The following is a 55,729-nucleotide window of genomic DNA, read 5'->3' as shown; positions in this document are numbered from 1 at the left end:
GTACGTCGCCGAAACTACTGAGCAAGGCAATTGCCCTGAGCATGCCAAGCGCGGGAACCCCACATCCGGCAGGAGAATCTGTGCCAATGACGATGCGATCCAGCTGGTTCATTTCTCGTGCGTAATTCAGGGTGGTGACCGCCGCGAACTCGTTCCCGTTATGTACGATTTCCAAGGCACCCAGACAGCCTTCACACAGGCATCTGATTTGGCTTGGTGCCAGTGCGGTATAGCCGCCATTGATATGCCCGATGATATCGGGCGCAATTTCAAGGATCTCTTCTGCGCCCATGCTCTGGGAGGTAGAAATTGAAGGGCCGCCCGTGTGGGTAATCGAGGTCATGCCGTGTTTGCGAGCCATTTTGACCAATTCAGCTGCACGACTGACTGACTTGACAGGGCCTATCCCGACCTCTCCCAGTTGGTTGATGCCTTGCGCAACCATTTCGGCGAAGTCCTGATCCGAAAATTCGTCGTTGAGCAGTGGCGCGCCGGCTTCCATTTTTATTCCGCTAGGGCGTGCGTTGGAGAAAGAGCGTTGCGCTGCGATTGCCATGGCGATAGTACCGACCCTGTCGGTCGGTAGCCCCGGAACGTGCACTTCCCCGGCAGAGATCATGGTCGTCACGCCGCCCTGCAAGGAGTGCCAGATCCAATTGTGGTTGCCAGAGCGCGGGCTGTACTCACCCAGGGTCGGGTGAGTGTGGTTGTCGATCAAGCCTGGCATGACCGTGCTCTGTTTGGCGTCAATCAGCAGGTCTGCGTGTGAAAAATCTACATCTACTGCCTGACCAACGTAGGTGATGATTCCATCAACACTGACGAGGGTATCCGCTGTAATGAGTGGAGTCGCGAGATCACCCGTGAGGAAAGTGCCTATATTATGAATGATTGACGTATAGGGCGTATGGTTCGACATTTTATTTATCTCTTTATATCATCGAGTAACGGGTTCGAAGATCCGCGCACCACACTTGTGGAATGAACGAAAGTTCCACAAGTTGTTAGTGATGAATAAACGCTGGATCCAACGATATGCATGCCCCTCTGGATCGAAACTGGGGGTGAACTTATCACGCGAATGGAGCATGAAACGATTGTTGATGTACACCAACTTGCCAGGTTGAATGTCCAGCGGCCGCGCTACGCTTTTAAGCGCGTTGTAAAACCTCAACAGGGTATTTTGTGCTTCGTGATCAGCGGCAATTACCATGTCCGGGTAAAACGCGGCAGTGACTCTAGGGTGAGTCAGCGGGCCGCTCAGAATTGGGTATACATGAGTTTCTTTCGCGCCTGCGGTACTGTTCCTCCAGCGGTAGGGCTGACGAATGATGAAATGTTTGCCATATAGGATTTCAATATCGGCCTGTTCCAGAACCTGAAGGGCTTCCCTCGCATCGGCAACCCAGGTTTTCGGGCCCACCCCGGCAGGGTCACCGCGAACGCCGAGAAGCAAAAGAGCCAGCGGCGAGGTGTCTCCACGGGAGTCATAAGCCTGAAAGGCATTTTCGGTGTGCAGGTCCAACTCCAGGTCCGAACCGTTGCCGGTATACTCGCCTACGGCCTCCGGATGCGGTACCAAGTCATTGACCAGTTTTGGCCCCTCATGCTTGATGGAGTAGGGCTCCGCTATCAAACTGCCCAGGGCAACCAGCACATTTTCAGAAAGGTAACCACTTTTGAAGTTCAAGCTATTAGCGTCGCCTTGCGGGCTGCCAAATGTGTCATCAATCGGAAAATTCTCAAATACACAATAAGAAGCATCGTCATCTTTAAGTGATTCAAGCTTTTTTAGAAGTCGCGCGGGAAACTTTTGATAAGCGGTCATGCGAATGAGGTGAATGTAGTCTCGCCCTCCCGTTGGCTCGTAACAAATGTCTATGAGCGCGTCCCGAATACTCTCTTTTTCAACGGCCGTCAGCCAGAAGCTGTTGGCGTCTGCACATGAATCGTCCACACGCACTCCTTTAAAGATCTGATTGATTTGTCATGAGTTAAGTTATAAGTAAATTACGACTTTCAAGCGCCGAGGTGGGGTCTCCTTAACCACGATCTGACAGTTTCAAAACATTGATAAGGCCCGACCTGAGTGGGTGACTCAACCTAAGAGCTTATCTGTGTACGCACCGGTGAAATGATGGGTGTTAAATTGGCCATCAGCATCATAGGGTTGTCCTTCATCGGTGCTGATGATTCTTGATAATCGCCCACGATGATAGGCAGTCAAGAAGTTGAAGAATGGCGTGCTTTCTTCTCTTGTGTCAGATACTCCGTAAAGCCTCAACTGATTGATTATTGCGGCTTCAAGTTGTGGCAACATATACCAAGGGCACGTTGGAAAGCAGTGGTGGGCCGCGTGGTAACCAAAATTCAAAATAATCAGATTGAGGAAGGTAAACTTTCTTGCCACCGGTACGGAGAAGGTGTTTTTGATTTCGTAGTGTTTTCCATGGGTTAGCTTTTCTCCTTGCGTATACACCTGCTGGAAAGAATGCTGAAAACAGTCGACGAATCGTACGATGTGTATCCTCAGGAAGGAGGAGGCTTGCCATACCAGCACAACCATCAGGGAGAACCGGGCAAACGTAGCGAAGGCTACAACGTAAATGCACAGGCTTCCAATACCCCTTGCAACCTCGCGCCTGCTGCCACTAAATATCACAGCGTAAATATTGGTAAGCTTGATCAAATAGTAGAAGGCGGGAAGGTATATTTTTTCTGCAACAATGATCGCACTAAACAGCCTTGGATGAGCGACAGCAAAGTGACCACTATCGAACCCACCAATATCAATTTTTTCGGCATGATGGCGAACATGATCTTTTCTATAGGCTTCAAATGAAAAGAAAGAAAGGCCGTTAAGGAAAGACAGCAGCTCTCCGACGACAGCATTGACTTTCTTCGACTTGAAAACAGAATTGTGCGCGCAATCGTGGCTCAGGTACCAGGACCAGATTTTCGCAAGGGCAATTAAGATAATCGCACCGAGTGCCGCAACGATCTGTTGAGTATATGCCAGGAATATGCCCCATACAGTGAAGGTTGCTATCACACTTAGTATCACCACCGATGGCAATAGTTTTCGCTCTTTAGCTATTGAAATAAGCAGGGTTTTCACGTTGGCGTCTTTGATGGCGCGCAGATAATTATCAGCATACAGTAAAGACATCTCATCACCTTCAAGAGCAAAATTCACCGAAACGCTTATTGACCTGGTGTGGGGGCTAGCATTGAACAGCGGATCAAGCCTGGGCAGGCGTGATCACTTCCGTGCGCATGTGGAACTCACGGCGGGGTTCGAATATGTGTGCGCACACAATGCCAAAGATGTAGTGCAGGTGTACGGATGGCTAGGGTTCTTTTGCTGTTGCTTCTGGCGCCAGTGAAGGCGGCACTAGCGAGACCGTAGCGTGAGTATCCGCGCCCGAGGGTTGATCGCCGCTACTGGATTTGTAGCCGATCAGTATCACGCCGACGATGCACAATAAAACACCGGCAATGTTTAAATAGGAGAGTCCTTCTTTAAGCAGAAATACCCCGATGAAGCCGAGCGCAATATTGATAATGGCGCCGGTAACGATATTGCCCGTGCTGAGGTCCCAGCCACTGCGATACATCATCAAGAAGCCGATTTCCATCATTAAGATGCAAAACGCGATGCCTCCCTGAAGCCAGGTCATTTGCTTCAAGCCCGCGAGTAACGTTCCACTGCCCAAAAAAAACGGCAACATCAAGGTGGACAGGATAACGATCGCCACATAAATACTGACAATTGAAACCAAGGGGTTGATCGTAGACGGTATTTTCTTCATGAGCATGTGATAGCCCACGGTGCCCAGTATCGCTACGATCGCTGATAGATAGAATGTGTATTCTTTACCTAGCACGTTCAATGCTCCTACTAGTTGGGTTCAAGTTCACGAAATGTGGTGGTTTCCAAGAACCTCTGGTCCATGTACTCACCCGCTATGATCGCTCTGTATTTCGCAGGACTGCCCTCTGCGCAACAGCTGGGCAGGCACTCCACTTTGGCGGTGTAGTCTGGATCCATAAAAAAGGCCGCCGAGTGACGTAATTTGCCAGAGGTATTTATCACTCGATGCAGCGTTGCCTTGTAACGGTCATTCGTCCAGCGAGACATTAGATCTCCGACATTGACGACAAAGGCATTTGGGATGGGTTTGACTTTGATCCAGGTGCCGTGAGCACTCTGTACCTCCAACCCCCCAGTGGCACTTTCCGAGATCATAGTTATCCAGCCGAAGTCTGTATGCTCTCCAGCACCCATCGGCGCTCCCTGCGTGTATTGAGTGGAGGGATAACGCAGGACTCTCAATTGTGCCATCGGCTTCTTGAATTTATCATCGAAGTAATCGATCGGCATATTCAGCGCAAGGGCAAACACGTTAAGCAGTTTTTTTCCGAACGTGAGCATTTGCGAGTGATATTCCGTCATCGCAAGCTTGAAGTCGGGCAACTCCTCTGGCCATACATTGGGGCCGTAAAAAGGTAATTTGGCTTTTACGAACTCGTCGTCAAGCGACAAGTCCGCTGCCATGTCAAAACCCTCTTTGACATCGCCCAATATGCCATCCGACTTATCAGCGCCTTCGCTAAAGTAGCCACGCATATAGGGAGATTTATGAATTTCGATTTTCTCCTTGGCCTGAACAGGCAGGTCGAAAAACGATTGTATTTGAGAGAAGACAGTTGAAATAAGCGTGTCATCTACACCGTGATTGACGACGGTGAAGAATCCGACCTCCCTGCACGCGTTGTCGATCTCCTTTATTAGACGTGGTGATATCTCTGCGCCCTGCGTCAAACTACCGACGTCAATGATAGGTATGTTCTTTTCCATGGATGCACCATTTGCTCTAAAAAAGGCGCAACGAGACCTACTCCATGAATGCTGAACTGCACTCAGGGATAGACCGTATATAGGCCAGTGTCATTTATTTAGACTAAGGAATTCCGTCAACCCGCAAACGCTTTCAGTAAGCACTCGACATTCTCGATCGGCGCGCCTCCTGTTACAGGCTAGGTGGCGTAGCCTAGAATTCACTTCTATGAAAGCGAAGGCAAATCAGATAAAGTAAGCCTGGCTTAGTTTTTTTACCATGGAAGGGGGATTGATTAATGTTCGCAAAATTGCCGTTGACAGCCATTCGTGCATTTGAATCTGCCGCAAGACTCGGTGGGTTTAAAGCAGCCTCCGCGGAGTTGTTTGTCACCCCGGCGGCAGTATCACAACAAATAAAAACACTTGAAAACTTATTGGGCAGTATGCTTTTTGTACGCACGCCTCATGGTGTTCAACTCACTGCGAACGGTGAGAGGCTATATTCAAAGGTGCATCTTTCTTTTTTGGATATAAGCAGTAGTATGTCGTTGCTCAAGCCCCCCGCCGACTCCAACACACTCCGAGTTTCTACCACGCCGGCATTTGCGTCTTTATGGTTGATTCCTCGGCTGGCGAAATTTTATAGTGAACATCCAGACATTCATGTCAGTGTTGAAACCAGTAATGAAGTGGTGGATTTGTTTCGTGACTCATCTGTTGATTTAGCTATTCGTTGTGGGTTTCGCGATTTTCCAGACTTGTACAGCCACGCGCTTATGCGCGAACAGTTTGGTGTTTTCTCCCACGCCCATTGGAAGCAAGAAGAAGCTGAAGCTTCGTTGAAACTTATAAATATACGTTGGGCTACGGCATCGCCCGCTTCAATTAGTTGGGCGTCCTGGTGCGCGGCTGCGAATCATGAGAGTTGGCTATCAAACGCGGTCTATCGTGAATACAACGATGAGCATTTTGCGCTCCAGGCCGCTATTGCGGGGCATGGCTTGACGCTGGCGAGCACGGTCTTGGCGGCAGACTATGTTGCGAATGGATTGCTGATTCCTTACAGACCCGACATCAAGATTCCGGGCGCGCAGTTTTCAGCCGTGTGCGTGCCGGGGCGTGAGCGTTCAGGTGCCGTAAAGCAGTTTCTGGCCTGGATGGTCAAAGTGATAGCCGCCTGCCATACCGATTACCCTGTCGCTCGGGATGACGCGTCGCAGGCTGTCACTAAGCGCCGAACGTCACTGGCTATTTGATTAGGGTGTGGAGAGCTTGAGCAGGCGCGTTCCTACAACAAACCCTGATCCGCACACACCTTCACCACTTGTTCCCGAAACCAGGTATTGGCGCTGTCCTGCCCACTGGTTTCATTCCATTGCATATCCAGGGTGAACCCCGGCAAACCGTTAGGTGCTTCGCAAACACCGAATGCCGGCGCTGGCGCCAGCAACTTTTGCACGCGGCGGGGCAGGGTGACGATAAAGTCGGTGCCGGCAATCATCTTCAATGCCGCGCTGTAGCTGTTGGCCCGCGCGATCACCTGGCGCTTGCGCGCCTGGCGGGCGAGCCAGCCGTCGATCATATTGGTGTCGGAGGTCCACGGCGTGGGGAATACGTGGCGCCGCTCAACGAAGGATTGCAGGCTGAACGCCGGCTCCCTGGGCGCCGAGCGTTGGTCGCACACGCAGACCAAATCGTCCTCCAACAGCATCTGGGTCTTGAAGTCTTTATGGGCGCGGTGAAAGTGCGGGCCGAAGCAGATCACCAGGTCCAGGCGACCTTCACGCAGGTCGTCGGCGGGGATGTCGGTTTCCAGCTTCTGCACGTTGACGATCACCGGCAGGTCGGCATGGTCGAAGCGCTTCAACAGGCGCGGCAGGATCAACTGTTCGAAATATTCCGGCGCACACACGTTGAAGGTTACCGCCTGTTGGGTCGGGTCGAACGCCTGGCCACCGGCGTGGCACAGGTTGATGCTTTCCAGAATCTTCTGCACATGCTCGTACATGGTGGTGGCCTTGTACGTAGGACGCATGCCTGCGCGGGTGTTGATAAACAGCTCATCTTCAAAGCTGGTGCGCAGCTTCTTCAGGCTATAGCTCACGGTGGACTGGCTGACGAACAGCGTTTCAGACACCTCGGTAACGCTGCTCTGGTCGTAGACGGCGATAAACACCATCAAATCCTGCATATCAAGCTTTCTGAGCAAGTTACTGTTTAGCATCGGTTTCGTCCGTAAACCCTTTGTACCGAACTCAGTACAAGACTGAGCAAAATGTTAACGGAACGCTCGTACCAATAGAAAGCTCTGTAGGACCCTTCAATGTTTTGTGTGGGACAAAAAATGTTTGTAATACGACGTCAGCGGATATGCCGTGCGTAATGCGCCGGGTTGAAACGCATCACGATCAGCAGCATCAGCCCGCTCACTGCCATTAACGACCACCAGGCCCATTCGAAGCTGCCCAACTGGTCGCGGATCATGCCGGCGATCAGTGGCGACAGGCCGGCGATCAGATAACCGATGCCCTGCACAAACGCGGTAAGGCCACCGGCACGGCGCGGGTTGTCGAGGTGGTCCAGGGACAGGATCAGGCTCATCGGGAACAGGCCGCCAATTCCCAGGCCGAGCAGGCAGGGCCACAACAGGCTCCAGTGTTGGGGGCTGAGAATGAGGCCGCAGAACCCCAGGATGATCAGCACCAGCAGCACCGCCACCACGCCGCGTTTATCTTGGCGGCGGTTGGCGATGGCCGGGCTGACCAGGCCGGAGATCACCTCCATGGCGGTCAAGAAACCCAGCAGCAAGCCCGCATTCTGTTCACTCCAACCCTGCTCGACGTAGTACGGCGCCAGCCACGCCAGCACACAGGTGTAGGATGCGGTACCGAGGCCGAAAAAGACCGCCAGCAACCAGGCACGACGGTTGCTGAAAAATGCCTCCTGGGGCCCCGAACCGGCTTGAGGCAATGGCGGCAGGGCCGAACGCTGTGCATACCAGAACACCAGGGCCAACAACGCCAGCATCGCCCAGATCGCCAGACCGATACGCCAGCTGCCGGTCTGGGTTTGCACCAACGGCGAGAACGAAGCAGCCAGGGCCGCGCCGCCCATGATCGCGGTGACATACAGGCCCATGAATAACGAGACATTGGCGCTGAACCGGGACTTGATCAGCGCCGGCATCAACGCCTGGATCAGCGCAATGCCGACACCCGCCGCAATGGCACTCACGATCAGCTCCAGTGCCGAATCCAGGAACAGCCGCGACACAGTCGCCAGCCCAATCACCAGCAGCGACGCCACAATGCTGCGATGCTCGCCCACGCGCTTGGCCAGGCCCATGCCAAAGAACATCGCCAGGCCCATGGCCATGACTGGCAACATGGTCAGTAAGGCGGCGCTGCTGAAACTGAGCGGCACATCCGCGCGAATCGACGCCAATAAAGGCCCCACGGCCGCCATCGACGGACGCAAATTGAGGGCGACGAGCACCACGCTGATCATCAGCCATACGGCGGTGGTGGATTTTGTCTGAACGTTTTCCATGGGCCTGCCTTGAATGAACAAGGGCGAATCAGGCCATGGAGCGTGCAGCGGGGCAAATCAGAAAGTCGCAGGGGCTATTGAAAAAATGCGGATGCCGAGTGGTGAGGTAAGCGCGCAGTGGGCGTCGGCTGTCAGGCCGCCTTCGCGAGCAAGCCCGCTCCCACAATTTGATCGCGGGGCGTCGGGGAGATATGGGTTGGCTGTCAGGCCGGGATTACAGACTCGTCAACTCCCACTGCGCCTGGTCGATTTCAAGCAGCGTCGGCCCCTGGCGATCAGCGGCGGCACGTAAAGCAGTGCGCAACCCTTCAATGCCATGGACGCTTTGTGCCGCGCAGCCCAGAGCCTTGGCCACACCGATAAAGTCCGGCGTGTAGATGTCCACACCCACCGGCTCGATGTCACGGTTGACCATGTACTTCTTGATCTCTTCATAACCCTGGTTATTCCACAGCAGCACGATCACCGGTGTACGGGCCTCCACTGCGCTGGCCAGTTCCGGCAGGGTGAATTGCAAACCGCCGTCGCCGATCAGGCACACCACCGGTTGGCCATCGCCGCGCCCGAGCCAGGCACCCATGGCGGCGGGCAGGGCATAACCCAGGGTGCCGTAACCGGTAGAGGCGTTGAACCAGCGGCGCGGGTGGTCGAGGTTCAGGGTCAGGTTGCCGCTGTACACCGGTTGAGTGGAGTCGCCCACGAACACTACGCCGGGCAGTTCCTCCAGAACGGCGTTGAGAAACCGGGTTTGCGCACGCGTCGCAGCGTCCCACGTTGGTTCCAGCTCCGCCCACAAACGGGCGACGCGTGCTGTGCCCCAGTCGGTAGTGCGCGGCGCCAGCGGCTGGCGGTTGATTTCGGTGAGCAGGGCCTGGGTGGCGATGCGTGCGTCGGCCACCAGTGCCACTTGGGGTGGGTAATTGCGTACGGCCTGGTCCGGGTCGATGTCGATGCGCAGCAGCGTACCGGGAATGTTGAAACCACCGGCGAAGGTGACGTCGTAGTCGGTCTCCGCCAACTCCGTGCCGATCGCCAGCACCACGTCAGCTTCAGCCACCAAGGCACGGGTGGCGAGCAGTGTTTGCGTGGAGCCGATCAGCAGCGGGTGCGCGGCGGGCAACAGGCCCTTGGCGTTAATGGTCAGGGCCACGGGCGCGCCGAGGGCTTCTGCGAGGTGGGTCAGTTCGGCGGCGGCGTCAATGGCGCCGCCACCGGCCAGGATCGGCGGGCGCTTGGCCGCAGCCAGCCTCTGGCTCATCTGCTGCACGGCCGCCGGTGCCGCGCCAGCGCGGGCGACGCTGACAGGCGTGCTGCCCAGCAACGCGTCGGCATTTTCCACCAACACATCCAGGGGGATCTCGATATGCACCGGGCGCCGCCGACCGGCCTGGAACAACGCGAATGCCCGCGCCAGCACGGCGGGCAGTTCGGCCGCTGACATCAAGGTATGGGAGAACGCTGCCACCCCGGCCACCAGCGCGCTCTGGTTTGGCAGCTCGTGCAACTTGCCGCGCCCGCCGCCCAACTGGCTGCGTGCCTGCACGCTGGAAATCACCAGCATCGGGATCGAGTCGGCATAGGCCTGGCCCATGGCTGTGGTGATATTGGTCATGCCGGGGCCTGTGATGATAAAGCACACGCCGGGCTTGCCACGGGTGCGCGCATAGCCGTCGGCCATGAAGCCGGCGCCCTGTTCGTGGCGCGGGGTGACATGCCGAATACTGGAGCGCGCCAAGCCCCGGTACAGCTCCACGGTGTGTACGCCGGGAATGCCGAATACGTGGTCCACGCCGTAGCGTTCCAGGAGGTGCACCAATACTTCGCCGCAGGTCGCCATACAGGTCGCTCTTGTGATGGGGTCGAAGCGCTATTGGAGCGGTTGGCCGGTGGCGGCAACAATGGATAAAAAGTCATACTTGCCATGTCCTCCGGTCATGGCTGCGCCCCAATGAAACGTCTCCCACCTTTACCCGCGTTGCACACCTTCTGGGTCACGGCCCAGTGCTGCAACTTCACCCGCGCCGCCGAACACCTGCACATCACCCAGGGCGCGGTGAGCCGGCAGGTGGCCGGGTTGGAAAGCCAGTTGGGCTATGCCTTGTTTCAGCGCCAGGCGCGGGGCTTGAGCCTGACGGAGGAGGGGCGCGAATGGTTGGCGTGCGCGCAACAGGTGTTTGGCTTGCTCGCTGACGCGGTGGAACACATCGGTGACCGGCGCCGAACCTTGCAGCTCAAAGCGTCCACCTGCGTGATGCGCTGGCTGTTGCCGCGCTTGCTGCACTGGCAAAAAGAGCGCCCGGATGTGCCGGTGGAGCTCACCACGACGGTGGCCTATAACGTCGACTTTCGTCGCGAACAGTTTGACGCGGCGGTGATCTACGGGCCCATCGCCGAGCAGTCGGCCGAGGCGCGGCATCTGTTCGACGAGCGCCTGACACCGGTCTGCGTGCCTGGGTTGCTGGGTAGTCTGCATACGCCGCAGGATTTGCAGCATCACCTGCTGCTGCACCCGACACGGGACGAGCGCGACTGGGCGTTGTGGCTCAAGGCTGCCAATACCCGCTTGAGCGATCCCATCCAACGGCATCACTTCGAAACCTTGGACTTGGCAATGACCGTAGCGTCCCAGGGCACCGGGGTGGCGATGGGCGACAGTGCGCTGATTGGCGAGGATCTGAAGGCCGGGCGGTTGGCAATGCCGTTTGAACTGCGGGTGTCGACGGGGATGGGCTATTACCTGGTGTATCCGCCGGGGAAGGAACCGTCGGCTGGGTTGGTCGAGCTGATGGATTGGTTGGTCAGGGAAGCCAGTGCGTGAGCTGGCTTGCCCGTACATCGCCCTAGGTAGGAGCGAGCTTGCTCGCGAAAAACGTCAACGATAACGCCTACTTCCTGAATGAACGCGGCGCCTGTGAGTTTTTCGCGAGCAAGCTCGCTCCTACAAAAAAGGCAAGCCAGCGTTGGGTCAGTAACCGACCGTAAAGCGCTGGCGCGAGTGCTTCGGTGTTTCCACTTCATCCAGCATGGCGATGGCGAAGTCGGCAAAACTGATCGAGCTATTGCCGTCACTGTCCATCAGCAGCTCATCCTTGCCCAGGCGGAATTTGCCGGTGCGCTCGGTGCCGTCGAACAGGGCCGATGGCGACAGGAAGGTCCAATCCAGGTCCTTTTCCTGGCGCAGCGTCTCCAGGAAGTCAGCTCCGGCACTGGCTTCAGCTTTGTATTCAGCCGGGAACCCTTCGCTGTCGATCACGCGCCCGCCACCGGGCAACAGCAGTGAACCGGCGCCGCCGACCACCAACAGACGTTTCACCCCGGCCTTCTTCACCGGGCCGATCACGGCGCTGGCGGGGAGGGTGGCGAAGTGCGCGGCGCTGAGCACCACGTCGCTGCCGCTGATGGCGTGTTGCAAGGCTTCGGCATCCAGGGCATCAACCTGTTTGACCGTAACGCCAGGACGCACAGCCAGCTTGTCGGTATTGCGGGCGATGGCGGTCACGGTATGCCCGCGACGCAGCGCTTCTTCCAGCAGTTGGCTACCGGCACGGCCGGTGGCACCAATGATTGCGATCTTGCTCATGATGTTCTCCAACAGGGTTAAGGTTTAAAGCCAATTACCACTTCATTTCGCCCTTGGCGACTTTGGCGCTCAGTTCCAGCGAGCTTTCGTCGGCAAGGGTGGGGTAACGTTTTTTCATGGCCGCAATCAGGGCGGCGGAATCCTTGGCCTTGGCGGTTTCGAGGTCGAAGGCCTTGATGTAATCGGCAGTGAACTTGACCGAGGCCAGCGACGGCGTGCCCAGGTAATGGCCCGGCACCACGGTGTTCGGTTTCAGGTCTTCAATGCGCTTGAGGGTAGCCAACCAGTCTTGATGGGATTGCGCGCTCTGGGTATCGGCCATCCACACGTGGATATTTTCAGCGACCACGACACCACCGACCACGGCCTTGATCGATGGGATCCACACAAAGCTGCGATCCGGCTGCGGGCCGTCGAGGCCCACCACTTCAAGCTGCTGTCCTTCCAGGGTCAGGCTATGGCCTTTAAGTACCTGCGGTACAAGGGTCTTGGCCGGTTTGTCCGCGCCCATTTTCGGGCCCCAGAAGGCCAGCTTGTCGGCGACGGTGGCGTTGATATGGTCGACCACCGGCTGCGGCGCCAGCACCTTGGCGTCGGGGAAAGCGGTGGTCAGGGTGTCGAGGCCGAAGTAGTAATCCGGGTCGCCATGGCTGATGTAGATGGTGGTCAGGTGCTTGCCGCTGGCGCGGATCTTCTGCACCAGCTGCTCGGCTTGGCCTTTGCCGAATTGCGCATCCACCAGGATCGCGTCTTTCTCGCCGCTCACCAGCACCGAGCTGACCGGGAAGATCGCGGCTTCGCCTGGGTTGTACACGTCCAGTTTCAGCTCTGCCGCCGCTGCGTGGGCAGCGAAGGCCAGGGCGGCGGTGGCCAGGGTCAAGCGTTTGAAGGTCGAGAACATCGGGCAGCTCCTGCCATCGGTAAGGGATGCACAGAGCTTAGTTGCATAAAACGCGACAAAAAATGCGATGCTGGGACATAGTTTGTTTCTAAAAGCGGGCAAATCATGGATCGTCTTCAAGCAATGCGCGTGTTTGTCACCGTGGTGGACCTGGGCAGCCAATCCGCCGCGGCCGACCACCTTGACCTGTCGCGCCCGGTGGTCTCGCGCTACCTGGCCGAGCTGGAAGACTGGGTGGGCGCACGCCTGCTGCACCGCACCACGCGCAAGCTCAGCCTCACCGCCGCCGGGGGTGAAACGCTACCGCGTTGCCGGCAATTGTTGGATTTGTGTGGGGATATGCAGGCCGCCGTCAGCGAGCCCGATGATGCGCCCCGAGGTCTGTTGCGCCTGAGCGTCAGCACCTCGTTCGGCCAGGCGCAGCTGGGCGCGGCGATTGCCGAGTACGTCAAGCGCTACCCGTTGGTGACGGTGGATTTGCAGATGCTCGATCGCACGGTGAACCTGGTGGACGAGCGCATTGACCTGGCGATCCGCACCAGCAACGATCTGGACCCCAACCTGATCGCCCGGCGCCTGACCGTATGTCGCTCGGTGGTGTGCGCCACACCGGCTTATCTGCGCGAGCATCCGGCGCCGCAGAAAGTCGAAGACCTGGCCCGGCACAATTGCCTGACCCACTCTTACTTCGGCAAGAGCCTGTGGCATTTCGAAGAAAACGGAGAGCACGTGTCGGTGCCGGTCCACGGCAATATCACGGCCAACGAAGCCAGCACGTTAATGCGCGTGACGCTGGCCGGGGCAGGGGTGGCGATGCTGCCCAGTTATCAGGCCGGTGAGCTGATTCGCAGTGGGGAGTTGGTGCGCTTGCTGCCGCACGCCGAGCCACGACAAATGAATATCTATGCGGTGTACGCCTCACGCAAACACATGCCCTCGGCGCTGCGCAGCCTCCTGGATTTCCTGGTGCTGCGCTTCCCCGAAGAGCCGGTGTGGGACGTAGGACTCTGAGGTGAAATAAGCGCGCTGAATGGCAGCGCATCATGGCAAGTTGCCCTGACTGACCTATGCTTTAAACAGCACCCTGTAGATCCGTTCAGAGGTCTGTGCCATGAGCATCAAAACCAGAAAGTACCTGACGATTTTCACCCTCTGCGCATTGGCGACAGCGCTGTATGGGACTGCCGCCTACCGCGTCGAGCAAACACGCATGCAGCCGGCGGCGTTCGCCATCAGTTGCCATCAGGACCAATGCGTTCCCCGCACCGGCAGTTTCAGTGCGCTCAGGTAGGCTGCTCTGCCTTCAGTTGTTCACGAAACGCCTTGGGTGAGAACCCGACTCTGCGGCGAAACAGCCGTGAGAAGTTGGTGGGGTCGGAAAAGCCCAGCACCTCGGACATCTCGTTGATGGTCATGCTGGTGTAGGTCAGCAGGCGCTTGGCTTCCAGCAACTGGCGGTCATGCATGATCTGCAACGCCGGTTGCCCACCCAACTCCCGACACGTCCCGTTCAAGTGTGAGACCGAGATGCCCAGCTTGTGGGCCAGGTCTTCAATCTTGGGGTGTTCGCGGTAATGCTGTTCGACCAGTTGCGTAAACCGCCGAAAGTACTCACGACCCCGCGGTGCGCGTGGGTGGCGGCGCTGGATCGCCTGGCGGCTGACCCACACCAATAACACGCTGACCAGGGCGTGCAGCATCATGTCCCGTGCCGGTTGGTCATCGGCGTATTCGTCCTGCAAGCGTACGAACAGGCTGTTCAAGTAGTCGCTGTCCTTGCCCGCCGGGTAGCTGCCGAGTGTGTGCAGGCCATCGACGGTAGAGCCCAGTTGCGCCTGCAAGTGGCTGACCAGCGGCGCCGAAAGCGTTACCACAAACCCTTCCACATCCTCGGAAAAACGAAAGCCATGCACGCACAGCGGTGGTAGCACTTGCAGGCTCGACTCGTTAAGCGTGGTGCGCTGGCCTTCGATTTCCAGCTGTGCCTGGCCTTTGTGCACATACAGCAACTGGCACAGGTCCGCGTGCCGGTGGGGCTGGATTTCCCACTGGTATTCCCGACTGCGCCGGGAAATGGTTTCGCAGTGCAACAAATCGGGAGTCGGCCACTGCTGGCTTTCCCCGTAAAGCTTGAAGACCGGAATCGCGGTTTTGGTCATGGTTTCAATCCGATACTCAGGATAATGGTTCGGTAATCGCCCCGATTGGCGAAAAGCACAGGTTTTGACGCAGTTTTCACCTTCTTATGCGGCTCGCTCAAGTGAAAAATGTCAGCCACAAGACCAATGACAACTCTTTCACTCCATACGTTCGCGTGAAGCTTGAAGGCCATAAAAATAATGAAAACCCTTAACACTCAAGTCGCCATTATTGGCGCCGGTCCTTCCGGATTGCTGCTCGGCCAGCTGTTGCACAATGCTGGCATCCAAACCCTTGTTCTAGAGCGTCAGAGCGCCGATTACGTGCAAGGCCGTATCCGCGCCGGTGTGTTGGAACAGGGCATGGTCGACCTGCTGCGCGAAGCCGGGGTCAGCCAACGCATGGACACCGAAGGTTTGGTGCACGACGGGTTTGACATTGTCCTCAATGGCCAACTCACCTCCATCGACCTCAAGGCCTTGACCGGCGGCCAGTCGGTGATGATCTACGGCCAGACCGAGGTCACCCGCGACCTGATGGCCGCCCGCGCAGCCGCCGGTGCCATCACCCTGTACGAAGCCTCCAATGTTCAACCCCATGACCTGAAAAGTGAACAGCCGTGGCTGACCTTTGAGCATGAAGGCCAAGCCTACCGCCTGGAGTGCGACTACATTGCCGGCTGCGACGGTTTCCATGGCGTGGCCCGCCAGTCGATACCGGCGCAAGCGCTGAAGGTGTTCGAACGCGTCTATCCCTTCGGCTGGCTGGGCGTGCTGGCCGACACGCCGCCGGTACATGCCGAACTGGTGTACGCCAAACATGCGCGGGGTTTTGCGCTGTGCAGCATGCGGTCGCCGATCCGCAGCCGTTACTACCTGCAAGTGCCGCTCGAAGAAAAGCTGGAAGACTGGTCGGATGAGCGTTTCTGGGACGAGCTGAAAAACCGCCTGCCCGGCGCATTGGCTGAACAATTGGTGACCGGCCCGTCGATCGAGAAAAGCATCGCGCCGCTGCGCAGCTTTGTGGTGGAACCCATGCAGTACGGGCGCCTGTTCCTGCTCGGCGATGCCGCGCACATTGTGCCGCCCACCGGTGCCAAGGGCTTGAACCTGGCGGCCAGTGATGTGAGCACCTTGTTCCGCATCTTGCTCAAGGTGTACCGCGAAGGGCGCCTGGACTTGCTGGAAAAATACTCGGCAATCTGCCTGCGCCGGGTGTGGAAAGCCGAGCGGTTTTCCTGGTGGATGACCTCGATGCTGCATCAGTTTCCCCAGGCGGACGCCTTCAGCCAGCGCATTGCCGAGAGCGAACTGGACTATTTCATTCACTCTCAGGCCGGGCGCAAAACCATCGCAGAAAATTACGTCGGCCTTCCTTACGAGCCTATCGAATAGCCTGCTATCGTATCGAGCATTCCCACCGGTGACCGTTGCCTGTGGGCCCTGCTCGAAGGTTCTGCCGTGACTCACCTCAATCAGCCCGCTCCAACCGTCCCCGCCGTGCGCAGTATCCTGGTCGCGCTGATGATGGCGATCTTCCTGGGTGCCCTGGACCAGACTATTGTCGCCGTGTCCATGCCGGCCATTTCCGCACAGTTCCATGACGTCAACCTGCTGGCCTGGGTGATCTCCGGCTACATGGTGGCGATGACCGTGGCGGTGCCGATCTACGGCAAGCTGGGTGACCTGTATGGGCGCCGGCCCATGATGCTCATCGGCATGGGCGTGTTCACCCTGGCGTCGCTGTTTTGCGGCCTGGCGCAAAGCATGGAACAACTGGTGCTGGCGCGGGTTCTGCAGGGCATCGGCGCTGGCGGGATGGTCTCGGTGAGCCAGGCGATCATTGGCGACATCATTCCTCCTCGCGAACGGGGACGTTATCAGGGGTATTTCAGCAGCATGTATGCGGTGGCCAGCGTGGCCGGGCCGGTGCTGGGCGGCTATATGACCGAGTACCTGTCGTGGCGCTGGGTGTTTTTGATCAACCTGCCGCTGGGTGCCGGCGCCTGGTACGTGGCCCACCGCACCCTGGTGGGGCTGCCGGTGCCGCAGCGCAAGCCCATCATCGATTACCTCGGCACGGTGCTGATGATCATCGGCCTGACCGCCTTGTTGCTGGGCATCACCGAAATCGGCCAGGGCCATTCGTGGCGTGACGATCAAGTGCTGGGGTTGCTGGCCTGCGCACTGCTGGCGTTAAGCGCGTTTGTGTGGCACGAACGCCGCGCGCGCGAACCGCTGCTGCCCATGCACTTGTTTGCCAACCGCAGTGCGGTGTTGTGCTGGTGCACGATTTTCGTCACCAGCTTCCAGGCGATTTCCCTGACGGTGCTGATGCCCCTGCGTTACCAGACCGTGACCGGCGCCGGTGCCGACAGCGCGGCCCTGCACTTGCTGCCCTTGGCGATGGGCTTGCCAATGGGCGCGTATTTCGCCGGGCGCATGACCTCGGTTACCGGTCGTTATAAACCGATGATCCTCAGCGGCGCGGTGTTGAGCCCGCTGGCGATTCTCGGCATGGCCTACAGCGCGCCCCAGGCGGTGGTGCTCACCAGCGTATTCATGCTGTTGTGCGGCATCGCCGCCGGTATGCAGTTCCCGACCTCGTTGGTGGGTACGCAGAACTCGGTGGAGCAACGGGATATCGGCGTGGCCACCAGCACCACCAACCTGTTTCGCTCCCTGGGCGGGGCAGTGGGGGTGGCCTGTATGTCGGCGTTGCTGCTGGCGCTGTTGCACGATTCCAGTTTCGCCCATTTGACGAGCGGCGCACTGATGGCCGAAGGCAGTTCTGGCAACGTGCTGCTTGACGGCCTCAACGCCGCACCCGGCCCGGCGCAGGATGCCCTGCGCGGCGAGTTGGCGGTGACGTTTCGGCATTTGCTGATGGTGAGTGCGGCGGTGTCGCTGCTGGGGTTGGCGGCTGCGATAGCGATGCCCAACCGGGTACTGCGCGGTCGTGAAGACAAAGCCCAATAACGGTTAATCGCCCACTGTAGGAGCGAGCTTGCTCGCGAAAAATATCAACGATAACGCGGGCTTTCTGAGTAAACGCGGCGCCTTTGAGTTTTTCGCGAGCAAGCTCGCTCCTACAAAAAAGCGCTGCCCCCGCCCACCGTTTTATTGCAGTTCACATCTTGGATCAGGGGCTGTAATACCCCACCGCAACCATGAAATGCCCGCTCTTGCGCACATAGGCGTGCTTGTTCTCGACCTTGCCCGTCACCGGGTTTTTCCAGCGGTATTTGTATTCGCCCTGGTCCTGCTCGGCCATCATCTTGAGGATCGGCACACCCACCGGTTTGCCATCCGGGTCCTTGATCTTGGCAAAATCGGTGTTGATCAGGCGCAGGTTGGTGCCATGGGCGACGTAGCGCCGCGTGTTCAGGTCCACCACGAACACGTAGAGATCATCTTGCAGGAAGCCGCCCTGCAAGGAGTTGATCGCCTTGAGCGTGCCGGTTTCATCCTTGACCAACGCCTCCACCGCCTTGTTGCGCAGCGCCCGTGCCTGTTCCGGCGTGGCGCGCGGCAAGTAATAACCGACCGCCAGGATGCGTTCGCCCACCCGCTGATAAAACACGTGCTTATGTTCGACCTTGCCGTCATTCCAGTTCTGCCAGCGATAGTCAGCCTGCTGGATACCCTGGCCTTCCGGCACGCTCAAGGCTTGTTTGAACGAGGCTTGCAGGTCGGGCCCGAGTACCTCGGACACGTCGCGACCGATCAGCGCGGAGGAGGGCCCGCCACTGGCCAACAGCACGCCTTGGGTATTGACCACAAACACATAACGGTCCTGGTCGATAAACTCGCCCTGACGGCTGAAGGCGGCGAACGCTTTGTCACCTTGCTTGTGGTAGTACGCCAAGGCCTTTTCCAGCAGGGCCTTGGCGGCTTGGGCATCCGCTTCCTGTGCCGTGGCGGCATGCACCTGGCTGCAACACAACAGCAGCAGCCAGGTGAATCGGAGCAGTCTCTTCATTGACCCGTCCCTCGTTCTTGTTGGTGTGCCAAGAGCGTAGACGGTTGGCGGCAAATCAGAAGGGTTTGGTCGGCAGGTATTTGCCGTCCAGGGTGATGACCGCACGGGAGCCGCCGTCCGGGTCTTCAACTTTCTTGATGTCCAGCTTGAAGTTGATGGCGCTGATGATGCCGTCGCCGAATTGCTCATGCACCAGGGCCTTCAAGGTAGAGCCGTAGACCTGCAGCATTTCATAGAAACGGTACATAGTTGGATCGGTCGGCACACCGCTCGGGAAGCTGCCGCGCAGTGGGACGCTTTGCAGCAGGCGGCTGGCGTCCTCGTCGAGGCCGAGTTTGCCGCACACGATGTCGGCCGCCTCCTTGGGCAGCGGGTGCTGGCCGAGCAGCGCGGCGGTGACGAATGCCAGGCTCAGCCCGGTACCGTCGGTGAGGTCCTGCCACGACAGGTTTTTGCGTGCCTTGAGGTCGATAACGGTGTCGGCCAGGGCCAGGCGTGGGGTTTGGGCGAATTGGGAGTGCAACATGGTGACGTCCTCTTGGGTTGAATAGGGTTCAGGCGGCGTGGGCGCGGGTGCTGGGATGGTCGAGCAGGGAGACGAAGCGCCCGGTTTGCCCGTCCAAAGCGTCGATGCCGCCGGTTTCGATGTCGTACACCCAGCCATGCAGGTTCATCCGGCCTTGTTCCAGCGCCAGGGCGACCGAAGGGTGAGTCTTGAGATTAGCCAGTTGGGCGACCACGTTTTCGCGCACCAACGAATCCAGGCGGGAAGCGTGCGAGGCATGCGTACGGGCGGCATTGATCACCTTGGCCGACTCGGCATGGCGCAACCAGTTGGCCACGGCGGGCAGGTGGTCCAGGCATTTGCAGGTGGAAATCGCGGTCATCGCGCCGCAGTCCGAGTGCCCGCAAATCACAATGTCGCTGACGCCCAGCACCGCTACGGCATATTCGACTGTGGCCGACACACCTCCCGGCTCCGGGCCGTAGGACGGCACTATGTTGCCGGCGTTACGGATGACGAACAGGTCACCGGGTTCCTGCTGGGTCAACAGCTCAGGGACTACACGGCTGTCAGAGCAGGACACGAACAAGGTGCCGGGGTTTTGCGTGGTCGCCAGGTGTTTGAACAAGTCACTGCGAGGGGTAAAGGCTTCACGTTGGAATTTGCGAAAGCCGTCGATGAGATGCTGCATGGTGGTTCTCCTTGCGTCGCTGATGGGGCAAGGATGGAAGTTTTCTGCTATAGCGTCCAAGACCGGTTTATGATGCTATCTATAAGCCATGCCTATAGTTGGAGCGCTGCCCATGCTGTTGCGTCATATCCGTTACTTGCTGGCCGTTGCCGAGCACCGCAACTTCACACGGGCTGCCGAAGCGCTACATGTGTCGCAACCGACCTTGTCGCAGCAGATCAAGCAACTGGAAGAAAGCCTGGGCGCGCCACTGCTGGACCGCTCCGGGCGCAGTGTCAGCCTGACCGACGCGGGGCAGGCCTATGTGCGTTATGCGCGCCTGGCCTTGCAGGATCTACAGGCCGGCACCCGCGCCATACATGACGTGCAGGACCTGCGCCGAGGGCATTTGCGCCTGGCCATGACGCCGACCTTCACCGCCTACCTGATCGGCCCGCTGCTGGCACGGTTCAATGCGTTGTACCCTGGCATCACCCTGAGCATTGAGGAACTGACCCAAGATCGCATCGAAGCCGCCCTGGGCGAAGACCTGCTGGATATCGGCATCGGCTTTACCGGCGAGCATGGGCTGGAGATCGACTGTGAGGCGCTGTTTGTCGAAGAACTGAGCCTGGTCGTCAGTGCCAGTCATCCCGAACGCACACAACGGGCCTGGCTCGAACAGCCCCTGGTGCTACTGAACACAGGCTTCGCCACCCGCCGCTATATCGACGACTACTGCCACCGGCAAGGGGTTAAACCGCAGATTGCCATGGAGGCCAATTCCATCAGCGCGATTATCGAAATCGTGCGCAGCACGCCGCTGGCAACCATCCTGCCCCGCGCACTGGCCGAGGCCCAGGCAGGCTTGCATGCCGTGGCGATTGACCCACCGTTGCCGCAGCGCACCGCGGCATTGCTGAGCCGCAAGGGCGCGTATCGCAGCGCTGCGTGTGCGGCGTTTGTAGCGTTGATCAAGGCGTAGGACCGGACTGGCGCCCCAGGATCCAACTGTGGCTTGCCTGCGATGACGGCCGGACAATCAACACCGATCTACCTGACACCCCGCATTCAAGGCGCAGCCAACCACTGCCCCACAATCCCCGCATACGCCCCCGTCGCCACACTCAAATGCAACCACTGATCCACATAACTCTTCCAGGCCACATCATCGCGCGGCAGCAGGAAGGCTTTTTCACTGTACTGCATCGGTTGCTCCGGGTTGACCGCGCACAACCCAGGCTTGAGCTTCTGCTGATAACGCGCCTCGCTGGCGTCGGTAATCATCACATCGGCTTTGCCCGCCAGCAGCTCATCAAAAATCGTCACGTTGTCATGCAGGCGAATCTGCGTCTGGCCCAAGTGCGCACGGGCAAACACTTCGTTGGTGCCGCCCGCTGGTTCGATCACTCGCACCTGGGGCTGGTTGATCTGCTCCACCGTCTGGTAGCGCTGCACATCGGCGCAGCGCACCAGTGGGATCTTGCCATCGACCCCGAGCGACTGGCTGAAGAAGGCTTTTTTCTGACGCTCCAACGATACGGAAATACCGCCCACCGCGATGTCGCAGCGTTGGGCGAGAAAGTCCGGCATCAGGGTTTTCCAGGTGGTAGGCACCCAGGTGATCTTGGCGTTGAGGCTCTTGGCGAGGGACTCGGCCATGGCAATGTCGATGCCTTCATAGCCGCCGTCGCTGCGCAGCGAGGTGTAAGGCTTGTAGTCGCCGGTGGTGCACACGGTGAGGGTGCCGCGCGCAATCACTTCATCAAGGCGAGATGCAGCGGTGTCGGCCTGGGCGACATTGGCCAGGCTTGCCAGTACACAGAGGGCCAGAGGCGCTTTCATGGGGTCGAATCCTTAGGGCACGGTCGAAGCAGCCATAATGCCCGTTTTTTGTAGGCGCGAGCTTGCTCGCGAAGAACCGGAGTGCGCCGCTGTGCACCAGGCACCCCGCGTTATCGTTAACGGTCTTCGCGAGCAAGCTCGCTCCTACAGACAGAATGTTTAGCCAAACTGCAACCAAACTCCGTCAAGCCTGAATTTACCCGCGTATCCCCGCGTGTGACGCTCAAGTCTCTCTATCACTGTGAACCGCGCATGCACGCTTGCCCCGACACTCACACCGCGACATTGCCGTCTGCGCTTGCGTTCTGGGCTCTGTTCCATTGCCGACACGCGCGCCCGCCAGATACCTCTCTCCTACGTTGATCTACCCCCATGGATGACGCGCACCTGTGCGCATCTGCCCGGCGGCGCCTGCGCGCTTGCCTGACGCAAACGTATGAGAATTCCCATGAGTGTTTTTGCCAGCCTGCATGAAGCCCAGACCTTCCTTGAACAGAACCCCGACATTGAGATGTTCGAGCTGTTTATCCTCGATAACAACGGCGTACCGCGCGGCAAGCTGCTGCACCGCGACGAACTGCTGGCGGTGTACGAAAGTGGCCGGCCCCTGCCCAGCACTATCCTCGGCCTGACTATCAATGGCGATGATGTAGAAAACTCCGGGCTGGTCTGGGAGGTGGGGGATATCGACTGCCGCGCCTACCCGATCAGCGGCAGCTTGCAGCGCATGCCATGGCGCTTGATCCCCACCGCGGCGGTGCAAGTCAGCATGCACCCCACCGAAGGCCTGCCCGCCACCGTAGCCGACCCCAGGCACCTGCTGGCCAATGTTATCGAGGCGCTCAAGGCCGACGGTTATTACCCGGTGATGGCGGCGGAACTGGAGTTCTACCTGCTCGACCAAAAGCCCGACAGCAACGGCCGCCCACAACCGGCGCGGGATGTGGACGGCAAGCGTCCGCGCTCGACGCAGGTGTACGGCCTGCGCGAGCTGGAGCAGATCGAGCCGTTTCTTGCCGACCTCTACAGCGCCTGCAAACTGCAAGGGATTCCGGCGCGCACGGCCATCTCCGAGTATGCGCCTGGCCAAGTGGAAATCACCCTCGAACACCGCACCGACGCGCTGCAGGCGATGGACGAAGCCGTGCGCTACAAACGCCTGGTCAAGGGCGTGGCGCACAAGCATGGAATGACCGCCTGTTTCATGGCCAAGCCGTTCGACGACCTGGCCGGCACCGGTATGCACATGCACGTCAGCCTGGCCGATGCCCAGGGCAATAACCTGTTTGCCAGTGAAGCTGGCGACGGCACGCCATTGCTGCGCCAGGCCGTGGGCGGCATGCTCAGTACCTTGCTCGATTCACTGTTGATGTTCTGCCCCAACGCCAACTCTTATCGACGCTTCCAAACCAACAGCTATGCGCCGCTCGCTGCCACCTGGGGCGTGGACAACCGCACCGTCAGCCTGCGTGTGCCCGGTGGCCCGGCTCAATCCCGGCATATCGAACACCGCATCTGCGGCGCCGACGCCAACCCCTACCTGGCGGCCGCCGCGATCCTGGCCGGCATTCATCGAGGTATCCGCGAACAGCTCGACCCTGGCGCCCCGGTGGAAGGCAACGGCTACGCCCAGGCCAAGGAACTGCTGCCCACCGACTGGCTGACCACCTTGCGCGCGCTGGAAACCTCCCGCTGGGCACCGGGTGCGTTCGGGCGCGAATTCCTCGGCGTTTCCCTGGCGGTCAAACGCGCCGAATACCGCCAGTTCATGGGCGAGGTAGGGGAGCAGGATTGGCGCTGGTACTTGCATCAAGCGTGACCGGTTTTAGTGGGGGGCTTTCGACCTTTTTTTCACGTTGCGGGGGTTAAGCTGCGGATCAAGGTCGTTTACTACCGTTTCATTCACATGAGCCCGCGATGTCGCCACAACCTCCATCCTCCATCGAGACCGAATTCACTGAGCGCTATGACCGTGAGCATGCCCGGGGCTGTGGCGACCCGCGTCCGCCCAGGCTGTTGCAGCGCCTGTCGGCGTGGCGCGATGCGCGGTTGGTACGCCAAGCCCTGAAGGTGGCGGGGGAGCCAGGGCTTATCCTCGACCTGGCGTGCGGTTCCGGGCGCTTCTGGCCGGTGCTTGCCGAACATGTCAACCGCGTGATCCTGGCCTCGGACAACTCCCAGGCGATGCTCGATCACGCGCGCACCCATCACCCGGGCGGGTTGCTCAAACGTGTCAAAACATTCCAGGGCTCGGCGTTTTCCATTGGTCTTTCGGCGAATGCGGTGGACTGCATTTTCTGCCTGGATTTGTTTCGCCATGTGCCCGACAGTGATGCGCGACTCATGTTGTTGCACGAGTTTCACCGCGTCAGCCGCGACACGGTGATTGTCGCCGTGAACGTGGGCACGCCGGTAGAGAGCGAGTTTCGCCAAGCCGGCTTCAAAATCCTCCATTACCAAGAGTTCCTGCCGGGCTCGCGGCGATGGTGCGTCTACGTTTTGCGTAAGAGAGGATAACGCCCGTTTGTCGGACTATTCTTCATCTCCTATCGGAGTTTTCATGATGGCGTGTGCACTGCGGATGCTCGCAAGCCCCTTTCGCGATATATACTGCGCGCCATTCTTCAAGGGAGAGCCGTGTGGCCATCGATATTCACTGGATCTGCGACAACGATAGCCTCGGCCAGCATTGCGCCGAATGGCAGCAGTTGCCATTCGTCGCCCTCGACACCGAATTCATGCGGGTCGACACCTTTTACCCTATTGCCGGGCTGATCCAGATCGGTGATGGCGTGCGCGCTTACCTGATCGACCCCCTGACCATCGACAATTGGCAACCTTTGGCCGCCTTGCTGGAGAACCCAGCAGTGATCAAGGTGGTGCACGCCTGCAGCGAAGACCTGGAAGTGCTGTTGCGCCTAACTGGCAGCTTGCCAGTGCCGTTGTTCGACACCCAATTGGCGGCGGCGTACCTCAACCTCGGTTTCTCCATGGGCTACTCGCGCCTGGTGCAGGCGGTGTTGGATATCGAGTTGCCCAAGGGTGAAACCCGCTCCGACTGGCTGCAGCGGCCATTGTCGGAGACGCAGATCAGCTACGCCGCCGAAGACGCGGTGCACCTGGCCGAGGTTTACACGCGCCTGCGCCCGCAACTGTCGGACGACAAATACGCCTGGGTATTGGAAGACGGCGCCGAACTGGTGGCCAACCTGCGCCGTGAGATCGACCCTTACGAGGTGTACCGCGACGCCAAGCTGGCGTGGAAATTGTCCCGTGCCCAACTCGCGGTGCTACGTGAACTGTGCGCCTGGCGCGAGCAGCAGGCCCGTGCTCGCGACTTGCCGCGCAACCGCATTATTCGCGAACACTCGTTGTGGCCCCTGGCCAAATCCCAGCCGGATAACCTTGCCGCCCTGGGCAAGATCGAAGACATGCACCCGCGCACTGTGCGCCAGGACGGCCAGTTTTTGCTGGACCTGATCAAACGCACCGGTAGCGTGCCCATGGACCAATGGCCGCCTGCCGTGGCTGAGCCTTTACCCGTGGACGCTGCAGCGTTGATCAAGCAACTGCGGGCCCTGGGCCAAACCTTCGCCGAGCGCCTGGACATGGCGCCGGAACTGATGCTGCGCAAGAAAACCCTCGAAGCCCTGGTTAAAAGTGGCTACCCCGATGGGCCTTACCAATTGCCAGACTCGCTGCGTGGCTGGCGCCGCGAGTTGATGGGCCAGGCGTTGCTCGACAGCCTGGCCAATGCCGGAGAACAGCCTTGAAACGTATTTGCTCCATCTACCGCAGCAAGAAAAAAGACGGCATGTACCTCTACGTGCTCAAAAGCGATGCCCTGGAGCGCGTGCCCGAGCCGTTGATGGAAGCCTTCGGCAAGGCGCATCACGCCTTTGACATGGTGCTGACGCCGGAGCGCAAGCTGTCGCGCGAAGACATCACTGTGGTGCTGGAAAACCTCGACAAGCAGGGCTACCACCTGCAAATGCCGCCGGCCGAGGACGAGTACATCGAGCACTTGCCCGAAGAGCTGCTGCGCCGCAACGACCCGATGTGATCGACCAGTGCCCGGCTCAGGGCACCGTTTCAATGGAATCGTATTAGAGGACGGTGGCCGTAAGGATGCGGGCGGCCGTCTGCACTGTTTTTTCAAAGGTTTGAACCATGCGTGTTCTGATTGCTGAACAGGATCATCCGCTCTACGCCCAATTGCTCAGGGACGCCGCCCCAGACCTCGAAGTGCTGACCAGCGGCGACTCGGCCGAACTGTCGCGCCTGGCCGCCGACTGCCCGGTGTGGCTGGGCCAGCCCGATCTGTTGGCGACCCTGCTGCGCCAGGGCCATCACCCGCAATGGCTGCAATCGACATGGGCGGGCATCACGCCGCTGCTGGCCGATGGCTTGCCCCGCGACTATCGCCTGACCCGCGCGGTGGGCATTTATGGCCAGGTCATGGCCGAGTTTGTCCTCACCTACATGCTGGGCCACGAGCGCGAAGTGCTGGCGCGGTTGGTCAGCCAGGTAGAGCGCAAGTGGGATAACCGCATGGGCCAGAGCCTGGCCGGGCGCAAGGCGCTGATCGTCGGCACCGGTGACATTGGCCAGAGCGTGGCCGAGTTTCTGCTGCCATTCGGCGTGCAGCTGTATGGCATCGCCAGCCAGGCCCGCGAGCAGGCGCCGTTTATCGAAGTGGCCGGGCTCGACCAGTTGGGCCGGCTGGTGGGGGAGGTGGATTACGTGATCAACCTGCTGCCCAACACGCCTGATACCCATGATCTCTACGACGCGGCGCTGTTCAAGCAATTCAAGCCCACCGGTTTGTTTATCAACGTCGGACGTGGCGTGGCGGTGGTGGACGCCGACCTGGTCGAGGCGCTCAAAGAAGGGCACCTGGCCGGCGCGGTGATCGACGTGTGCCGCCAGGAGCCTTTGCCGCAACGCCACCCGTTCTGGACGGCGTGGGGCCTGCTGTTGACCGGGCACAGCTCGGCACCGACCTCACCGCCGATGATGGTGGAGTTGTTTGTACAAAATCTGCGTGCGTATCAGGCCAAGCAAGCGCTGCGCGGGGAAGTGGATTTCGAGCGCGGTTACTGACAAAACGCGGAAAAAATGTGGGAGCGGGCTTGCTCGCGAATGCGGGGTGGCGGCCACCCAATGTGTTGACTGATCCACTGCATTCGCGAGCAAGCCCGCTCCCACATTGAGTGTATGCAAGGCTTAGAGGCTGAAGTCCCCCTCGGACACCAGCTCGCTCAACGGCTTGCGCGGGCTCGGTACTTCGCGCCCTTGCAGGTACTCCGGCAAGCTCGACTTGTCACCCAGCTTGCCCACCGCCACGGCCGCATGCAGCGCATAACCCTGGGGAATCTTCAGCTCCTTTCGGGTCAGTTCCTGATCGAAGCCGGCCATGCCGTGCGTGTGCCAGCCACTGAGGCTCGCTTGCAGCGCCAGGTGGCCCCAGGCCGAGCCGGTGTCGAAGGTGTGCCACAGCGCCGGGGTTTCTTCTGTGGCGCCGGGGGCGATGAAGTCGGTTTTCGACGCGATGATGACCAGGGCCGACGCATGTTGCGCCCAATTGCGGTTGAATTCATTCAGCAGGCCCAGGAAACGCTCCCAATCCGGCGTGTCACGGCGCGCATACAGAAACCGCCACGGCTGCGAGTTGTAGGCAGAAGGCGCCCAGCGTGCCGCTTCGAAGAAACTCAGCAGCGTCTCCTGCGGGATGCTCTCGCCGGTAAAGGCGCGGGGCGACCAGCGCTCGGTAAATTGGGTGTGGATCGGATAATCGGCAACGCGGGAGTTATTGCTCATGGACAGACCCTGATGAAAAAAACGGGATTCAAAACTACTGCGCCCACCCAGGCCTGACAAGTCTTGCAACACCGTCAGTCGTAAGCGCTTGGCCCCAGCGGGCTTGGGCACTAGACTGGCGGCCTTTTCACCTTCCGATACTGATGCAGAGCCATGGCCGCCAAAGTCGAACCTTTCTGGATACGCAAAACCCTTGAGCACCTCGACCAGCAGGAGTGGGAGTCATTGTGCGACGGCTGTGGCCTGTGCTGCCTGCAAAAGCTCGAGGATGAGGACGACAACAGCGTCTATTACACGCGTATCGCCTGCAAACTGCTCGACCTGAAAACCTGCCAGTGCACCGATTACCCCAACCGCCGCGCCTCGGTGCCTGATTGCATCCAGCTCACGCCGGGCCAGGCCGATCAGTTCAAATGGTTGCCGCCGACCTGCGGTTACCGCCTGGTCAGCGAGCGCAAGGATTTGCCGCTGTGGCATCACCTGGTCTGCGGCGACCGTGACGCGGTGCACCACGAACGCATCTCCCAGTCCGGGCGCATGCTCAGCGAAGGCAGCGTGCCCGAGGACGACTGGGAGGATTACCTGATTTTCCGCGCAGGCTGAACGAGGAGTGTGTATGAAGGTGGCCGCCAAGTGGGCAGCGGGCCTGGTCGTGCTGGCGCTGAGCGGGCCGGGCTGGTGCGCGAAGAAAGTCGACCTGGATTACCACGTCAAGCTGTTGCCCCAAAGCCAGCAGGCCGAAGTGCGTGTCAGTCTGTCCCAAGGCGCGGCGGTACGCAGCCTGAACTTCGACCTGGGCCGCGACGGTGACTATAGCGACTTCAAGGCCGATGGTCAGTGGCAGGTCACAGGCAACCGTGGCCTGTGGCAACCCAGCGCCGACAAGGCCAGCCTGACCTACCGGGTGCGCCTGGCCCATGCGCGCAAGCCCGGGGTTTATGACACACGAATCACGCCCGGCTGGGCGTTACTGCGCGGCGAAGACCTGGTACCGGCCGCCCGTCTCGACCAGCAGGACGGCGTCGAGCTGGTCTCACGCCTGATGTTCGAACTGCCGACGGGTTGGAAGAGCGTCGAAACCGCCTGGCCGCGCATCGGCCAAAACAAATTCCGCATCGACAACGTGTCCCGCCTGTTCGACCGCCCCACCGGCTGGATGCTGGCGGGCAACCTCGGCAGCCGCCGCCTGCGCCTGGGTGAAACCGACGTCACCGTGGCCTCGCCCAAGGGCCAGGGCATGCGCCGCATGGACGTGCTGACGTTGCTGACGTTTGTCTGGCCCCAGGTGGAGGCCGCGTTCCCGCGCCATCCCGGCAAACTGTTGATCGTCGGTGCCAGTGACCCGATGCGGCGGGGCGCTTATTCGTTACGCGATTCGATCTACCTCAACAGCCGCACGCCGCTGGTTGGCGAAAATGGCAGCAGTCCGTTGCTGCGCGAAATGGTGCAGGCCATCGGGCGTTTCAACGACCACGACAGCAGTGACTGGATCAGCGAGGGTTTGGGCGAGTACTACGCGATTGAACTGATGCGGCGTGCCGGCGGCATCACCGATGAACGCTATGCGGCGATCCAGGCGCGGCTGACCAAGGAAGGCAAAGACGTCACCACGCTCAAAGGCGAGCACGTCAACGGCGCGACGCTGGCGCGTTCGGTGGTGGTATTGCAGGAACTGGACCGTGAGATCCGCGTGAAGACCCACAACAAACGCTCCCTGGACGATCTGGCGCAGGCGGTGATGCGGGTGAACAGCATCAACACCAAAGAGTTCGTACAGTTGGCCGAGAGTGTGATCGGTGAGTCGTCGGTGGTGCTGGACAGCAAACTGCTGCGCTGATCCCTAGCCCTGTGCAATTCAAAATGTGGGAGGGGGCTTGCCCCCGATGGCGATGGGTCAGCAAAAAGTAGGCTGCTGACACTCTGCTATCGGGAGCAAGCCCCCTCCCACATTTGAATCTCCAGCATGTCCAAGTCTTAGATCAGGCTTTAGGTTTCACAGCCTTTTCAGCCGCCACTTCAGCCTTGGTCTTCAGGTTCTTCAACTCTTCCCCGGCGCGCTCGATTTTCGTGCGCACGCTGTTCATTTCCTGGCGGCCCTGTTCCAGTTTGTCCTTGAGCGAACTGTGCCCGGTAAAGCCACGGGCCAGTGCCACGCCACCAATCGCCACCTGGATCAAGCCGAAAATCCCGCCGCGGCGCAGGCCTTTACCCACCATCATCACTCCGCCGGCCACTGAGCCGATGCGCTCCCAGCCATGCACGTTCTGGGTGGGTTGAGGCTTCAACGGGGTGGCTTCGATGATAGGTCGCAAGGTTTTGCTGTCGCTCATGATCAGTCTCCAACAAGGGCAAGTGTTACTAGCTGACTGCGCGCATGTGCCGGATGTTCCCGCAATATCAGTACTTGGGGCCCGAACGGGTGTTGTTGCCCTTGGCCAGGCGGTCATAGAGCACCACGTTGACCGTGGCCGCCAGGTTCATGCGGCCGGTGGTGGGGATGTACACCACGTCCTCGCACCAGTCGCGGATCTCTTTGTCCAGGGAACCGTCTTCGGGGCCGAAGATATACAGCGCGCGGTCGGGGTGAGTGTATTCAGGCAACGGGCGGGCGCCTTCGACCAATTCCACGGCGACCGGGATGCAGCCCAGGGGCAGGATCTTTTTCAGGTCGTCGATGCCGATCAGCGGGATATCGTGGTGCACCTTCTTGGTGTCGGTGATGAAATCCCGGGCGCGCTCGTAACGCACGCCGGTGTAGAACACCGAGGCCACGCCGTAGCAGCCGGCGGCACGCATCACCGAGCCGACGTTTTCGGGGGATTTGGGGTTATACAGACCGATGCAGCTGTAGCGTTTATTGCCCACGGGGAAGGGTGCCTTGAGAAAAACGGCGATTATACGGCCTGGGGGGATGCAGTGCTTGGACGATCGTCATCGCGGGCAAGCCCGGCTCCCACAGGGAAATGCATTCCTACTGTGGGAGCTGGCTTGCCTGCGATGAGGCCGGAACAGGCAAAGAAAAGCCTCAGTCGTCCTTCTTCATCAACCCCGCCAACGCCGCAAACGGGTTGTGCGTCGCCTTGGCAATGCTCGGGCTGCTGGTGGAGCCTTCGCCGAAGTACTGCTGGTCGGTGTAGCGCGAGTGTTCGTTGTCGTGGCAGTACAGGCACAGCAACTCCCAGTTGGAACCGTCCTGGGGGTTGTCATCATGGTTGTGGTTGCGGTGGTGGACGGTCAGTTCACTCAAGCGCTTGCCGGAAAACTCACGGGCGCAGCGGCCACACACGTGGGGGTACATCTTCAAGGCTTTATCGCGGTAGCCCATTTCGCGGTCGCGCTGGGCATCGGCAAGGATGCGGTCCAGCTTGGCGGTGTGGGAGGGCGGGTTGTTCGAGCTCATCATGGCTCCTGGCTATTATTGGGTGGTTCACGGACAAGGTTGATTCTAGCCGCTCCCACAGGGGATTGGCGCTATTGAATCAACCGCGATCAGCCCTTGAGCTTCTCTGCAATCCAGATGGTATGCCGGGTGCCCTTGTTGCCATGGGCGAATACCTGCACTTCCTCGGCTTTGAAACCGGCCTTGCGCAGTTTGTCACTGAACAGCTTGTCGGCGCTGGCCGACCACACGGCCAGCACGCCCTTGGGTCGCAGGGCCTTGGCACAAGCGGCCAGGCCACTGGCCGAGTACAGCCAACTGTTAGCTTTTTGCGTGAGCCCCTCGGGGCCGTTGTCGACGTCGAGCATAATCGCGTCAAAGCCTTGGGGCTCGGCCTGCAATACCTTGGCCACGTCTTCCTGGCGGACCACGGTGCGTGGATCCAGTAGTGGGCGTCCGGATTTTTCCCCCAGCGGCCCACGGTTCCACTCCACGACGCCGGGCACCAGTTCGGCCACCACCACTTCGGCGCTCTTGCCCAAATGCTTGAGCGCCGCGGCCAAGGTAAAGCCCATGCCCAGGCCGCCGATCAGCACCCGCGAACCCGGGCGCCCGGCCACTTTGCGGCAGGGAATCTCCGCCAGGGCATCTTCGGAGCCGTGCATGCGCGTGTTCATCAACTGGCCACCGTCACCGCCCTGGATCTTGATGACGAAGTCTTCGCCGTATTCGAACAGGCACAAGGCACCGCCGTTGTCGGGGATTGGGGTGGTGTCCAGCAGAACGAAACGTTTCATGGAAATCTCATTGGGAAGGGCATTCTTGCGCGGTTGGGAGTAGCCTTAGGGCATTCCGGTCAGGCCATGGAGCCATCGATGAAGTGCAGCATTCTAACGGTCATTGTGTTGAGCGCGCTCGCATTGGGTACCGCGCAGGCTCAGGAGTTACAAACCGTACCGGTCGCGCCCGCGCCAACCCCAGGCGCGCCGGGCACGCCAACGCCCACGTTGTACCCGCAAGTCACGCCGCCCGTTGCGCCCAAGACCCATAATGGCTCGCCCCCGCTGGCGCCCATCGTGCTGCCGGCGCCGCCCAAGGACCAGACGGTCCCTGGCCTGCAGCAGAACGACAGCAAGCCGAAAACGCCGGGCGGTTAGACCAGACCGAGGGCCTTGAACACAAAGGCATATTCGAGGGCGACGTCACGTAGCCCCTGATAGCGCCCGCTCATGCCGCCATGGCCGGCACCCAGCTCGGTCTTGAGCAGCAGCAGGTTGTCGTCCGTCTTGGTATCCCGCAGCCTGGCCACCCACTTGGCGGCTTCCCAGTACTGCACGCGGCTGTCGTTATAGCCGGCGATCACCAGCGTGGCCGGGTAAGCCTGGGCGCGAACGTTCTCGTAGGGCGCGTAGGCCTTGATGCGCGCGTACACCTCGGGGTCCTCGGGGTTGCCCCACTCGTCGTACTCGGTGATGGTCAGCGGCAGTTCCGGGTCGAGCATGGTATTGAGCACATCGACAAACGGCACTTCGGCAATCGCCGCCTGGAACAAATCCGGGCGTTGGTTGAGCACCGCGCCGATCAACAGGCCGCCGGCACTACCGCCGCTGATCGCCAGTTGCTGGGAGGTGGTCAGGCCCTCGGCGATCAAATGTTCGGCGCAGGCGATAAAGTCGCTGAAGGTGTTCTGCTTGTGTTCCTGCTTGCCGCTGCGATACCAGGCTTCACCCAGTTCACCGCCGCCGCGCACGTGGGCGATGGCAAACGCCACGCCACGGTCAAGCAAGCTCAGGCGCGCATGGGAGAACCACGGGTCCAGGCTTGAGCCGTAGGCACCGTAGCCATACAGGTACAGCGGCGTCGGCTTGCCGAGCTGGTCACGCTTGACCACCAGGCTGATGGGTACCTGAGTACCGTCGGCGGAAGTGGCCCACAGGCGCTGGCTGACGTAATCGTCGGCGTTGAAGACGCCCAGCACCGGAGTTTCCTTGAGCACAACCTGCGCGCCTGTCGCCAGCTCGAGCTGGCGCACTTGGGCCGGGCGATTCAAGGCCTCATAGCGCAGGCGGATCTTGTCGCTGGGAAACTCCAGGCTGTTCTGTACGTAGAGGCTGTAGGCGGCGTCAGGCAATTGCACCCGATAGGCCGGCACATCCTCAGGGTGCACTTCGATAACCGGCAGGCCACCGATGCGCAAGCTCAAGGTCATGGCGTTGGCGTTCAGGCTCACGCCGTCGAGCATGACTTCGTCGCTGTGGGGGATCAGGTTCTGCCAGTCGGCTTCGGTGGGCGGCGTGCCGGTGTCGGCGGCCACGTACAGCGCATGGTTGATGCCGTCGCGGTTGCTGCGGATAAACCAGGTCCACTGGCCATTGCGCTTGCCGTGGTCGACATCGTATTCGTGGTCTTCGACCCGTGGCGCCAGGCAGGTGAAGGCCAGGTGCGGTTGCTCGGCGTCCAGCACCCAGACTTCGCTGGTGGTCTTGCTGCCCAGGGCCAGCAACAGTTGGCGTTCGGAGCTTGAGCGGTAGCAATGCAGGAAGAAACGGCCGTCAGGTTCGTGGAACACTTCCTGCGCTGCGGTGCCGTCCAGGCGATAGCGATACAGTTTGTGCGGGCGATGGGTGTCGTCCAGTTCGCCGAAAAACAGGGTCAGGCTGTCATTGGCCCAGGTCATGCTGCCGTCGCAATTGTCGAACGCCAGTTCGCTGACCTTGTCGGTCGCCAATTCCTTCACGAACAGGGTGTAAATCTCTTCGCCGCTGGTATCGAGGCTATAGGCCAGGCGTTGGTGATCGGGGCTGATGCTGAATGCGCCCAGGGAGAAAAAGCCGCCATTGGCCAGCGCGTTCGGGTCCAGCAACAGCTCTTCGCTGCTGGTGTCCACCTGGTTGCTGTCATCGGCCGGGCGGCGGCAGCGGTAGTGGCGGGCGTATTCGTCGCCGGCGGTGGTGCGGGTGTAATACAGATACGGGCCCCAAGGGGAGGGCAGGGACAGGTCGGTTTCGAGGATGCGGCCCTTGATCTCTTCGAAGAGGGTCTCGCGCAACGCCTGCTGGTCGGCGAGTTGGGCTTCCTGCCAGGCGTTTTCGGCCTTGAGGTAGTCGAGTACCTCAGGGTTGTCGCGTTCTTGCAGCCAGGCGTACGGGTCTGGGCCTGGGGCCTTGCGGGCAATCGGTGCGGTGGAAATAGGCATGGATAATTCCCTATCTGGCAGACGGTGGCAGGCATTGCAGCCGCGACACGTAAAAGCCGTTATCATAGCCGCCTGTTTGCCAACCTTGCCATGGACACCATGACCGAGAACGACTATCTGACCGCTTGGGGCCTTTACGCCTTCGCCGCTTTGGGCTGCCTGTTGGTGTGGTGGCGCATGACCCGCTGGACTTGGCGCTGGCTGCGCGAGCCCCTGCAATTGCTGATGGCAGTGTTGCTGCTCAGCCCGACTATCGTCGACCCGGTCAAGACCCAGTTTGCGCCGGCCGTGGCCATTACCGCCCTGGACCTGGTGCTCAAGGTCGGCAACAACGCCTGGCGCGCCATTTCCGACCTGTTCATGTACACGATGATCGTGTTTGCCCTGTACATCGTGTTTGTGCTGATCCGCTGGCCCATCGAGCGCGCTGCCAACGCTCGCCGTGAGCGCAAGGCGGCTGCCGATGCCGCCCTGGCCGCCGAGCCGGAAGACGACGAACCGTTCCGTCGCCCGGCGCCTGCCGGTGGTATGCGGGTCGAACCGCGCCTTTAACGTTGTTTGCCCTGCATCGGGAGCCCTGGCATGTGTGAATTATTGGGCATGAGTGCCAACGTCCCGACCGATATCGTGTTCAGCTTTACCGGGCTAATGCAGCGCGGTGGGCGCACTGGCCCGCACCGCGACGGTTGGGGCATTGCCTTCTATGAGGGCCGTGGCCTGCGCTTGTTCCAGGACCCGGCCGCCAGCAGCGAGTCGGAAGTCGCGTTGCTGGTGCAGCGTTACCCCATCAAGAGCGAAGTGGTGATCGGCCATATTCGCCAGGCCAACGTGGGCAAGGTCAGCCTGGCCAATACCCATCCGTTCGTGCGCGAGCTGTGGGGGCGTAACTGGTGTTTTGCCCACAACGGCCAATTGGCGGACTTCACCCCCCGCGCCACCTTCTACCGGCCGGTGGGCGATACCGACAGCGAGGCGGCGTTCTGCGACTTGCTCAACCGCGTGCGCGAAGCCTTCCCCGAGCCGGTGGACATCGAACAGGTGCTACCCGACCTGATCGCCGCCTGCGCCGAATACCGCAGCAAAGGCGTGTTCAACTGCCTGCTCAGCGACGGCGACTGGCTGTTCTGCTATTGCTCGACCAAGCTGGCACAGATCACCCGGCGGGCGCCTTTTGGCCCGGCGCGGTTGAAAGATGTCGACGTGATCGTCGATTTTCAGGCCGAAACCACCCCCAATGATGTGGTAACGGTGATCGCCCCCGAGCCGTTGACCGACAACGAAAACTGGACCCGCTACGAACCGGGCCAATGGAGCCTGTGGCGACGCGGTGAATGTGTCAGCCAGGGCGTTACCGAGTAAGGAATCGAGCATGTTGCTTAGCTATCTGCGGTTGGTGCTGTTTGCCGTTGGCTTGTTGGTTGGCGTGCAGGTGCCGGGGTTTATCAATGACTACGCCAAGCGCGTCGAAGCCCACTTGATCGAGGCCCAGACCGGCTTGCGCGGTTTCGAGTCCACGGCGCAGCAGTTCTTCAACGGTGATATGCAAGCCTTGGTGGCGCATTACCGTGCCAGCGATGACCCGGTGTTCCAGAGTGACGCCAGCAGCCTGGGCGCTATGCTCGATCGCCAACTCGAGTTGGACAAGCAATACCAGGCCATGCAAGGCCCGTGGTACATCCGTGCCCTGCAAGTGGCGGTGGCTGCCGACCCGGATATCCGTCTGGAGACCTGGAATGGCTACAGCTACCAGATTCTGCTGACGCCCGAAGCCATGGGCTGGGGCCTGGGCGGGGCGATGCTGTTGTCATTCGGCATTGAATGCCTGTATCGCTTGATCGATTGGGTGGTATTGGGCGGTCGGCGCCTGCGCCAGAGCCGGCCCATCGAAGAGCGGGACCTCAAGGGCCTCTAACGACCCACTGATCGTTCCCACGCTCCGCGTGGGAATGCTTTTTCTGACGCTCCGCGTCGCGCGTGAGGGCGCAGAGCGCCCTGTGCTGCATTCCCACGCAGAGCGTGGGAACGATCAGTCGGGTTTATTCAGTTGCATGCGTTCTGCACCGACCTCCTCGGCATAGCGCGCCACCACCTTCTGGCACAACCCCACAATCTCCTCCACCAACTCCACCCCTACGCGCCACGACACCACCACCTGCAAGTTCGGCAGGCGCTGGGCCATGGGCAGCATCACCAATTCCCCTCGCTCCAGCTCTTCGCTGACCAGCACCGGCGGCAGTGCGCCAATACCGAAGCCATCGCGCAGCAATCGGGTAATCGCCGACACCGAATTCACGCAGTTCATGCGCGGTGCGGCCACGCCATTGGCCTGCATCAAACTCAACACGTCCTGATGCGGGTGAGAGTTTTTCGAGTAAGTGATGATGCGTTCCTGGGCTAGTTCGGCGAGGGAGGCGTAGTCGCGGTTGTAGATCGACTGGCTGGCCACGATCCAGGCCATGGGGTGGCTGGCCAACTCCAGGCTGCGCACGGTTTCCAGGCGCAGCAGGTCGGTTTGCAGGATCAGGTCGAGGAACCCTTTTTGTAGCTGATCGCTGAGGTTCAGCGCCGTATCGGCGATTAGCTCGATCTCCACCAGCGGGTATAGCTTCATCAGTTCAGCCACCAGCGGGCTGAGCCAGGTGTGGATCACCGTGTCCATTGCGCCGATCCGAATGCGCCCGACCTTGCTGCTGGTGGTCTCCAGGGACTGCTTCAAGCCCTGCATGGTCACCATCATCTGCTCGGCATAGTCGAGCACTTTCAAGCCTTCCGGGGTCAGGCTCACGCCACGCGAATCACGCAGGAACAGCTTCACCCCCAACTCGCTTTCGAGCACGGCGATGCGGCTGGAGATCGAGGCTTGGGTGGTGAACAGCTTCTCGGCCGTCAACCGAAAGCTCTTGAGCTTGGCCACCCAGACGAAGGTTTCGAGGAACTTCAAATTCATGGGATCAACTTTTTCTTATGCATGGATCGGTTTTTATTAGTTGGACGTCGCACCGGGCAAGCGCCAAAAATCGAGTTATTCCACGATAAGCGTCGTCGGGGTGTCAGGACAAGTTGCGAGTTCTGCGTAAAAAATCCCACACTACAAGAAAACAAAGCCTACAGGAGCGACCACCGTGAGCCGCCTGCTATTGAACTGCGACATCGGCGAAAGCTTTGGCAACTGGACCATGGGTCTGGACGCCGAGGTCATGCCGTTCATTGATTGCGCCAACGTGGCTTGCGGTTTCCATGCCGGCGACCCGAGCATCATGCGCAAGACCGTCAGCCTGGCGTTCAAGCACGGCGTGCAAGTGGGCGCTCACCCGGCCTACCAGGACCTGCAAGGCTTCGGCCGGCGCTCCATGAACTACACGCCGCAGGAAATCCAGGACCTGTTGCACTATCAAATCGGCGCGCTGGACGGCATCTGCCGGGCCCAGGGCGGTCGCGTCAGCTATGTGAAACCCCACGGCGCGATGTACAACGACATGATGGCTAACCCGGCGCAATTGCGTGCGGTGATCCAGGCCGTGGCCGCTTACGGCGACCTGCCGCTGATGCTGCTGGCCACCCGCGATAACCGCGCAGCCCAAGCCTTGGGCGACGAATACGGGGTGACCCTGTGGTTCGAAGCCTTCGCCGACCGTGCTTATGACAGTAAGGGGCATCTGGTGTCTCGCCAGCTACCCGGCGCGGTGCATCACGACGCCGACACCATCGTGCAGCAGGCCCTGACCCTTTCCCGTGGCGAATCGCTGATCGCCAGCGACGGCAGCCCGTTGGTGCTACAGGCCAATACCCTGTGTGTGCATGGCGACAACGCCAGTTCGGTCGCCGCCGTGCAGCGTATCCGTGAAGCGTTGAAAACAGCATGAACCCACGGATTGAAGTGGTGGCGATCGACTGCCTGATGGTGCGCCTGTTTGACGTGATCGCCGAAGCCAACATGCCCTGGATGCTGACGGCTACCGAGCGCCTGCGCAACGGTTTTGGCCCGGCATTGGTGGACCTGGTGCCGTCCTACACCACCTTGATGGTGCATTACGATCTCACGGCGCTGACCCCGGCCCAGGCCCGGGCGCTGATCGACCAGGCCCTCACCGATCTGCAACCCCAGGCCCAGGGCAGCGGCCAGTGCCATGTGCTGCCAGTGTGGTACGACCTGAGTGTCGGCCCGGAACTGACCTTGCTGTCCCAGCGCAGCGGGCTGGCCGTGGAGGAGGTGATCCGCCGCCACAGCGCCCACGAATATCAGGTGTTTGCCCTCGGCTTTGCCCCAGGGTTTGCCTTTATGGGGCTGGTGGACGAAGTGCTCGCCACCCCGCGCCTCAACACGCCGCGCAAACGCGTGGCCGCCGGCAGTGTCGGCATCGCCGAACGACAAACCGCCGCGTACCCGGTGGTGTCCCCGGGCGGCTGGAACCTGATCGGCCGCACCCCGGCCAAGCTGTTCGACCGTGAACGCGACGGCTACAGCCTGATGCAGCCCGGCGACACGGTGCGTTTCGAAGCGGTCAGCCACGCGCAATTCGTCAACCTGGGTGGCGACGATACGCCCTTGGAGGCGCAGGCATGAGCCGCTTGATCATCGAGGCCAGCACGCCGCTGTGCCTGTTGCAGGACGCCGGGCGATTTGGCGTGCGCCATCTGGGCGTGACCCAGGGCGGCGCGCTGGATTGGGTGTCAATGTCCTGGGCCAACTGGCTGTTGGACAATGCCCTGGATGCCCCGGTGGTGGAAATCACCCTCGGCGGCCTTACCGTGCAGGCCGAGGACTATTGCCTGCTGGCCCTGGCGGGTGCTGATCTGGGCGCCTATGTCGATGAGCGTGCGATAAGCCCGGGTCGCAGTTTTATTCTGCAAAAGGGCCAACGCCTGCGCTTCACCCAACCGTTCAACGGGGCACGCGCTTATCTGGCCGCGCCCGGTGGCTTTGATGCGCAGGCTGTACTGGGCAGTTGTGCCACGGTCGTGCGCGAAGCGTTGGGTGGGGTGGACGGTTTCGGCAAGGCATTAGCCGAGGGCGGGCGGTTGGCTTACTCCGGTACGGGCGGTGCAATGAAGGTGCTGGCCAATCCGGATGTGCAATCCGGTGCATCGCTGGACGTGATCATCGGCGCGCAGATAGGCCAATTCAGCGGGCAAAGTCTGTTTGATGCCTTCAACGCCGAATGGTCCCTGGACAGTCGTGCCGACCGCATGGGCATGCGTTTGCTCGGTACGCCATTGCAATACCAGGGGCCGTCGTTGATTTCCGAAGGGATTCCATTGGGCGCGATCCAGGTGCCACCGGATGGGCAGCCGATTGTGTTGCTCAATGACCGGCAGACGATCGGTGGTTATCCGCGGTTGGGCGCGTTGACGCCTTTATCCTTGGCGCGGCTGGCGCAGTGTTTGCCGGGAGAGAAGGTGCGGTTGGCACCGGTGGTGCAGGAGGCGGCGCATCGGCAGCACATCAAGTTTTTGCAGCGTTTTAGCCAACCCTTGTAGGAGCGAGCTTGCTCGCGAAAAACGTCAACGATAACGCGGGCATCCAGATGTACGCGGCGGTCTCAGGTTTTTCGCGAGCAAGCTCGCTCCTACAGTAAGGCGGTGGTGTTATTTGGAAAGAAAACGCATACCTTCTTCCAACCCGCGCAACGTCAGCGGGTACATCTGATCCTCCACCAGCTCCCGCACAATCCCCGTCGAGGCCGTATAGCCCCAGGTATCTTTCGGGTAGGGGTTAATCCATATCAGCTTCTTGTACTTGGCCATGAAGCGTTGCATCCACACATACCCCGGCTCCTCGTTCCAATGCTCGACGCTGCCACCGGCCTGAGTGATTTCATAGGGCGCCATGGCCGCATCGCCGATGAAGATCACTTTGTAGTCGGCGCCGTACTTGTGCAGCAGGTCCTGGGTGGACGTGCGCTCCGAAGTGCGACGCTGGTTGTTCTTCCACACCGACTCGTACACAAAGTTATGGAAGTAGAAGTACTCCAGGTGCTTGAACTCGGTCTTGCACGCCGAGAACAGCTCTTCGCAGATCTTCACGTGGGCGTCCATCGAGCCGCCGATGTCGAACAGCAGCAACAGCTTGATCGTATTGCGGCGTTCGGGGCGCATCTGGATATTCAGCAAGCCGGCATCGCGGGCGGTGTGGTCAATGGTGCCGTCGATGTCCAGCTCTTCGGCCGCGCCCTGGCGCGCAAACTTGCGCAGGCGGCGCAGGGCGATCTTGATGTTGCGCGTGCCCAGTTCCACCTGGTCGTCGAGGTTCTTGTACTCGCGCTGGTCCCAGACTTTCACGGCCTTGCCCTGGCGCTTGCCGGCGTCACCGACGCGAATGCCTTCGGGGTTGTAGCCGCCGGAACCAAACGGGCTGGTGCCGCCGGTGCCGATCCACTTGTTGCCACCGGCGTGGCGTTCTTTCTGTTCTTCCAGGCGTTTCTTGAATTCCTCGATCAGCTTGTCGAGGCCACCGAGGGACTGGATCTGCGCGCGTTCTTCATCGCTCAAGGAACGTTCGAACTCCTTGCGCAGCCATTCTTCGGGGATCAGTGCCTGCAGGTGGTCGTCGAGCTTTTCCAGGCCGTTGAAATAGGCGCCGAAGGCCCGGTCGAACTTGTCGAAATGCCGCTCGTCCTTGACCAGGATCGCCCGGGCCAAGTAGTAGAACTCGTCCATGTCGGCGAAGGTCACGCGCTGTTTGAGCGCGTTGATCAGGTCGAGCAGCTCGCGCACCGACACCGGCACCTTGGCGGCACGCATCTCATTGAACAGGTTGAGCAGCATCAGCGATTACCGCGACGGCTCATGAACGCCAGACGCTCCAGCAACTGCACGTCTTGCTCGTTCTTCACCAGGGCGCCGGCCAGGGGAGGGATGGCCTTGGTCGGGTCGCGCTCGCGCAGCACCGCTTCGCCAATATTGTCGGCCATCAACAGCTTGAGCCAGTCGACCAGCTCGGAGGTGGAAGGTTTTTTCTTCAGGCCCGGCACCTTGCGCACATCGAAGAACACGTCCAGCGCTTCGCTGACCAGGTCTTTCTTGATGTCCGGGTAGTGCACATCCACGATCTTTTGCAGGGTGGTGCGGTCGGGGAAGGCGATGTAGTGGAAGAAGCAGCGACGCAGGAACGCATCCGGCAGCTCTTTTTCGTTGTTGGAGGTAATGATGATGATCGGGCGCTTCTTGGCCTTGATGGTCTCGTCGATTTCGTAGACGTAGAACTCCATCTTGTCGAGTTCTTGCAGCAAGTCGTTGGGGAACTCGATGTCGGCCTTGTCGATTTCATCGATCAGCAGGATCACCCGCTCTTCGGACTCGAAGGCTTCCCACAGCTTGCCCTTCTTCAGGTAGTTGCGCACATCGTGCACCTTGTCCACGCCCAGTTGTGAGTCACGCAGGCGGCTGACCGCGTCGTACTCGTACAGGCCCTGGTGTGCCTTGGTGGTGGACTTGATGTGCCAGGTGATCAACCTGGCACCGAAGGATTCGGCCAGTTGTTCGGCGAGCATGGTCTTGCCGGTGCCCGGTTCGCCCTTGACCAGCAGCGGCCGCTCCAGGGTGATGGCGGCGTTGACGGCCAGTTTCAGGTCATCGGTAGCCACATAGGCCTGGGTGCCTTCGAACTTCATCGGTCATTCCTCGAATTCATCAATGGCCTGACTATACCGCGCAGCCCCGGCGACTGTGAACGCAGACGGGGCATTCAGTCTCTGAATGGCGGGTCACATCAGCCCTGGCCCATGCAGGAAGTGTGGGAGCTGGCTTGCCTGCGATAGCGGTGTATCAGTGACAGATCAGTTGACTGACCCAACGCGATCGCAGGCAAGCCAGCTCCCACAGGGTTAATCAGCGCTGGGTTTGGGTTGTTCATACCTGGCATTGAACGCCTGGATAAACCCATTGCGCAGAATCGCGATCACCGCAGAAAACGCACTGACATTTTGCTGATGCACGCTACCGCTCAGCTCTACACGGGTGGCGAACTGGTTTTTACGCTGGTTTTTCAGCACGGTTTCGCTGGCGCCCACCACGGCTTCCCAGATTGAGCGGAAGATATTCTTGTCCTTGTTTTCAACGTCTTGCTGCCAGTCAAACACCTCTACATCGCGCAGCAGCGGCTTGATATAGCCGGTGAGCCGGCCATTTTCAGCCTGGGCTTCGATCACCACATCGCCCGTGCCAGCCTTGAAGTCGAACTTGCCATAGGCGGAGGCGAAGTCATTCATGCGCTTGAGTTGCAGCTCGCGGGCGCGGAAGCGGAATTCGAATTCTTCGAAATCGCTCAGCGGGTCAAAGGTGGCGTTGGCTTCCAGGGGCGCCTGGCCTTGCAGCAGTGCCTTGCCTTCAAAGCGGGCGTCACGTTTGCCTTTGACATCCACCACATTGGTCAGGTTATAGAAGCTGGCGTTGACCCCGGTGGCGTTGATATTCACCTGGGGCTTGGAGCTGAAGTTATGGAAGGCGATCTCGCCGTCTTCGATGCGCACTTCATTAAGGGTAATCGGCAGCAGCTTGCGCAGTTGTTCCTGCCAGTCGGTGCCTTTACCGGTCTGGGACGCCTGCTTGTTGGCACCGCCATCGACGAAGTTGATCTGCGGGCGCACAAAATGCCCCTCGGCCACGACGGCATGGTCGTACCACAGCGAATGCCAGCTCACCGCGAACTCGATCAGCGGCGCCTTGACGAACGGTACCGGGACCTTGCCGTCCACCTTGACGATTTGCAGGCCGTTGATCCGGTAGGCGCCGCGCCACAGGGCCAGGTCCACATCGGCGATTTCGCCTCGGTAATCGCCCATGTTGGCGAGTTTCTCGTTCAGGTAGTTGCGCACCAGATAGGGCAGCGCGATGTTCAAGGCAATCAGGACCAGCATCAGAGCGGCGATTGTCCCTAACGGCCAACTGTAACGACGTTTCATGGGGCAGTTCTCCTTGCTTGTAGGAGATTGACTGTTCTGATGAGCGCAACGTTCCACCGTCTGGACGCCTCGCCACACGAGGCATACCCTTGGGGCCTTCTTCAAAGTCGCCAACAGGATCGCTCATGAGCCGTATCTTCGCAGACAACGCGCACTCCATCGGCAACACGCCTCTGGTCCAGATCAACCGCATCGCACCGCGTGGCGTGACGATTCTGGCCAAGATCGAAGGGCGCAACCCGAGTTATTCGGTCAAGTGTCGCATTGGCGCCAGCATGGTCTGGGATGCGGAAAGCAGCGGCAAGCTCAAGCCGGGCATGACCATTGTCGAGCCGACTTCGGGCAACACCGGTATCGGCCTGGCCTTTGTTGCCGCTGCCCGTGGCTACAAATTGCTGCTGACCATGCCGTCGTCCATGAGCCTTGAACGCCGTAAAGTGCTCAAGGCCCTCGGCGCCGAACTGGTACTGACCGAACCGGCCAAGGGCATGAAGGGCGCCATCGACAAGGCCGCCGAGATCGTCGCCAGCGACCCGGCCACCTACTTTATGCCGGCCCAGTTCGACAACCCGGCAAACCCTGCGATCCACGAGAAAACCACCGGCCCGGAAATCTGGAACGACACCGATGGCGCCGTGGACGTGCTGGTGGCCGGCGTGGGGACCGGCGGCACGATCACCGGGGTATCACGCTATATCAAGAACACCGCGGGCAAGCCGATTCTGTCGGTGGCCGTGGAGCCCATGGTTTCCCCGGTGATCACCCAGGCCTTGGCGGGTGAAGAGATTAAACCCAGCCCACACAAGATCCAGGGCGTCGGCGCCGGTTTCGTGCCGAAAAACCTCGACCTGTCGATAGTCGACCGCGTGGAGCTGGCGACCGACGAGGAGTCCAAGGCCATGGCCCGGCGCTTGATGCTGGAAGAAGGCATCTTGTGCGGCATCTCCTGTGGCGCCGCCATGGCCGTGGCCGTGCGCCTGGCCGAGAAGCCGGAAATGCAGGGCAAGACTATCGTGGTGATCTTGCCGGACTCCGGTGAGCGCTACCTGTCGAGCATGTTGTTCAGCGATTTATTTACCGAGCAGGAAAACCAGGCCTGAAATGACTGTAGGAGCGAGCTCGCTCGCGAAAAACCTGAGGGCGCCACGTTGAGCCAGTAAGCCCGCGTTATTATTGACGTTCTTCGCGAGCAAGCTCGCTCCTACAGGAGGGCAGGGGTGTTGATGCAGGTCAGTCTGTTTTCCTGGGCCTTCTGCATAATGGCTCAAGTGTTTATCATGGCCGGCTGTTACGTCTGGTTTCCCATTGACGGAAATTTGCTGGCCAGGCGCTTATTTCCAGGAGTTGCTGCATGACCTTTTCTTTGGCCGCCAAACTGTCGGTGTTGCTGCTGTTCATCGGCAGCACGCTGTATGTGCACCTGCGTGGCAAGGCCCGTTTGCCGATGTTGCGCCAGTTCGTCAACCATTCGGCGCTGTTCGCCCCGTATAACGCCCTGATGTACCTGTTTTCCGCAGTGCCGTCCAAGCCGTATCTGGACCGCAGCAAGTTCCCGGAACTGGATGTGCTCAAGGACAACTGGGAAGTGATCCGCGAAGAGGCCATGCACCTGTTCGACGAGGGCTACATCCGTGCCGCCGAAAAGAACAACGACGCCGGTTTCGGTTCGTTCTTCAAGAAGGGCTGGAAGCGTTTCTACCTCAAGTGGTACGACAAACCGTTGCCATCGGCCGAGGCGCTGTGCCCCAAGACCGTAGCGTTGGTGAGCAGCATCCCTAACGTCAAGGGCGCGATGTTTGCGCTGTTGCCGGGCGGCAGTCACCTCAACCCGCACCGCGATCCGTTTGCCGGGTCCCTGCGTTATCACCTGGGGCTTGCCACGCCGAACTCCGACGACTGCCGTATCTTCGTCGACGGCCAGGTCTACGCCTGGCGCGACGGTGAAGACGTGATGTTCGACGAAACCTACGTGCACTGGGTGAAAAACGAAACCGAACAAACCCGTGTGATCCTGTTCTGCGACATCGAGCGGCCATTGAGCAACCGCGTGATGACCCGCATCAACCGCTGGGTCAGCAAGCAACTGGGCCGCGCAACCGCACCGCAGAACCTCGATGACGAGCGCGTGGGCGGCATCAACCAGGCGTATGCCTGGAGCAAGACCTTCAGCGACAAGTTCAGCGGCCAGGTCAAACAGTGGAAGCGCAAGCATCCCAAGGCCTACCGCATTGCGCGGCCGGTGCTGGCGGTGGGGGGGTTGGTACTGCTGTGGAAGTGGTTGTTCGGCTAAACCGCACACCATAAAAAGGCGCTGTATCGAAAGATACAGCGCCTTTTTTATGCCTGGAATGTGATCAAAACTGTGGGAGCTGGCTTGCCTGCGATGGCGGAGTATCAGCTATAAAAAGGTTGACTGACCCACCGCTTTCGCAGGCAAGCCAGCTCCCACATTTGATCTGCATTGCTCTTAAGAGGCGATCAACTGGCGCAGCACGTAGTGCAGAATCCCACCTGCCTTGAAGTACTCCACTTCATTCAAGGTATCAATCCGGCACAGCACCTCAACCTTCTCGCTGCTGCCATCTTCCCGAGTGATCACCAGCGTCAGGTTCATCCGCGGCTCGATCTCGGCATCGGTCAGCCCGAGGATATCGATCTTCTCCTTGCCGGTGAGCTTGAGTGTCTTGCGGTTCTGATCCAGCTTGAACTGCAACGGCAACACGCCCATGCCTACCAGGTTGGAGCGGTGGATACGCTCGAAGCTCTCGGCGATCACCGCCTTGACCCCTAGCAGGTTAGTGCCCTTGGCCGCCCAATCGCGGCTGGAGCCGGTACCGTATTCCTGGCCGGCGATCACCACCAGCGGTGTGCCCGAGGCCTGGTACTTCATGGCGGCATCGTAGATCGCCATTTTCTCGCCAGTGGGGATATACAGCGTGTTACCGCCTTCTTCGCCGCCGAGCATTTCATTGCGGATACGGATATTGGCGAAGGTGCCGCGCATCATCCCTTCATGGTTGCCCCGGCGTGAGCCGTAGGAGTTGAAGTCACGCGGCTCCACGCCCTGTTCGCGCAGGTAGCGCCCGGCCGGGCTGTCGGCCTTGATATTGCCGGCAGGGGAGATGTGGTCAGTGGTCACCGAATCGCCCAACAAGGCCAGCACGTTGGCGCCCTTGACGTCCTCGATCACCGGCAGCGGGCCGTCAATGTCGTCGAAGAACGGCGGATGCTGGATGTAGGTGGAATCCTGTTGCCACACGTAGGTGGCTGCCTGCGGCACTTCAATGGCTTGCCACTGCTCGTCGCCGGCAAACACTTCGGCATATTCCTTGTGGAACATGCTGGTGCTGACTTGGGCCACCGCCTCGGCGATTTCCTGGCTGCTGGGCCAGATGTCCTTCAGGTACACCGGATTACCCTGTTGGTCATTTCCAAGCGGTTCGCTGCTGATGTCGATGCGCACGGTGCCGGCCAAGGCATAGGCGACGACCAGGGGCGGCGAGGCCAGCCAGTTGGTTTTCACCAGTGGGTGCACGCGGCCTTCGAAGTTGCGGTTACCCGACAGCACCGAGGCCACGGCGAGGTCGGCCTTCTGGATGGCTTTTTCGATAGGCTCGGGCAACGGCCCGGAGTTACCGATACAGGTGGTGCAGCCGTAGCCCACCAGGTCAAAACCGAGCTTGTCGAGGTACTGGGTGAGGCCCGCGGCCTTGTAATAGTCGGTGACCACCTTGGAGCCTGGGGCCAGCGAGGTCTTGACCCAAGGTTTGCGGGTCAGGCCCTTTTCCACGGCCTTTTTCGCCACCAACCCGGCCGCCATCATTACGCTGGGGTTGGAGGTGTTGGTGCAGGAGGTGATGGCGGCGATCACCACCGCGCCGTTTTTCAGGCGATAGGTGTTGCCTTCGTATTCATAATCGGCCTCGCCGACCAGATCGGCGTTGCCCACGGCCACGCCGCCACCGCCTTCACTTTCCAGGCGGCCTTCTTCCTTGCTGGTGGGCTTGAATTGCAGGTCGAGGAAGTCGCTGAACGCTTGGCCGACATTCGGCAGGGATACCCGGTCTTGGGGGCGCTTGGGCCCGGCGAGGCTGGCTTCGACGCTGCCCATGTCCAGGGCCAGGGTGTCGGTGAACACCGGCTCCTGGCCGGCGTTGCGCCACAGGCCCTGGGCCTTGGTATAGGCTTCCACCAGCTTGACCGTCTCAGCCGGGCGGCCGGACAGGCGCAGGTAGTCCAGGGTCACTTCATCCACCGGGAAAAAACCACAGGTCGCGCCGTATTCCGGGGCCATGTTGGCGATCGTGGCACGGTCGGCCAGGGGCAAATCGGCCAGCCCGTCGCCGTAGAACTCGACGAACTTGCCCACCACGCCTTTCTTGCGCAGCATTTGTGTAACGGTGAGCACCAGGTCGGTGGCGGTGATGCCTTCCTTGAGCTTGCCGGTGAGCTTGAAGCCGATGACTTCCGGGATCAGCATCGACACCGGCTGGCCGAGCATCGCCGCTTCGGCTTCGATCCCGCCCACGCCCCAGCCGAGTACGCCGAGGCCGTTGATCATGGTGGTGTGGGAGTCGGTGCCTACCAGGGTGTCGGGGAAGGCGTAGGGGCGGCCGTCTTCCTCTTTGGTCCACACGGTGCGGCCCAGGTATTCGAGGTTGACCTGGTGGCAGATACCGGTGCCCGGCGGTACCACGCTGAAGTTGTCGAAGGCGCTCTGGCCCCAACGCAGGAAGGCGTAGCGTTCGCCGTTGCGCTGCATCTCGATATCGACGTTCTGTTCAAAAGCGCTGTTGCTGCCGAACTTGTCGACCATCACCGAGTGGTCAATCACCAGGTCCACCGGTGACAGCGGGTTGATGCGCTGCGGGTCACCGCCGGCCTTGGCCACGGCAGCGCGCATGGCGGCCAGGTCGACCACCGCGGGTACGCCGGTAAAGTCCTGCATCAGCACGCGGGCGGGGCGATATTGGATCTCGCGGTCAGACTGGCGCTCTTTGAGCCATGCGGCGATGGCCTTGAGGTCGGTGCCGGTGACGGTCTTGGCGTCTTCCCAGCGCAGCAGGTTTTCCAGCAGCACCTTGAGGGACATCGGCAGCTTGTCCAGGTCACCCAGGCTCTTGGCGGCTTCGGGCAGGCTGAAGTAGTGGTAGGTTTTGCTGTCTATTTGCAGTGTCTTAAGGGTTCTCAGGCTATCAAGGGATGACATTACATGACTCCTTATGGTCCGCACGGCTACGGACCTGACGGGACGAACAGAGCTATCACGTTAGCGCTGTTTTCATTAGCAGGCTAATAACTGGACTCTATCGCTGAGTCCAAGGTTCCGAACTCGGCTATCATGCGCGCGTTTTCATGACAGGTATTGCGATAGCGCAACGCCGGTTGATTCACCAGGAGATTCAATGAACACCCTTTTTATGCACTGCCGCCCGGGTTTTGAAGGCGAAGTCTGTTCCGAGATCGCGGAGCACGCCGCGCGCCTGAACGTGTCCGGCTACGCCAAGGCCAAGACCGGCAGCGCCTGCGCCGAATTTGTCTGCACCGAAGAAGACGGCGCCCAGCGCTTGATGCACGGCCAGCGCTTCGCCGAGCTGATCTTCCCCAGGCAGTGGGCACGAGGGGTGTTTATCGACCTGCCGGAAACCGACCGCATCAGCGTGATCCTCGCCCACCTGCGCGAGTTCCCGACGTGCGGCAGCCTGTGGCTGGAAATGGTCGACACCAATGACGGCAAGGAACTGTCGAACTTCTGCAAGAAGTTCGAAGTGCACCTGCGCAAATCCCTGCTGGGCGCCGGCAAGCTGGTGGACGACCCGAGCAAGCCACGCCTGTTGCTGACCTTCAAGAGCGGCCGTGAAGTGTTCATGGGCCTGGCCGAGTCGAATAACTCGGCGATGTGGCCCATGGGCATCCCGCGCCTCAAGTTCCCGCGTGACGCGCCCAGCCGCTCGACCTTGAAGCTGGAAGAGGCCTGGCATCACTTTATCCCCCGTGACCAGTGGGACGAGCGCCTGCACGGTGACATGACCGGCGTCGACCTCGGCGCAGCACCGGGCGGCTGGACCTGGCAACTGGTCAACCGTGGCATGCTGGTGACCGCCATCGATAACGGCCCCATGGCCGAAAGCCTGATGGACACCGGCCTGGTGCAACACCTGATGGCCGACGGCTTCACCTTCGTGCCCAAGCAGCCGGTGGACTGGATGGTCTGCGATATTGTCGAGAAACCCGCGCGCAACGCGGCACTCTTGGAAACCTGGATTGGCGAAGGGCATTGCCGCGAGGCGGTGGTGAACCTGAAGTTGCCGATGAAACAGCGTTACGCCGAAGTGAAGCGCCTGCTGGAGCGCATCGAAGAGGGCTTCAAGGCGCGCGGCATTCGTGTGGAGGTCGGCTGCAAGCAGCTCTACCACGACCGCGAAGAGGTCACCTGCCACTTGCGTCGTCTGATAGACATAAAGAAATCTAAAGGCCGCTGATACTAAATGTGGGAGCTGGCTTGCCTGCGAAAGCGGTATAACAGTCGAAATTTATGTTGAATGTGCCCCCGTCATCGCGGGCAAGCCCGCTCCCACATTGTTGAGCGGTGCCAGTTTTAGGAGTGAAGTATGAGTCTTGAACTGCCGGTTGACGGCACCCTCGACGCCACCGGCCTCAACTGCCCGGAACCCGTGATGATGCTGCACCAGCACATCCGCGACCTGCCGGCGGGCGGCCTACTCAAGGTCATCGCGACCGACCCGTCGACTCGTCGCGATATCCCCAAGTTCTGCGTGTTTCTCGACCACGAACTGGTGGATCAGCAGGAAGCTGCTGGCACCTACCTGTACTGGATTCGCAAGAAAGCCGATTGACCCCGAACCCTTGTAGGAGCGAGCTTGCTCGCGAAAAACCTGAGAGCGCCGCGTTAAAGCAGGAACGCTGCGTTATCGTTAACGTTTTTCGCGAGCAAGCTCGCTCCTACAGGGCGCGAATGCGTCGGCGTGCACTGCGCGCCAGGCGCACCACCAACATCCCCGCCGCACAGCTCAAGCCCACGATCAGCCCTTGCCATAAACCGCTCGGGCCGCTGGGCTCACCGAGCCAGTTTGTCAGGCCCAGGGCGTAACCTACCGGCAGGCCTACGCCCCAGTAGGCGAACAAGGTCAGCACCATGGTTACCCGGGTGTCCTGATAGCCGCGCAATGCGCCGGCGGCGGTGACCTGGATCGAGTCAGAGAACTGGAACAGCGCCGAGAACACGATCAGCATCGACGCCAGGTGGATCACCACCGGGTCGGGAGTGTAGATCGCTGCAATCTGCTCGCGAAACAGCAGCATCAAGCTGCAGGAAAAGCAGGCATACGCCAGTGCGGTGCCCATGCCGACGCCAGCGGCGAAGCGTGCTTCCCGAGGTTCGCCGCGCCCCAGCGCCTGGCCGACCCGCACGGTCACGGCCATGCTCAGGGAGTAGGGGATCATGAACACCAGGGAGCTGACGTTCAGGGCGATCTGATGGCCGGACACCACGGTAGCGCCCAGGCTGCCAAGCAATAGGGCAATCACCGCGAAAATGCTCGACTCGGCGAAGATCGCCACACCAATCGGCAGGCCTATGCCCAATATGCGCTTGATCACCGTCCATTGCGGCCAGTCGAAACGCTTGAACAGTTCGCTGCTTTGATAGGCGGCACCCCAGCGCGTCCAGATGGCCAGGCCGATCATCATCACCCACATCGCAATCGCGGTAGCCCAGCCACAACCCACGCCACCCATGGCCGGTACGCCCAGGTGGCCGTAGATGAAGATGTAGTTCAGCGGAATATTCAGCGCCAGGCCGCACAGGCCCATGACCATGCTCGGCCGTGTGCGGCCCAGCCCGTCACTGAAACAGCGCAGCACGTAATACAACGCAATTGCCGGCATGCCCGCGGCGATGCCATGCAGGTAGCCCATGGACGGCTCGATCAGGTCAGGCTCGACCTTCATCGCCTGCAGGATCGGCTCGGCGCATAGCAACAGCAGCGCGCCGCAGAGGCCGACCACCACGGCCAACCACAACGATTGGCGCACCAGAGGCCCGATCTCGGTGAGTTTGCCCGCGCCATAACGCTCGGCAACTTTCGGCGTGGTGGCCAGCAGAGTACCGGTCATCAACAGGTACACCGGGATCCAGATCGAATTACCCAGGCCCACCGCCGCCAGGTCCTGCGGGCTCACGCGCCCGGCCATCACCGCATCGACAAAACTCATCGCGGTGGTTGCCAGTTGGCCAATCATGATCGGCAAGGCCAGCGTCAGCAGGCCACGCACTTCCCGGCTGATGCGGGCGGGGCGGGAGAGGGTAGCGGTGGCAGTGTTCACGTACAGGTGTCCAATAAAAAGGCAGTCGCAAGGACGGCGGATTCTACGCGTTGACGCAGCGGTCAGGAAAAAACCTGTGTTAGGGATTTGTAAGCAATGCTCCACACCAGCACTGATTCGAAGTGGGAGCTGGCTTGCCTGCGATGCAGGCACCTCGGTACATCAGGCAAACCGGGCCGATGCAATCGCAGGCAAGCCAGCTCCTACACAGGATCTTCTGTACACTGCCAATCCGCCAAAGGAGCCTGCCATGCTGATTGTTGCCGACGAAAATATCCCCCTGCTCGATGCATTCTTCGAAGGGTTTGGCGAGATTCGCCGCGTGCCCGGCCGTTCCATCGACCGCGCCACCGTCGAGCAGGCCGATGTACTGCTGGTGCGCTCGGTGACCAACGTCAACCGTGCCTTGCTTGAGGGCAGTAACGTGCGCTTTGTCGGCACCTGCACCATCGGCACCGACCACCTGGACCTCGACTACTTCAAGCAAGCGGGTATCCAGTGGTCCAGCGCGCCCGGCTGCAATGCGCGGGGGGTGGTGGACTACGTGCTTGGCAGCTTGCAGACCCTGGCTGAAATCGAAGGCGCCGACCTCAAGCAACGCACCTACGGCATCGTCGGTGCCGGCGAAGTCGGCGGGCGCTTGGTCAAGGTGCTCAAGGGCCTGGGCTGGAATGTGTTGGTGTGCGATCCGCCGCGCCAGATTACCGAGGACGGTGATTACGTCAGCCTGCAGCAGATCATCGAGCAATGTGATGTGATCAGCTTGCATACGCCGCTGATCAAGTCCGGTAACGGTTCTACCTGGCACCTGTTTGATCGCCAGCGCCTGGAACAGCTCAAGCCGGGCACCTGGCTGATCAACGCCAGCCGGGGCGCGGTGGTGGATAACGCCGCGCTGCGCGAGGTGTTGCTGGCGCGCGAAGACCTGCAAGCGGTGCTGGACGTGTGGGAAGGCGAGCCTGAAGTGGACGTCGACCTGGCTGACCTGTGCGTGCTGGCCACGCCCCATATCGCCGGCTACAGCCTCGATGGCAAGCAGCGTGGCACCGCGCAGATTTACCAGGCGCTGTGCGCGCACCTGGGCCAGGAACCGAGTATTGAGCTGAGTGATTTGCTACCGGCCCCCTGGCTAGCCGAGATGCACCTGAACGCTACGACTGACCCGGCCTGGGCGCTGGCGACCTTGTGCCGCAGTGTGTACGACCCACGCCGTGATGACGCGGATTTGCGTCGCAGCCTGGTGGGCACCGTGCAGGAGCAGCGCCAGGCCTTTGACCTGCTGCGCAAGCACTACCCGGAGCGTCGCGAGATCGATGGCTTGAAGGTGCGCATCAACGGGGAGTCGGCGGTGCTGTCACAGATTGTGACTGCTCTGGGTGCCGAACACCTATAACTGTAGGAGCTAGCTTGCTCGCGAAAAACGTCAACGATAACGCAGCGTTTCTGATTTAACGCGGCGCCCTCAGGTCTTTCGCGAGCAAGCTCGCTCCTACAGAGGGCATAAAAAACCCGGCCACCTGGGCCGGGTTTGAAAGAGCGTGGGCGCTTCAGCCTTGCTGGGCGGGCTTGACCAGTCGCTGTTCCAGTTCGCTGCAGGCTTGCTGGATCATTTCTTCGGTAATCTGCACTTCCCGGCCTTTGGCATCGATATACGAGCAAGGCAATTGCTGCGGCTGGCGGATCACTTCAATCTTGGCGTCGCTGCTATTTTGCAAGGTCATGGCCTGTCTCCTCATCAGGTTGTGTACCTACTTTAATTCCCCCGCATGAACGCGCTGTTACAACTCCTTACACGCTCATCGGTTCGAACACCCAGTCCACCAGAAACCGGTACATATTTCCAGATCAGGCTTAGACCGATAGCCTCTAGCGGCCTGCATCGGCGGGCATAATTAACCTGACTCATTGTTATTTACGCAAGTTCCCCCAATGTTGAGGTACAGACTCTCCATTGGTGATCCTCCCATGTTCTCAATCCGTCAACGCCGCGCGATTCGCCTGGCCAGCCGCTTTATCGCGCCCTACCGCTGGCAGGCGCTTGGTGCACTGTTGGCGCTGATCGTCACCGCTGGCATCACCTTGTCCATGGGGCAGGGCATACGCCTGTTGGTGGACCAGGGCTTCATGACCCAGTCGCCGCACCTGCTCAACCAGTCCATCGGCCTGTTCATGCTGCTGGTGCTGGGCCTGGCCGTGGGCACCTTCACGCGGTTTTACCTGGTGTCGTGGATTGGCGAGCGGGTGGTGGCCGATATTCGCCGGCAGGTGTTCAACCATCTGATCTACCTGCACCCAGGCTTCTACGAGAACAACCGCAGCTCGGAAATCCAGTCGCGGCTGACCACCGACACCACCTTGCTGCAATCGGTGATCGGCTCATCGCTGTCGCTGTTTCTGCGCAACGCCTTGATGGTGATCGGCGGCATCGTGCTGCTGTTTATCACTAACCCCAAACTCACCAGCATCGTGGTGGTGGCATTGCCGCTGGTGCTGGCGCCGATTTTGATCTTCGGGCGCAGGGTGCGCAGCCTGTCGCGGTTGAGCCAGGACCGTATCGCGGACGTTGGCAGCTATGTCGCCGAGACGTTGGGCCAGATCAAGACCGTGCAGGCCTATAACCATCAGGTGCAGGACGAACAACGCTTTGCCGTCACCGTCGAGGACGCCTTTGTCACTGCACGTAAACGCATCCTGCAGCGCTCCTGGCTGATCACCCTGGTGATCATGCTGGTGCTCGGCGCGGTGGGCGTGATGCTGTGGGTGGGCGGCATGGACGTGATCAGCGGGCGTATTTCCGGCGGTGAGCTGGCGGCGTTCGTGTTCTACAGCCTGATTGTCGGCAGCGCCGTCGGCACCCTGAGCGAAGTGCTTGGTGAGTTACAGCGTGCCGCCGGGGCAGCCGAGCGTATCGGTGAGCTGTTGCAGTCAGGCAACGAGATCCAGGCGCCGGCCACTGGCGGCGTACGTTTGCCGGAACGGGTCAGTGGCCGCATGGAACTGCAGGACCTACGCTTTTCCTATCCTTCGCGACCGGACAGCTACGCCATCGACGGCTTGAACCTGACCATCAACCCGGGCGAAACCCTGGCGTTGGTAGGGCCGTCCGGTGCGGGCAAGTCGACGATCTTCGATCTGCTGCTGCGCTTCTACGACCCCCAGCAGGGCCGCATCCTGCTCGAAGGCCAGCCGTTGACCGAGCTAGACCCCTTGGACCTGCGGCGTCATTTCGCCCTGGTGTCCCAGAGCCCGGCGTTGTTCTTCGGCAGCGTCGAGGACAACATCCGCTACGGCAACCCCTCTGCCACCACCGCCCAGGTGGAAGCCGCCGCGCGTATTGCCCACGCCCACGACTTCATCCTGCAAATGCCCGACGGCTACCAAACCCACCTCGGCGAAAGTGGCCAGGGCCTCTCCGGCGGCCAGCGCCAACGCCTGGCCATCGCTCGCGCCTTGCTGGTCGACGCGCCGATCCTGCTGCTGGACGAAGCCACCAGCGCCCTCGACGCCCAGAGTGAACACCTTATCCAGCAAGCGCTGCCGCAGCTCATGCAGGGGCGCACCACGCTGGTGATCGCGCATCGATTGGCCACGGTGAAGAATGCCGACCGCATTGCGGTGATGGACCAGGGCAAGCTGGTGGCGGTGGGCACGCATCAGCAGTTGATTGCGAGCAATCCGCTGTATGCGCGGTTGGCGGCGTTACAGTTCAGTGATGGAGATGAACAGGTGAATCAGCGCCCATAAAAAATGCCCGCCTCTCTCGATGCGGGCAATGGAACCCCTGTAGGAGCGAGCTTGCTCGCGAAGAACGTCAACGATAACGCGTGCTTCATGGATGAACGCGGCGCCCGTGAGTTTTTCGCGAGCAAGCTCGCTCCTACAAACCCTTATTGGTCGTCGAAGTACCGCTCATGCCAATCCACCAGCGGCTGCGGCGAATTGAGCTTCTGCCCGTAGATCACCGAATAAGACAGCACGTTCTGCACATACTGGCGGGTTTCGTCGAAGGGGATGCTTTCCACCCACACGTCGAAACTCAGGTGGTCTGCGCCGCGCAGCCATTGGCGCACGCGGC

The 55,729-nt window shown here is 60.3% G+C and carries 56 protein-coding genes (2 of these 56 only partly in view); 27 read left to right on the top strand and 29 right to left on the bottom strand.

The window, feature by feature from the left end; all coding sequences use genetic code 11:
* From CER19_RS01670 to CER19_RS01650, 5 genes are all read right to left on the bottom strand, one after another.
* Window positions 1–919, bottom strand: the 5' portion of a protein-coding gene (locus tag CER19_RS01670) for an amidohydrolase family protein (RefSeq protein ID WP_116665156.1). 266 nt of this gene lie to the left of the window's left edge; 919 of the gene's 1,185 nt are visible here — the first part of the coding sequence; the start codon lies at window positions 917–919; its stop codon lies off the left edge, out of view.
* 18 nt (window positions 920–937) lie between these two features.
* Entirely contained in the window at window positions 938–1,957 is a 1,020-nt protein-coding gene (locus CER19_RS01665) for a TauD/TfdA family dioxygenase (protein ID WP_116665155.1), read from the bottom strand.
* A gap of 141 nt (window positions 1,958–2,098) precedes the next feature.
* Window positions 2,099–3,169 (bottom strand): fatty acid desaturase, encoded by a 1,071-nt coding sequence (locus CER19_RS01660; protein ID WP_116665154.1) that lies wholly within the window; start codon window positions 3,167–3,169, stop codon window positions 2,099–2,101.
* A 181-nt stretch (window positions 3,170–3,350) separates the two neighbouring features.
* Window positions 3,351–3,887 carry a hypothetical protein gene (locus CER19_RS01655; RefSeq protein ID WP_116665153.1) on the bottom strand — a complete coding sequence of 179 codons (537 nt, stop codon included), beginning with the start codon at window positions 3,885–3,887 and terminating at the stop codon, window positions 3,351–3,353.
* Between the two features lie 14 nt (window positions 3,888–3,901).
* Window positions 3,902–4,861, bottom strand: a complete 960-nt coding sequence (locus CER19_RS01650) for an isopenicillin N synthase family oxygenase (protein WP_116665152.1) — start codon at window positions 4,859–4,861, stop codon at window positions 3,902–3,904.
* Window positions 4,862–5,139: 278 nt separating this feature from the next.
* On the opposite strand from CER19_RS01650, the gene CER19_RS01645 reads away from it, so the two are divergent.
* Window positions 5,140–6,099 carry a LysR substrate-binding domain-containing protein gene (locus CER19_RS01645; protein WP_116665151.1) on the top strand — a complete coding sequence of 320 codons (960 nt, stop codon included), beginning with the start codon at window positions 5,140–5,142 and terminating at the stop codon, window positions 6,097–6,099.
* 32 nt (window positions 6,100–6,131) lie between these two features.
* On the opposite strand, the gene CER19_RS01640 is transcribed toward CER19_RS01645, so the two are convergent.
* From CER19_RS01640 to CER19_RS01630, 3 genes are all read right to left on the bottom strand, one after another.
* The gene (locus tag CER19_RS01640; RefSeq protein WP_116665150.1) at window positions 6,132–7,067 is read right to left on the bottom strand and encodes a LysR family transcriptional regulator; all 936 of its coding nucleotides are present in this window, start codon (window positions 7,065–7,067) and stop codon (window positions 6,132–6,134) included.
* Between the two features lie 137 nt (window positions 7,068–7,204).
* Complete coding sequence (locus CER19_RS01635; RefSeq protein ID WP_116665149.1) at window positions 7,205–8,392, bottom strand: cyanate transporter; 1,188 nt, start codon at window positions 8,390–8,392, stop codon at window positions 7,205–7,207.
* Between the two features lie 214 nt (window positions 8,393–8,606).
* Window positions 8,607–10,229, bottom strand: coding sequence for a 5-guanidino-2-oxopentanoate decarboxylase (locus CER19_RS01630; protein WP_116665148.1), 1,623 nt, complete (start codon window positions 10,227–10,229; stop codon window positions 8,607–8,609).
* Window positions 10,230–10,340: 111 nt separating this feature from the next.
* Here CER19_RS01630 and CER19_RS01625 point away from each other — a divergent pair, with 111 nt between their 5' ends.
* Window positions 10,341–11,210 (top strand): LysR substrate-binding domain-containing protein, encoded by an 870-nt coding sequence (locus CER19_RS01625; RefSeq protein ID WP_116665147.1) that lies wholly within the window; start codon window positions 10,341–10,343, stop codon window positions 11,208–11,210.
* A 147-nt stretch (window positions 11,211–11,357) separates the two neighbouring features.
* On the opposite strand, the gene CER19_RS01620 is transcribed toward CER19_RS01625, so the two are convergent.
* The gene (locus tag CER19_RS01620) at window positions 11,358–11,972 is read right to left on the bottom strand and encodes an NAD(P)-dependent oxidoreductase (RefSeq protein WP_116665146.1); all 615 of its coding nucleotides are present in this window, start codon (window positions 11,970–11,972) and stop codon (window positions 11,358–11,360) included.
* A 34-nt stretch (window positions 11,973–12,006) separates the two neighbouring features.
* Entirely contained in the window at window positions 12,007–12,873 is an 867-nt protein-coding gene (locus CER19_RS01615) for an MBL fold metallo-hydrolase (RefSeq protein ID WP_116665145.1), read from the bottom strand.
* A gap of 105 nt (window positions 12,874–12,978) precedes the next feature.
* On the opposite strand from CER19_RS01615, the gene CER19_RS01610 reads away from it, so the two are divergent.
* Window positions 12,979–13,884: a LysR family transcriptional regulator gene (locus CER19_RS01610; protein ID WP_044273488.1), complete on the top strand. Its 906-nt coding sequence runs from the start codon at window positions 12,979–12,981 to the stop codon at window positions 13,882–13,884.
* 100 nt (window positions 13,885–13,984) lie between these two features.
* Window positions 13,985–14,164: a hypothetical protein gene (locus CER19_RS01605; RefSeq protein ID WP_003189580.1), complete on the top strand. Its 180-nt coding sequence runs from the start codon at window positions 13,985–13,987 to the stop codon at window positions 14,162–14,164.
* Here CER19_RS01605 and CER19_RS01600 read toward each other — a convergent pair.
* Entirely contained in the window at window positions 14,157–15,032 is an 876-nt protein-coding gene (locus CER19_RS01600) for a helix-turn-helix domain-containing protein (RefSeq protein ID WP_014717471.1), read from the bottom strand. The genes CER19_RS01605 and CER19_RS01600 overlap by 8 nt on opposite strands.
* A gap of 180 nt (window positions 15,033–15,212) precedes the next feature.
* On the opposite strand from CER19_RS01600, the gene pobA reads away from it, so the two are divergent.
* Together pobA and CER19_RS01590 are read left to right on the top strand one after the other, a co-directional pair.
* A complete protein-coding gene (pobA, locus tag CER19_RS01595) occupies window positions 15,213–16,406 on the top strand; it encodes a 4-hydroxybenzoate 3-monooxygenase (protein WP_116665144.1) in 1,194 nt (397 codons plus the stop codon).
* 66 nt (window positions 16,407–16,472) lie between these two features.
* Window positions 16,473–17,990, top strand: a complete 1,518-nt coding sequence (locus CER19_RS01590) for an MDR family MFS transporter (protein WP_116665143.1) — start codon at window positions 16,473–16,475, stop codon at window positions 17,988–17,990.
* Between the two features lie 163 nt (window positions 17,991–18,153).
* On the opposite strand, the gene CER19_RS01585 is transcribed toward CER19_RS01590, so the two are convergent.
* Genes CER19_RS01585 through CER19_RS01575 form a run of 3 tightly spaced genes read right to left on the bottom strand, consistent with a single transcriptional unit; the run spans window position 18,154 to window position 20,189 of the window.
* On the bottom strand, window positions 18,154–18,993 hold the full coding sequence (locus tag CER19_RS01585; protein ID WP_116665142.1) for a cache domain-containing protein: 840 nt from the start codon (window positions 18,991–18,993) through the stop codon (window positions 18,154–18,156).
* 55 nt (window positions 18,994–19,048) lie between these two features.
* Window positions 19,049–19,519, bottom strand: coding sequence for a cyanase (gene cynS, locus CER19_RS01580; RefSeq protein WP_116665141.1), 471 nt, complete (start codon window positions 19,517–19,519; stop codon window positions 19,049–19,051).
* A gap of 28 nt (window positions 19,520–19,547) precedes the next feature.
* Window positions 19,548–20,189, bottom strand: coding sequence for a carbonic anhydrase (locus CER19_RS01575; RefSeq protein WP_116665140.1), 642 nt, complete (start codon window positions 20,187–20,189; stop codon window positions 19,548–19,550).
* A gap of 112 nt (window positions 20,190–20,301) precedes the next feature.
* On the opposite strand from CER19_RS01575, the gene cynR reads away from it, so the two are divergent.
* Window positions 20,302–21,153: a transcriptional regulator CynR gene (cynR, locus tag CER19_RS01570; RefSeq protein WP_116665139.1), complete on the top strand. Its 852-nt coding sequence runs from the start codon at window positions 20,302–20,304 to the stop codon at window positions 21,151–21,153.
* Window positions 21,154–21,239: 86 nt separating this feature from the next.
* On the opposite strand, the gene CER19_RS01565 is transcribed toward cynR, so the two are convergent.
* The gene (locus CER19_RS01565; protein WP_116665138.1) at window positions 21,240–22,013 is read right to left on the bottom strand and encodes a transporter substrate-binding domain-containing protein; all 774 of its coding nucleotides are present in this window, start codon (window positions 22,011–22,013) and stop codon (window positions 21,240–21,242) included.
* Window positions 22,014–22,461: 448 nt separating this feature from the next.
* Here CER19_RS01565 and CER19_RS01555 point away from each other — a divergent pair, with 448 nt between their 5' ends.
* The 5 genes from CER19_RS01555 (at window position 22,462) to CER19_RS01535 (ending at window position 27,116) form a co-directional block, all read left to right on the top strand.
* Entirely contained in the window at window positions 22,462–23,832 is a 1,371-nt protein-coding gene (locus tag CER19_RS01555) for a glutamine synthetase family protein (protein ID WP_116665137.1), read from the top strand.
* A 98-nt stretch (window positions 23,833–23,930) separates the two neighbouring features.
* Entirely contained in the window at window positions 23,931–24,530 is a 600-nt protein-coding gene (locus CER19_RS01550) for a class I SAM-dependent methyltransferase (RefSeq protein ID WP_116665136.1), read from the top strand.
* 122 nt (window positions 24,531–24,652) lie between these two features.
* The gene (gene rnd / locus CER19_RS01545; protein ID WP_073523246.1) at window positions 24,653–25,786 is read left to right on the top strand and encodes a ribonuclease D; all 1,134 of its coding nucleotides are present in this window, start codon (window positions 24,653–24,655) and stop codon (window positions 25,784–25,786) included.
* Window positions 25,783–26,076 (top strand): YcgL domain-containing protein, encoded by a 294-nt coding sequence (locus CER19_RS01540; protein ID WP_014717482.1) that lies wholly within the window; start codon window positions 25,783–25,785, stop codon window positions 26,074–26,076. The genes rnd and CER19_RS01540 overlap by 4 nt, the downstream gene beginning before the upstream one ends.
* 107 nt (window positions 26,077–26,183) lie before the next feature.
* Window positions 26,184–27,116, top strand: coding sequence for a D-2-hydroxyacid dehydrogenase (locus CER19_RS01535; RefSeq protein WP_116665135.1), 933 nt, complete (start codon window positions 26,184–26,186; stop codon window positions 27,114–27,116).
* Between the two features lie 123 nt (window positions 27,117–27,239).
* On the opposite strand, the gene CER19_RS01530 is transcribed toward CER19_RS01535, so the two are convergent.
* Window positions 27,240–27,833 (bottom strand): nitroreductase family protein, encoded by a 594-nt coding sequence (locus CER19_RS01530; protein WP_116665134.1) that lies wholly within the window; start codon window positions 27,831–27,833, stop codon window positions 27,240–27,242.
* Between the two features lie 153 nt (window positions 27,834–27,986).
* On the opposite strand from CER19_RS01530, the gene CER19_RS01525 reads away from it, so the two are divergent.
* Entirely contained in the window at window positions 27,987–28,436 is a 450-nt protein-coding gene (locus CER19_RS01525) for a YcgN family cysteine cluster protein (RefSeq protein ID WP_116665133.1), read from the top strand.
* A gap of 13 nt (window positions 28,437–28,449) precedes the next feature.
* Window positions 28,450–29,670 carry a hypothetical protein gene (locus CER19_RS01520; protein WP_116665132.1) on the top strand — a complete coding sequence of 407 codons (1,221 nt, stop codon included), beginning with the start codon at window positions 28,450–28,452 and terminating at the stop codon, window positions 29,668–29,670.
* Window positions 29,671–29,812: 142 nt separating this feature from the next.
* Here CER19_RS01520 and CER19_RS01515 read toward each other — a convergent pair whose 3' ends face one another.
* From CER19_RS01515 to CER19_RS01500, 4 genes are all read right to left on the bottom strand, one after another.
* A complete protein-coding gene (locus tag CER19_RS01515) occupies window positions 29,813–30,163 on the bottom strand; it encodes a DUF2892 domain-containing protein (RefSeq protein WP_019818260.1) in 351 nt (116 codons plus the stop codon).
* Window positions 30,164–30,230: 67 nt separating this feature from the next.
* The gene (locus tag CER19_RS01510; protein ID WP_116665131.1) at window positions 30,231–30,698 is read right to left on the bottom strand and encodes an RNA methyltransferase; all 468 of its coding nucleotides are present in this window, start codon (window positions 30,696–30,698) and stop codon (window positions 30,231–30,233) included.
* Window positions 30,699–30,858: 160 nt separating this feature from the next.
* Window positions 30,859–31,233 carry a YajD family HNH nuclease gene (locus tag CER19_RS01505; RefSeq protein WP_003189609.1) on the bottom strand — a complete coding sequence of 125 codons (375 nt, stop codon included), beginning with the start codon at window positions 31,231–31,233 and terminating at the stop codon, window positions 30,859–30,861.
* 89 nt (window positions 31,234–31,322) lie between these two features.
* Window positions 31,323–32,009: a spermidine synthase gene (locus tag CER19_RS01500; RefSeq protein ID WP_003189610.1), complete on the bottom strand. Its 687-nt coding sequence runs from the start codon at window positions 32,007–32,009 to the stop codon at window positions 31,323–31,325.
* A 78-nt stretch (window positions 32,010–32,087) separates the two neighbouring features.
* On the opposite strand from CER19_RS01500, the gene CER19_RS01495 reads away from it, so the two are divergent.
* Window positions 32,088–32,369 (top strand): hypothetical protein, encoded by a 282-nt coding sequence (locus CER19_RS01495; protein WP_014717488.1) that lies wholly within the window; start codon window positions 32,088–32,090, stop codon window positions 32,367–32,369.
* Here the strand turns inward: CER19_RS01495 and CER19_RS01490 are convergent.
* Window positions 32,366–34,408: a S9 family peptidase gene (locus CER19_RS01490; protein WP_116665130.1), complete on the bottom strand. Its 2,043-nt coding sequence runs from the start codon at window positions 34,406–34,408 to the stop codon at window positions 32,366–32,368. The genes CER19_RS01495 and CER19_RS01490 overlap by 4 nt on opposite strands.
* Window positions 34,409–34,432: 24 nt before the next feature.
* Between CER19_RS01490 and CER19_RS01485 the strand changes: the two genes are divergently transcribed.
* Genes CER19_RS01485 through CER19_RS01475 form a run of 3 tightly spaced genes read left to right on the top strand, consistent with a single transcriptional unit; the run spans window position 34,433 to window position 36,320 of the window.
* Window positions 34,433–34,960 carry an MFS transporter gene (locus tag CER19_RS01485; protein ID WP_116665129.1) on the top strand — a complete coding sequence of 176 codons (528 nt, stop codon included), beginning with the start codon at window positions 34,433–34,435 and terminating at the stop codon, window positions 34,958–34,960.
* A gap of 30 nt (window positions 34,961–34,990) precedes the next feature.
* The gene (locus CER19_RS01480; protein ID WP_116665128.1) at window positions 34,991–35,767 is read left to right on the top strand and encodes a class II glutamine amidotransferase; all 777 of its coding nucleotides are present in this window, start codon (window positions 34,991–34,993) and stop codon (window positions 35,765–35,767) included.
* A 10-nt stretch (window positions 35,768–35,777) separates the two neighbouring features.
* On the top strand, window positions 35,778–36,320 hold the full coding sequence (locus CER19_RS01475; RefSeq protein ID WP_034134972.1) for a DUF2937 family protein: 543 nt from the start codon (window positions 35,778–35,780) through the stop codon (window positions 36,318–36,320).
* 114 nt (window positions 36,321–36,434) lie between these two features.
* Here CER19_RS01475 and CER19_RS01470 read toward each other — a convergent pair whose 3' ends face one another.
* Window positions 36,435–37,355, bottom strand: a complete 921-nt coding sequence (locus CER19_RS01470; RefSeq protein WP_044272889.1) for a LysR family transcriptional regulator — start codon at window positions 37,353–37,355, stop codon at window positions 36,435–36,437.
* 175 nt (window positions 37,356–37,530) lie between these two features.
* Here CER19_RS01470 and CER19_RS01465 point away from each other — a divergent pair, with 175 nt between their 5' ends.
* From CER19_RS01465 to CER19_RS01455, 3 genes are read left to right on the top strand one after another with little or no spacing between them, the layout of a single operon-like run.
* Entirely contained in the window at window positions 37,531–38,271 is a 741-nt protein-coding gene (locus CER19_RS01465; RefSeq protein WP_116665127.1) for a 5-oxoprolinase subunit PxpA, read from the top strand.
* The gene (locus CER19_RS01460; protein ID WP_116665126.1) at window positions 38,268–38,972 is read left to right on the top strand and encodes an allophanate hydrolase subunit 1; all 705 of its coding nucleotides are present in this window, start codon (window positions 38,268–38,270) and stop codon (window positions 38,970–38,972) included. Before CER19_RS01465 ends, CER19_RS01460 begins: the two co-directional genes overlap by 4 nt.
* On the top strand, window positions 38,969–39,886 hold the full coding sequence (locus CER19_RS01455) for a biotin-dependent carboxyltransferase family protein (protein WP_116665125.1): 918 nt from the start codon (window positions 38,969–38,971) through the stop codon (window positions 39,884–39,886). The genes CER19_RS01460 and CER19_RS01455 overlap by 4 nt, the downstream gene beginning before the upstream one ends.
* 108 nt (window positions 39,887–39,994) lie before the next feature.
* On the opposite strand, the gene CER19_RS01450 is transcribed toward CER19_RS01455, so the two are convergent.
* The 3 genes from CER19_RS01450 to CER19_RS01440 all read right to left on the bottom strand — a co-directional run bounded on the left by CER19_RS01450 (window position 39,995) and on the right by CER19_RS01440 (window position 43,308).
* Window positions 39,995–41,173 (bottom strand): VWA domain-containing protein, encoded by a 1,179-nt coding sequence (locus CER19_RS01450; RefSeq protein ID WP_003189625.1) that lies wholly within the window; start codon window positions 41,171–41,173, stop codon window positions 39,995–39,997.
* Window positions 41,173–42,018: a MoxR family ATPase gene (locus tag CER19_RS01445; protein WP_003189627.1), complete on the bottom strand. Its 846-nt coding sequence runs from the start codon at window positions 42,016–42,018 to the stop codon at window positions 41,173–41,175. Before CER19_RS01445 ends, CER19_RS01450 begins: the two co-directional genes overlap by 1 nt.
* 213 nt (window positions 42,019–42,231) lie before the next feature.
* On the bottom strand, window positions 42,232–43,308 hold the full coding sequence (locus tag CER19_RS01440; RefSeq protein ID WP_116665124.1) for a DUF748 domain-containing protein: 1,077 nt from the start codon (window positions 43,306–43,308) through the stop codon (window positions 42,232–42,234).
* A gap of 125 nt (window positions 43,309–43,433) precedes the next feature.
* Here CER19_RS01440 and cysK point away from each other — a divergent pair, with 125 nt between their 5' ends.
* Both cysK and CER19_RS01430 read left to right on the top strand, forming a co-directional pair.
* Window positions 43,434–44,408 (top strand): cysteine synthase A, encoded by a 975-nt coding sequence (cysK, locus tag CER19_RS01435; RefSeq protein WP_116665123.1) that lies wholly within the window; start codon window positions 43,434–43,436, stop codon window positions 44,406–44,408.
* Between the two features lie 251 nt (window positions 44,409–44,659).
* On the top strand, window positions 44,660–45,598 hold the full coding sequence (locus CER19_RS01430) for an aspartyl/asparaginyl beta-hydroxylase domain-containing protein (RefSeq protein WP_116665122.1): 939 nt from the start codon (window positions 44,660–44,662) through the stop codon (window positions 45,596–45,598).
* A 177-nt stretch (window positions 45,599–45,775) separates the two neighbouring features.
* Here CER19_RS01430 and acnA read toward each other — a convergent pair whose 3' ends face one another.
* The gene (gene acnA, locus CER19_RS01425) at window positions 45,776–48,517 is read right to left on the bottom strand and encodes an aconitate hydratase AcnA (protein WP_116665121.1); all 2,742 of its coding nucleotides are present in this window, start codon (window positions 48,515–48,517) and stop codon (window positions 45,776–45,778) included.
* Between the two features lie 196 nt (window positions 48,518–48,713).
* Between acnA and rlmM the strand changes: the two genes are divergently transcribed.
* Complete coding sequence (gene rlmM, locus CER19_RS01420; protein WP_116665120.1) at window positions 48,714–49,790, top strand: 23S rRNA (cytidine(2498)-2'-O)-methyltransferase RlmM; 1,077 nt, start codon at window positions 48,714–48,716, stop codon at window positions 49,788–49,790.
* 129 nt (window positions 49,791–49,919) lie between these two features.
* Window positions 49,920–50,165, top strand: coding sequence for a sulfurtransferase TusA (gene tusA / locus CER19_RS01415; protein ID WP_116665119.1), 246 nt, complete (start codon window positions 49,920–49,922; stop codon window positions 50,163–50,165).
* A gap of 106 nt (window positions 50,166–50,271) precedes the next feature.
* On the opposite strand, the gene CER19_RS01410 is transcribed toward tusA, so the two are convergent.
* Complete coding sequence (locus CER19_RS01410; RefSeq protein ID WP_116665118.1) at window positions 50,272–51,654, bottom strand: MATE family efflux transporter; 1,383 nt, start codon at window positions 51,652–51,654, stop codon at window positions 50,272–50,274.
* Window positions 51,655–51,904: 250 nt separating this feature from the next.
* Here CER19_RS01410 and pdxB point away from each other — a divergent pair, with 250 nt between their 5' ends.
* Complete coding sequence (pdxB, locus tag CER19_RS01405; protein WP_116665117.1) at window positions 51,905–53,047, top strand: 4-phosphoerythronate dehydrogenase PdxB; 1,143 nt, start codon at window positions 51,905–51,907, stop codon at window positions 53,045–53,047.
* A gap of 154 nt (window positions 53,048–53,201) precedes the next feature.
* Here the strand turns inward: pdxB and CER19_RS28695 are convergent, their stop codons facing one another.
* Window positions 53,202–53,375, bottom strand: a complete 174-nt coding sequence (locus CER19_RS28695) for a PA1571 family protein (protein ID WP_014717504.1) — start codon at window positions 53,373–53,375, stop codon at window positions 53,202–53,204.
* 208 nt (window positions 53,376–53,583) lie between these two features.
* On the opposite strand from CER19_RS28695, the gene CER19_RS01400 reads away from it, so the two are divergent.
* A complete protein-coding gene (locus CER19_RS01400) occupies window positions 53,584–55,398 on the top strand; it encodes an ABC transporter ATP-binding protein/permease (RefSeq protein ID WP_371921532.1) in 1,815 nt (604 codons plus the stop codon).
* Window positions 55,399–55,541: 143 nt separating this feature from the next.
* Here the strand turns inward: CER19_RS01400 and CER19_RS01390 are convergent, their stop codons facing one another.
* Window positions 55,542–55,729, bottom strand: partial view of a transglycosylase SLT domain-containing protein gene (locus CER19_RS01390; protein WP_116665115.1) — the end only. 1,741 nt of this gene lie beyond the right edge of the window; only the last 188 of its 1,929 coding nucleotides appear in the window; its start codon lies beyond the right edge, outside the window; the stop codon is at window positions 55,542–55,544.

Origin of the sequence: Pseudomonas sp. GL93 (assembly GCF_003408955.1) — a bacterium.
GTDB lineage: Bacteria > Pseudomonadota > Gammaproteobacteria > Pseudomonadales > Pseudomonadaceae > Aquipseudomonas > Aquipseudomonas paracarnis.
This window is presented reverse-complemented; position numbering and strand designations above follow the sequence as displayed.

Bases quoted from the DNA above. Each gene is read 5' to 3' on its own strand.
- CER19_RS01660 (WP_116665154.1), bottom strand. From the start codon at position 3,169: ATGTCTTTACTGTATGCTGATAATTATCTGCGCGCCATCAAAGACGCC.
- CER19_RS01650 (WP_116665152.1), bottom strand. From the start codon at position 4,861: ATGGAAAAGAACATACCTATCATTGACGTCGGTAGTTTGACGCAGGGC.
- CER19_RS01645 (WP_116665151.1), top strand. From the start codon at position 5,140: ATGTTCGCAAAATTGCCGTTGACAGCCATTCGTGCATTTGAATCTGCC.
- CER19_RS01640 (WP_116665150.1), bottom strand. From the start codon at position 7,067: ATGCTAAACAGTAACTTGCTCAGAAAGCTTGATATGCAGGATTTGATG.
- CER19_RS01635 (WP_116665149.1), bottom strand. From the start codon at position 8,392: ATGGAAAACGTTCAGACAAAATCCACCACCGCCGTATGGCTGATGATC.
- CER19_RS01630 (WP_116665148.1), bottom strand. From the start codon at position 10,229: ATGGCGACCTGCGGCGAAGTATTGGTGCACCTCCTGGAACGCTACGGC.
- CER19_RS01625 (WP_116665147.1), top strand. From the start codon at position 10,341: ATGAAACGTCTCCCACCTTTACCCGCGTTGCACACCTTCTGGGTCACG.
- CER19_RS01620 (WP_116665146.1), bottom strand. From the start codon at position 11,972: ATGAGCAAGATCGCAATCATTGGTGCCACCGGCCGTGCCGGTAGCCAA.
- CER19_RS01615 (WP_116665145.1), bottom strand. From the start codon at position 12,873: ATGTTCTCGACCTTCAAACGCTTGACCCTGGCCACCGCCGCCCTGGCC.
- CER19_RS01610 (WP_044273488.1), top strand. From the start codon at position 12,979: ATGGATCGTCTTCAAGCAATGCGCGTGTTTGTCACCGTGGTGGACCTG.
- CER19_RS01605 (WP_003189580.1), top strand. From the start codon at position 13,985: ATGAGCATCAAAACCAGAAAGTACCTGACGATTTTCACCCTCTGCGCA.
- CER19_RS01600 (WP_014717471.1), bottom strand. From the start codon at position 15,032: ATGACCAAAACCGCGATTCCGGTCTTCAAGCTTTACGGGGAAAGCCAG.
- pobA (WP_116665144.1), top strand. From the start codon at position 15,213: ATGAAAACCCTTAACACTCAAGTCGCCATTATTGGCGCCGGTCCTTCC.
- CER19_RS01585 (WP_116665142.1), bottom strand. From the start codon at position 18,993: ATGAAGAGACTGCTCCGATTCACCTGGCTGCTGCTGTTGTGTTGCAGC.
- cynS (WP_116665141.1), bottom strand. From the start codon at position 19,519: ATGTTGCACTCCCAATTCGCCCAAACCCCACGCCTGGCCCTGGCCGAC.
- CER19_RS01575 (WP_116665140.1), bottom strand. From the start codon at position 20,189: ATGCAGCATCTCATCGACGGCTTTCGCAAATTCCAACGTGAAGCCTTT.
- cynR (WP_116665139.1), top strand. From the start codon at position 20,302: ATGCTGTTGCGTCATATCCGTTACTTGCTGGCCGTTGCCGAGCACCGC.
- CER19_RS01565 (WP_116665138.1), bottom strand. From the start codon at position 22,013: ATGAAAGCGCCTCTGGCCCTCTGTGTACTGGCAAGCCTGGCCAATGTC.
- CER19_RS01555 (WP_116665137.1), top strand. From the start codon at position 22,462: ATGAGTGTTTTTGCCAGCCTGCATGAAGCCCAGACCTTCCTTGAACAG.
- CER19_RS01550 (WP_116665136.1), top strand. From the start codon at position 23,931: ATGTCGCCACAACCTCCATCCTCCATCGAGACCGAATTCACTGAGCGC.
- CER19_RS01535 (WP_116665135.1), top strand. From the start codon at position 26,184: ATGCGTGTTCTGATTGCTGAACAGGATCATCCGCTCTACGCCCAATTG.
- CER19_RS01530 (WP_116665134.1), bottom strand. From the start codon at position 27,833: ATGAGCAATAACTCCCGCGTTGCCGATTATCCGATCCACACCCAATTT.
- CER19_RS01525 (WP_116665133.1), top strand. From the start codon at position 27,987: ATGGCCGCCAAAGTCGAACCTTTCTGGATACGCAAAACCCTTGAGCAC.
- CER19_RS01520 (WP_116665132.1), top strand. From the start codon at position 28,450: ATGAAGGTGGCCGCCAAGTGGGCAGCGGGCCTGGTCGTGCTGGCGCTG.
- CER19_RS01515 (WP_019818260.1), bottom strand. From the start codon at position 30,163: ATGAGCGACAGCAAAACCTTGCGACCTATCATCGAAGCCACCCCGTTG.
- CER19_RS01505 (WP_003189609.1), bottom strand. From the start codon at position 31,233: ATGAGCTCGAACAACCCGCCCTCCCACACCGCCAAGCTGGACCGCATC.
- CER19_RS01500 (WP_003189610.1), bottom strand. From the start codon at position 32,009: ATGAAACGTTTCGTTCTGCTGGACACCACCCCAATCCCCGACAACGGC.
- CER19_RS01495 (WP_014717488.1), top strand. From the start codon at position 32,088: ATGAAGTGCAGCATTCTAACGGTCATTGTGTTGAGCGCGCTCGCATTG.
- CER19_RS01490 (WP_116665130.1), bottom strand. From the start codon at position 34,408: ATGCCTATTTCCACCGCACCGATTGCCCGCAAGGCCCCAGGCCCAGAC.
- CER19_RS01480 (WP_116665128.1), top strand. From the start codon at position 34,991: ATGTGTGAATTATTGGGCATGAGTGCCAACGTCCCGACCGATATCGTG.
- CER19_RS01475 (WP_034134972.1), top strand. From the start codon at position 35,778: ATGTTGCTTAGCTATCTGCGGTTGGTGCTGTTTGCCGTTGGCTTGTTG.
- CER19_RS01470 (WP_044272889.1), bottom strand. From the start codon at position 37,355: ATGAATTTGAAGTTCCTCGAAACCTTCGTCTGGGTGGCCAAGCTCAAG.
- CER19_RS01460 (WP_116665126.1), top strand. From the start codon at position 38,268: ATGAACCCACGGATTGAAGTGGTGGCGATCGACTGCCTGATGGTGCGC.
- CER19_RS01455 (WP_116665125.1), top strand. From the start codon at position 38,969: ATGAGCCGCTTGATCATCGAGGCCAGCACGCCGCTGTGCCTGTTGCAG.
- CER19_RS01450 (WP_003189625.1), bottom strand. From the start codon at position 41,173: ATGCTGCTCAACCTGTTCAATGAGATGCGTGCCGCCAAGGTGCCGGTG.
- CER19_RS01445 (WP_003189627.1), bottom strand. From the start codon at position 42,018: ATGAAGTTCGAAGGCACCCAGGCCTATGTGGCTACCGATGACCTGAAA.
- CER19_RS01440 (WP_116665124.1), bottom strand. From the start codon at position 43,308: ATGAAACGTCGTTACAGTTGGCCGTTAGGGACAATCGCCGCTCTGATG.
- cysK (WP_116665123.1), top strand. From the start codon at position 43,434: ATGAGCCGTATCTTCGCAGACAACGCGCACTCCATCGGCAACACGCCT.
- CER19_RS01430 (WP_116665122.1), top strand. From the start codon at position 44,660: ATGACCTTTTCTTTGGCCGCCAAACTGTCGGTGTTGCTGCTGTTCATC.
- acnA (WP_116665121.1), bottom strand. From the start codon at position 48,517: ATGTCATCCCTTGATAGCCTGAGAACCCTTAAGACACTGCAAATAGAC.
- rlmM (WP_116665120.1), top strand. From the start codon at position 48,714: ATGAACACCCTTTTTATGCACTGCCGCCCGGGTTTTGAAGGCGAAGTC.
- tusA (WP_116665119.1), top strand. From the start codon at position 49,920: ATGAGTCTTGAACTGCCGGTTGACGGCACCCTCGACGCCACCGGCCTC.
- pdxB (WP_116665117.1), top strand. From the start codon at position 51,905: ATGCTGATTGTTGCCGACGAAAATATCCCCCTGCTCGATGCATTCTTC.
- CER19_RS28695 (WP_014717504.1), bottom strand. From the start codon at position 53,375: ATGACCTTGCAAAATAGCAGCGACGCCAAGATTGAAGTGATCCGCCAG.
- CER19_RS01400 (WP_371921532.1), top strand. From the start codon at position 53,584: ATGTTGAGGTACAGACTCTCCATTGGTGATCCTCCCATGTTCTCAATC.